This window comes from Paenibacillus sp. FSL H8-0034 (assembly GCF_038000305.1).
Classification (GTDB): Bacteria; Bacillota; Bacilli; order Paenibacillales; family NBRC-103111; genus Paenibacillus_S.
Window position 1 is genome coordinate 7,879,392 of the sequence record NZ_JBBOBS010000001.1, and the last position, 57,671, is coordinate 7,937,062.

The 57,671-nt window shown below is 40.6% G+C and carries 49 protein-coding genes, 2 pseudogenes and 2 other annotated features (2 of these 53 cut by a window edge); of the genes and pseudogenes, 10 read left to right on the forward strand and 41 right to left on the reverse strand.

Annotated features, from left to right (window positions below):
• From tnpC to NST47_RS37260, 4 genes and pseudogenes are all read left to right on the forward strand, one after another.
• Positions 1-463 (forward strand): annotated as a pseudogene (tnpC, locus tag NST47_RS35175) (IS66 family transposase); it begins 1,045 nt to the left of the window's first position.
• Positions 464-485: 22 nt separating this feature from the next.
• Entirely contained in the window at positions 486-1,055 is a 570-nt protein-coding gene (locus tag NST47_RS35180; RefSeq protein WP_341159266.1) for a transposase, read from the forward strand.
• A gap of 6 nt (positions 1,056-1,061) precedes the next feature.
• Positions 1,062-1,187: a hypothetical protein gene (locus NST47_RS35185; RefSeq protein ID WP_341159267.1), complete on the forward strand. Its 126-nt coding sequence runs from the start codon at positions 1,062-1,064 to the stop codon at positions 1,185-1,187.
• On the forward strand, positions 1,187-1,357 hold the full coding sequence (locus NST47_RS37260) for a hypothetical protein (RefSeq protein WP_445667495.1): 171 nt from the start codon (positions 1,187-1,189) through the stop codon (positions 1,355-1,357). The genes NST47_RS35185 and NST47_RS37260 overlap by 1 nt, the downstream gene beginning before the upstream one ends.
• A 157-nt stretch (positions 1,358-1,514) precedes the next feature.
• Here NST47_RS37260 and NST47_RS37265 read toward each other — a convergent pair.
• The 27 genes and pseudogenes from NST47_RS37265 to NST47_RS35315 all read right to left on the reverse strand — a co-directional run.
• Positions 1,515-1,676: pseudogene (locus NST47_RS37265) on the reverse strand (IS5/IS1182 family transposase); the annotation flags it as partial.
• A 281-nt stretch (positions 1,677-1,957) separates the two neighbouring features.
• A complete protein-coding gene (locus NST47_RS35195) occupies positions 1,958-2,125 on the reverse strand; it encodes a hypothetical protein (protein ID WP_341159268.1) in 168 nt (55 codons plus the stop codon).
• 512 nt (positions 2,126-2,637) lie between these two features.
• A complete protein-coding gene (locus NST47_RS35200; RefSeq protein WP_341159269.1) occupies positions 2,638-4,044 on the reverse strand; it encodes an undecaprenyl-phosphate glucose phosphotransferase in 1,407 nt (468 codons plus the stop codon).
• Positions 4,045-4,050: 6 nt separating this feature from the next.
• Entirely contained in the window at positions 4,051-4,917 is an 867-nt protein-coding gene (locus NST47_RS35205) for a glycosyltransferase family 2 protein (RefSeq protein WP_341159270.1), read from the reverse strand.
• 78 nt (positions 4,918-4,995) lie between these two features.
• Positions 4,996-5,943 carry a glycosyltransferase family 2 protein gene (locus tag NST47_RS35210; RefSeq protein WP_341159271.1) on the reverse strand — a complete coding sequence of 316 codons (948 nt, stop codon included), beginning with the start codon at positions 5,941-5,943 and terminating at the stop codon, positions 4,996-4,998.
• The gene (gene rfbD / locus NST47_RS35215) at positions 5,940-6,800 is read right to left on the reverse strand and encodes a dTDP-4-dehydrorhamnose reductase (RefSeq protein WP_341159272.1); all 861 of its coding nucleotides are present in this window, start codon (positions 6,798-6,800) and stop codon (positions 5,940-5,942) included. Before rfbD ends, NST47_RS35210 begins: the two co-directional genes overlap by 4 nt.
• Positions 6,801-6,809: 9 nt before the next feature.
• Positions 6,810-7,817, reverse strand: coding sequence for a dTDP-glucose 4,6-dehydratase (rfbB, locus tag NST47_RS35220; RefSeq protein WP_341159273.1), 1,008 nt, complete (start codon positions 7,815-7,817; stop codon positions 6,810-6,812).
• 13 nt (positions 7,818-7,830) lie between these two features.
• Positions 7,831-8,379 (reverse strand): dTDP-4-dehydrorhamnose 3,5-epimerase, encoded by a 549-nt coding sequence (gene rfbC / locus NST47_RS35225; RefSeq protein ID WP_341159274.1) that lies wholly within the window; start codon positions 8,377-8,379, stop codon positions 7,831-7,833.
• A gap of 1,039 nt (positions 8,380-9,418) precedes the next feature.
• A complete protein-coding gene (locus NST47_RS35230; protein WP_341159275.1) occupies positions 9,419-10,156 on the reverse strand; it encodes a sugar phosphate nucleotidyltransferase in 738 nt (245 codons plus the stop codon).
• A 17-nt stretch (positions 10,157-10,173) separates the two neighbouring features.
• Positions 10,174-11,316, reverse strand: a complete 1,143-nt coding sequence (gene rffA / locus NST47_RS35235) for a dTDP-4-amino-4,6-dideoxygalactose transaminase (protein ID WP_341159276.1) — start codon at positions 11,314-11,316, stop codon at positions 10,174-10,176.
• A 14-nt stretch (positions 11,317-11,330) separates the two neighbouring features.
• The gene (locus tag NST47_RS37270; RefSeq protein ID WP_445667431.1) at positions 11,331-11,681 is read right to left on the reverse strand and encodes an EamA family transporter; all 351 of its coding nucleotides are present in this window, start codon (positions 11,679-11,681) and stop codon (positions 11,331-11,333) included.
• A 9-nt stretch (positions 11,682-11,690) separates the two neighbouring features.
• Complete coding sequence (locus NST47_RS35240) at positions 11,691-12,047, reverse strand: EamA family transporter (protein WP_341159277.1); 357 nt, start codon at positions 12,045-12,047, stop codon at positions 11,691-11,693.
• Positions 12,044-12,748 carry a WbqC family protein gene (locus tag NST47_RS35245; RefSeq protein ID WP_341159278.1) on the reverse strand — a complete coding sequence of 235 codons (705 nt, stop codon included), beginning with the start codon at positions 12,746-12,748 and terminating at the stop codon, positions 12,044-12,046. The genes NST47_RS35240 and NST47_RS35245 overlap by 4 nt, the downstream gene beginning before the upstream one ends.
• 2 nt (positions 12,749-12,750) lie before the next feature.
• The gene (locus NST47_RS35250; RefSeq protein WP_341159279.1) at positions 12,751-13,413 is read right to left on the reverse strand and encodes an acetyltransferase; all 663 of its coding nucleotides are present in this window, start codon (positions 13,411-13,413) and stop codon (positions 12,751-12,753) included.
• 686 nt (positions 13,414-14,099) lie between these two features.
• Positions 14,100-15,029, reverse strand: a complete 930-nt coding sequence (locus tag NST47_RS35255; protein ID WP_341159280.1) for a glycosyltransferase family 2 protein — start codon at positions 15,027-15,029, stop codon at positions 14,100-14,102.
• An 808-nt stretch (positions 15,030-15,837) separates the two neighbouring features.
• On the reverse strand, positions 15,838-18,600 hold the full coding sequence (locus NST47_RS35260; protein ID WP_341159281.1) for a YfhO family protein: 2,763 nt from the start codon (positions 18,598-18,600) through the stop codon (positions 15,838-15,840).
• 179 nt (positions 18,601-18,779) lie between these two features.
• Positions 18,780-19,358 carry a hypothetical protein gene (locus NST47_RS35265; protein WP_341159282.1) on the reverse strand — a complete coding sequence of 193 codons (579 nt, stop codon included), beginning with the start codon at positions 19,356-19,358 and terminating at the stop codon, positions 18,780-18,782.
• Positions 19,359-19,367: 9 nt separating this feature from the next.
• Positions 19,368-20,972 carry a glycosyltransferase gene (locus NST47_RS35270; protein WP_341159283.1) on the reverse strand — a complete coding sequence of 535 codons (1,605 nt, stop codon included), beginning with the start codon at positions 20,970-20,972 and terminating at the stop codon, positions 19,368-19,370.
• Positions 20,969-23,182, reverse strand: a complete 2,214-nt coding sequence (locus tag NST47_RS35275; protein ID WP_341159284.1) for a glycosyltransferase — start codon at positions 23,180-23,182, stop codon at positions 20,969-20,971. Before NST47_RS35275 ends, NST47_RS35270 begins: the two co-directional genes overlap by 4 nt.
• Before the next feature lie 26 nt (positions 23,183-23,208).
• Positions 23,209-23,952, reverse strand: a complete 744-nt coding sequence (locus tag NST47_RS35280) for an ABC transporter ATP-binding protein (RefSeq protein WP_341159285.1) — start codon at positions 23,950-23,952, stop codon at positions 23,209-23,211.
• A gap of 18 nt (positions 23,953-23,970) precedes the next feature.
• Complete coding sequence (locus tag NST47_RS35285) at positions 23,971-24,756, reverse strand: ABC transporter permease (protein ID WP_341159286.1); 786 nt, start codon at positions 24,754-24,756, stop codon at positions 23,971-23,973.
• 42 nt (positions 24,757-24,798) lie between these two features.
• Complete coding sequence (locus tag NST47_RS35290) at positions 24,799-25,917, reverse strand: DegT/DnrJ/EryC1/StrS family aminotransferase (protein ID WP_341159287.1); 1,119 nt, start codon at positions 25,915-25,917, stop codon at positions 24,799-24,801.
• A gap of 14 nt (positions 25,918-25,931) precedes the next feature.
• Complete coding sequence (locus NST47_RS35295) at positions 25,932-26,561, reverse strand: acetyltransferase (RefSeq protein WP_341159288.1); 630 nt, start codon at positions 26,559-26,561, stop codon at positions 25,932-25,934.
• A 10-nt stretch (positions 26,562-26,571) separates the two neighbouring features.
• Positions 26,572-27,510 carry a GDP-mannose 4,6-dehydratase gene (locus NST47_RS35300; protein ID WP_341159289.1) on the reverse strand — a complete coding sequence of 313 codons (939 nt, stop codon included), beginning with the start codon at positions 27,508-27,510 and terminating at the stop codon, positions 26,572-26,574.
• Positions 27,511-27,525: 15 nt separating this feature from the next.
• Positions 27,526-28,527, reverse strand: coding sequence for a GDP-mannose 4,6-dehydratase (gene gmd, locus NST47_RS35305; RefSeq protein ID WP_341159290.1), 1,002 nt, complete (start codon positions 28,525-28,527; stop codon positions 27,526-27,528).
• Positions 28,528-28,636: 109 nt separating this feature from the next.
• Entirely contained in the window at positions 28,637-29,713 is a 1,077-nt protein-coding gene (locus NST47_RS35310; RefSeq protein ID WP_341159291.1) for a mannose-1-phosphate guanylyltransferase, read from the reverse strand.
• A 1-nt stretch (position 29,714) separates the two neighbouring features.
• Positions 29,715-30,881 (reverse strand): glycosyltransferase, encoded by a 1,167-nt coding sequence (locus NST47_RS35315; protein ID WP_341159292.1) that lies wholly within the window; start codon positions 30,879-30,881, stop codon positions 29,715-29,717.
• A 907-nt stretch (positions 30,882-31,788) separates the two neighbouring features.
• Here NST47_RS35315 and NST47_RS35320 point away from each other — a divergent pair.
• The 5 genes from NST47_RS35320 to NST47_RS35340 all read left to right on the forward strand — a co-directional run bounded on the left by NST47_RS35320 (position 31,789) and on the right by NST47_RS35340 (position 39,757).
• Positions 31,789-32,925 carry an IS4 family transposase gene (locus NST47_RS35320; protein ID WP_341159293.1) on the forward strand — a complete coding sequence of 379 codons (1,137 nt, stop codon included), beginning with the start codon at positions 31,789-31,791 and terminating at the stop codon, positions 32,923-32,925.
• 94 nt (positions 32,926-33,019) lie between these two features.
• Positions 33,020-35,485, forward strand: coding sequence for an O-antigen ligase family protein (locus NST47_RS35325; RefSeq protein ID WP_341159294.1), 2,466 nt, complete (start codon positions 33,020-33,022; stop codon positions 35,483-35,485).
• Between the two features lie 238 nt (positions 35,486-35,723).
• Complete coding sequence (locus NST47_RS35330) at positions 35,724-37,313, forward strand: S-layer homology domain-containing protein (protein WP_341159295.1); 1,590 nt, start codon at positions 35,724-35,726, stop codon at positions 37,311-37,313.
• A gap of 149 nt (positions 37,314-37,462) precedes the next feature.
• Complete coding sequence (locus NST47_RS35335) at positions 37,463-39,175, forward strand: hypothetical protein (RefSeq protein WP_341159296.1); 1,713 nt, start codon at positions 37,463-37,465, stop codon at positions 39,173-39,175.
• Between the two features lie 72 nt (positions 39,176-39,247).
• Positions 39,248-39,757 (forward strand): hypothetical protein, encoded by a 510-nt coding sequence (locus NST47_RS35340; RefSeq protein WP_341159297.1) that lies wholly within the window; start codon positions 39,248-39,250, stop codon positions 39,755-39,757.
• A 189-nt stretch (positions 39,758-39,946) separates the two neighbouring features.
• Here the strand turns inward: NST47_RS35340 and NST47_RS35345 are convergent, their stop codons facing one another.
• From NST47_RS35345 to NST47_RS35390, 10 genes are all read right to left on the reverse strand, one after another.
• Positions 39,947-40,711, reverse strand: a complete 765-nt coding sequence (locus tag NST47_RS35345) for an SDR family NAD(P)-dependent oxidoreductase (protein WP_341159298.1) — start codon at positions 40,709-40,711, stop codon at positions 39,947-39,949.
• A gap of 229 nt (positions 40,712-40,940) precedes the next feature.
• Entirely contained in the window at positions 40,941-42,578 is a 1,638-nt protein-coding gene (groL, locus tag NST47_RS35350; RefSeq protein WP_076235488.1) for a chaperonin GroEL, read from the reverse strand.
• Between the two features lie 176 nt (positions 42,579-42,754).
• On the reverse strand, positions 42,755-43,036 hold the full coding sequence (gene groES, locus NST47_RS35355; protein ID WP_076235489.1) for a co-chaperone GroES: 282 nt from the start codon (positions 43,034-43,036) through the stop codon (positions 42,755-42,757).
• Between the two features lie 233 nt (positions 43,037-43,269).
• A complete protein-coding gene (gene tatC, locus NST47_RS35360; protein WP_341159299.1) occupies positions 43,270-44,031 on the reverse strand; it encodes a twin-arginine translocase subunit TatC in 762 nt (253 codons plus the stop codon).
• Positions 44,032-44,067: 36 nt separating this feature from the next.
• Entirely contained in the window at positions 44,068-44,358 is a 291-nt protein-coding gene (locus tag NST47_RS35365) for a twin-arginine translocase TatA/TatE family subunit (RefSeq protein ID WP_341159300.1), read from the reverse strand.
• Positions 44,359-44,394: 36 nt separating this feature from the next.
• On the reverse strand, positions 44,395-45,399 hold the full coding sequence (locus tag NST47_RS35370) for a molybdopterin-binding protein (RefSeq protein ID WP_341159301.1): 1,005 nt from the start codon (positions 45,397-45,399) through the stop codon (positions 44,395-44,397).
• Positions 45,389-45,889 carry a molybdopterin adenylyltransferase gene (mog, locus tag NST47_RS35375; RefSeq protein ID WP_076235493.1) on the reverse strand — a complete coding sequence of 167 codons (501 nt, stop codon included), beginning with the start codon at positions 45,887-45,889 and terminating at the stop codon, positions 45,389-45,391. Before mog ends, NST47_RS35370 begins: the two co-directional genes overlap by 11 nt.
• A gap of 41 nt (positions 45,890-45,930) precedes the next feature.
• Entirely contained in the window at positions 45,931-46,413 is a 483-nt protein-coding gene (moaC, locus tag NST47_RS35380) for a cyclic pyranopterin monophosphate synthase MoaC (protein WP_341159820.1), read from the reverse strand.
• A 96-nt stretch (positions 46,414-46,509) separates the two neighbouring features.
• Positions 46,510-47,145 (reverse strand): 5-formyltetrahydrofolate cyclo-ligase, encoded by a 636-nt coding sequence (locus NST47_RS35385; protein WP_076235494.1) that lies wholly within the window; start codon positions 47,143-47,145, stop codon positions 46,510-46,512.
• Between the two features lie 225 nt (positions 47,146-47,370).
• The gene (locus NST47_RS35390) at positions 47,371-48,141 is read right to left on the reverse strand and encodes a helicase-related protein (RefSeq protein ID WP_341159302.1); all 771 of its coding nucleotides are present in this window, start codon (positions 48,139-48,141) and stop codon (positions 47,371-47,373) included.
• Between the two features lie 373 nt (positions 48,142-48,514).
• Here NST47_RS35390 and NST47_RS35395 point away from each other — a divergent pair, with 373 nt between their 5' ends.
• Positions 48,515-50,479: an ABC-F family ATP-binding cassette domain-containing protein gene (locus tag NST47_RS35395; protein WP_341159303.1), complete on the forward strand. Its 1,965-nt coding sequence runs from the start codon at positions 48,515-48,517 to the stop codon at positions 50,477-50,479.
• A 179-nt stretch (positions 50,480-50,658) separates the two neighbouring features.
• On the opposite strand, the gene NST47_RS35400 is transcribed toward NST47_RS35395, so the two are convergent.
• The 4 genes from NST47_RS35400 to NST47_RS35415 all read right to left on the reverse strand — a co-directional run.
• A complete protein-coding gene (locus NST47_RS35400) occupies positions 50,659-53,145 on the reverse strand; it encodes a hypothetical protein (RefSeq protein ID WP_341159304.1) in 2,487 nt (828 codons plus the stop codon).
• A gap of 333 nt (positions 53,146-53,478) precedes the next feature.
• On the reverse strand, positions 53,479-54,315 hold the full coding sequence (locus tag NST47_RS35405; protein ID WP_341159305.1) for a class I SAM-dependent methyltransferase: 837 nt from the start codon (positions 54,313-54,315) through the stop codon (positions 53,479-53,481).
• A 173-nt stretch (positions 54,316-54,488) separates the two neighbouring features.
• Entirely contained in the window at positions 54,489-56,123 is a 1,635-nt protein-coding gene (locus NST47_RS35410; RefSeq protein ID WP_341159306.1) for a 2-isopropylmalate synthase, read from the reverse strand.
• Between the two features lie 94 nt (positions 56,124-56,217).
• Positions 56,218-56,537 (reverse strand) — a binding site (T-box leader).
• 45 nt (positions 56,538-56,582) lie between these two features.
• Positions 56,583-56,880, reverse strand: a binding site (T-box leader).
• Positions 56,881-57,028: 148 nt separating this feature from the next.
• Positions 57,029-57,671 carry the 3' end of an NCS2 family permease gene (locus tag NST47_RS35415; RefSeq protein ID WP_341159307.1) on the reverse strand. It continues 755 nt past the right edge of the window, so the window shows 643 of its 1,398 coding nt (coding positions 756-1,398); the start codon falls outside the window, past its right edge — the gene reads right to left on this strand; the stop codon is at positions 57,029-57,031.

The window sequence follows — 57,671 nt, forward strand, 5'->3', positions numbered from 1 at the left end:
GACACTTAAGGAATTACCCCGCGAGGAACGACAACTGCAACGTCTGGAACAGGAGAAGCCTGTTTTAGATGCTTTTTGGACATGGGTTGAAGCTGCGAGAGGAAAAGTCGTCCCCAAATCCAAATTAGGTGAGGCATTGAAGTACGCCCGCAATCACAAACAAGAGTTTATGAATTATTTGCTAGACGGCAACTGTGTGATCTCCAACAATTTAGTGGAGAACAGTATTCGCCCCTTCACTGTCGGTCGAAAAAACTGGCTCTTCAGCGGCAGTCCAAGGGGAGCAGCGTCCAGTGCAGCCATATACAGCATTGTCGAGACGGCGAAAGTAAATGGACTTCTTCCTTACAAGTATTTTGAATATCTGTTTAAACAGCTGCCGGCAGCTGGATTCCGTCAGCATCCCGATTTACTAGAAGCATATTTACCGTGGAGTCCAAGCGTTCAAGAGGCATGTAAATAGAGCAAGGTTTGTGGTTTAGGCCATGAACTTTGCTCTTTTCAATACACCGTCTTATTTGACGCTTACCGAAAAACAGCCAAAACCCTTGCAGATGGAGGAAACAAACGTGTTTCGTCAGAGCGAAAATACCCCTGACCTTCTGGAAAACTTTTATCTTCCCTTCGGTGGCAAACTGAACCCCAATAATCGATGGGTTCAATTGGCCAAATTCGTCCTATGGGACAAGGCGGAGGAGAAGTACTTCGAGACCTTGGGTTCCCCCATCGTGGGGCAAAAAGCGTATCCAGTGCGCGTAGCGCTCGGTTCTCTCTTAATCAAAGAGCGTCTGGGCTTGAGTTATTGGGAGACGACGCTGCAGATCATGGAAAACTCGTACCTCCAATACGTTCTTGGCTATGACGGTTACGTGGATGAGGAGCCCTTCCACCCTTCGCTCCTGACTCATTTCCGCGCCCGCTTGGGAGCGGAAATCCTGGCTGAGATCAATGACTGGATGGTTCAAGAAGGCTTGAAATCCGAGCAGGAAGCAGCGGTGAAAGCCAAGGAAGAAGCGCCGGAAGACCATGATGACGACGATCCCGAGGGAGGATAGCTAGTCATGGACATCGGCGATTCGCTGACGGTTCCGAAAGTAAAGGAAGTTTCCACGATACCGGTACGCAAGCAGAAGAAGAATCCCCAAACGCCAGTAACACCCGAGTCCCAAGTAACCGGAGCACCCTGATGCTGGATGCGACCTGTGCGCCTGCCAACATCAAGTACCCGACGGACTTGCATCTGCTGAATCATTCGCGCGAAATCTTGGAGACGATCATGGACACGCTGCACCAGCCGCTGGTGGGGACGATGGACAAGCACGCACGTACCGGAACCAGGCCCGCAAAGCCTTTTTAAACGTATCGAAGCAACGCCAACCCAAGGGAAAAACGATTCGCAAGGCCGTGAAGAAGCAACTGGGGTATGTGGGCCGAGACTTGCGCATCATCGAGGGCCAGATAGCATACGCCTCTGACCGTGCTGAAGAAGCGCTTGTATCGCCATCTACTGGTGTTCTGGCTTGCTTCCGATAGGTTCGTGACTTTTCCACATGACCTCGATATGGACGATGCAAATTGTCGCTGATCCCTTCGAGAATCTCACGGGCATGATTCAACAGCCTTCAATCCGTTGGATACTTGATATCCGCAAGGGCGCACGTCGCGTCAAGCATCAAGTTTTCTTATTGCTTGAACTTAACTTGCCACGGACTCTGTTGACAGCACCTTAAACCTCTTCATCGGCTTGCAAGCCTTCTTAGTCATGGTGGGAGATTCTCCTACGATCATCGTCAACTAGCCATCATCTGGGTCATTGTCATCTTTGCCTTTGCTTCTTCTTCTTGCTCCGTTTTCAATGCTTCCTATGCAACCCAATCGTTGACCTCAGCAATAATACCTGCGCCCAGACGCTCACGAAAGTAAGTCAGGAGGGAGTGATGAAACTGTGGTTCATCAACTACATATTCGGTTTTTCCCATGAAGAATCGTAAATAGGGATTCTTCCAATCTGCTGGGTCGTTTCATGATCACTTAAGCCCAAGCGCTCTTTGATGATCAGTGAATCCAGTGCCATACGAACCGAATATGCATTTTGCTCTATATCTATGGATTTGAACGAACTCACATATTTCCTTCCGCTCGATCCCATGGAATGAGCAGCGCTAGTGGGACCCAACGATTCTCAGGCTTTAAATTCCCTCCAAGGGTAAGTGGAGATCCTTTAATAAATCTGGTGTACTTTCATTTATCTTAAACAACCTGATTCACTCCATCTGCAAGGGGTTTGGCTTATTTCCGGGTATTTCGACATAACGATACGTAAATTCTTTTGGATAAAGGAATTCGTTGTTATTCAACAAGCCCTACTTAGCTTTACTAGAGTTACTTCTTGCTTGGTGTACTCCGTTGACGCTAATGTGGCTAACGGGTGCAACGTAACCAGTTGCCTTAGGCTAACGTAGTCTGTAAGCTGTAGGCTGGTTTACCTTCCCCAAGATCCGCCGTGGAAAGTTTCGGCACTCATTGCAGCGATTCCATTGATCAGTCCCACTGCATTCTTGTCAGTTATGTGGGGACAACATATCGAGAGATAATAAAACCCCCATAACCAGTTGGTCATAGGAGCGATATCATAACTCAATATGCATTTTTATTTACAAACCCATTAATAATCGTTCGAAAAATTATTTTAATATCAAACAAAAAACTCCAATTCTCAATATAAAAAATATCTAATTTAATCCTGTCTTCAATCGAGGTGTCCCCCCGCAGACCGTTCGATTGAGCCCATCCTGTTATACCTGGCCGGATATGATGCTTGACCATATATTTGGGAACCTCGCCTTTAAACTGCTCTACGAAAAATGGTCTTTCAGGTCTTGGACCCACAACACTCATATGACCGAACAACACATTAAAAAACTGTGGAAGCTCGTCCAGACTGGTCTTACGTAAAAAGGAGCCAAACTTCGTTTTACGAGGATCATTTTCTACAGTCCATTGTGTGTCAGAATCAGACTCTGTTTGAACTCTCATTGAGCGGAATTTATACATCATAAATTTCCGTCTATTTAGCCCAACACGTTCTTGCTTGAAAATGATGGGTCCCGGTGATGTGAATTTTATGCCTATTGCTATTAAGATAAGTACGGGAGAAATAAATAAAATGGCCGTAAGCGAGAATAATAAATCAAATGCTCTCTTGAAAAAACGATTCCGAAACTCATCCAACGGGATATCTCTAACATTAATTAATGGGATACCTGCGAAATTATCGAAAAAGGGCTTAGAAGGCAAATAACCATAAAAATCCGGAATAATTAAAGTTTTCACTCCTGCTTTTTCACAGGCATTAATAATTTGTGGGTACTTCTCATGGGCATATAACGGCAAAGCAATAATTACTTCATCAATCAAGTCTTTTTCCATAAAATACTCCAACTCATCGACCTTACCCATAATTGGTTTGTAGTTCTCCTTAGCATGCTCATGCTCGGATTGGTAATCATCCAAAAATCCCACAACTTCATAGCCTAACTCGGGATGAAGGGAAAGATTATCATAAAATCTTCTGCCTAATGAGCCCGCACCCACAACGAGCACATATTGTTTGTTATAACCTTTTTGCCGATATCGTTTTAATGTAGTCTTCAAAATATACCGATAAAAGCTAACAAATAAAATGTTATTGATTAGAAATAACAACAAATAAGAACGCGATACATCCAGCTCTTTAAAAACGAACAAAAAGCTTAACAAGAACATCAAGCTAATAAAATGCACCTGAATGATCGTAAACAATTCATAAGAAAACCGCTTCTTACGTTTCGGCGTATAAAAATTCATAAAATAACTAATAAATATAGCAATAACACCATAGATAGAGCTCCACAAAACATACCTGTTAAAAGGAAGCGTATGATCGAATGGAATAAAACCACTGTCAAACTTCAGCCACCATGAAAACAAGAACACGAGTTGTATACAAAAAAAATCCGATATAGCATATAATTGGGACAAAAATCTTTGGCTTTGTCTTACCAAACAGAATCACCTCACGGATCCAAATCGATTTAATGCCAAGGATACAATGAATTTCAGAGTAATACCCAAGTAAACAAGACTATTAACTACAAAATTATACTTTTGCCGATAATGCTTTCTATGAAATAAATACATCGCCCGATGAAACTCATATATGATTTTAAAAGGCTTGCGTCTGCTGCTCGCGCCCTTATGATGTACAATTTGAGTGTAAGGATAGTAATGAATCTGCCATCCCCCTTGTTTGATTCTATAGCACCAATCAATATCTTCACCATACATGAAGAATTCCTCGTCTAGCATGCCCACCTGATCCATCACTTGTTTCCTGACCATCATAAACGCACCTACCAAACAATCTACAGGGTAGTCCTGATCGGGATCGAGATATCCTAATTGGTATTGATTAAATCGTGGGACCTTTGGAAAAAGCTTAGATATACCAAAAGCATAGTAGAACGAGGCTGATGGTGTTGGAAATCCTCTCTTGCAAGCTTTGTCCAGAGAACCGTCTGGCAAAACAATTTTGCAGCCAGCAGCACCAATAGACGAATTCTGATCCATAAAAGCAATCATAGTCTGCAAGGAATCGGAACCCATAATCGTGTCTGAGTTCAACAATAATATATATCGCCCGATAGCTATTTTAATCCCTATATTATTACCTTTTGAGAAACCATCGTTGCTTGGATTTTCAATCAGCCTTACATCAGGATGTCTGCGTTTAATCTCCATAACAGAATTATCAGTCGAATGATTATCAACAACGATAATCTCATAGCTATAAGAAGTTTGAGAATCATATACGGACTTAATGGCATTTAGCGTTAATTGACATGTATTGTAATTAAGAATAATAACACTTACATCCATTTATCATTTCTCCATATTATTGGTATAGCTAATAGTATACCACGAAAATTACTTCATGCGCACCCGGAAACGAAGACATTACTTGAAATAAGCGTAAATTTTGGTGAAATCAATCTTTCTAGCGTTTTGAATTATCTTTCTTTTCTTCAGTAAACTTGACAAGTTTTTAACCAGATCTATCCATGTTGTTAATACTTGAGGTTCTCTGATTATGAAGTACCCTAGACTCATAACCTCATACATGATTAATGGTATACAATTAAGGAACAAGTACTTCATGGTATCGTTTTTAATGATCATTTTATAGCGATTGATATAGGAAAGCCTCCTTACAAACAAGGAAGTTTGACTTCTCGATCCTTTCTTCCATCCGCGATCATGATAAGCAACAGCTTCCGCACAATAAAAGGAGTTCCACCCCCCGATCCTGCTTCGCCAAGCCACATCAACATCTTCTTTATAAGCAAAAAAGTCCTCGTCAAAAAAACAGCCGTTTACACTAATAGCGTCCACCATTTTTTTAGAGTAAAGTGCCGCAGCGCCGCAAACTCCAAACACATCACCACTTATGTTCCATGCCTCGCTGCTGTCCCCAGCCCCTCTATCAAATCCTCGTCTAGACTTCGTAATTATAAGACCTGTACTGTCAATTACTTCCGGAGATCGTTTAAACAGCAGCTTCCCTGTAGCGCTTCCTAGAGATGAATCCTGCTTACATTGCTTCATAAGCGAACTAACATAATCCGGATGCATAGTGACATCCGGATTCAGCACCAAAATGTATTCAGCTTCTGATAAACGTATAGCTTGATTGTGTCCCCCGGCAAATCCGTTGTTAACCGAATTAGCAACATAAGTAATTCGATTTAAATAGGGTTGTAACAATTCTTGCGTTTTATCAGATGAAGCATTATCAATCACAATAATCGAATCAATCGGATATATCTGGTTCAACACAGCAGTCAGACAATCCACAATATAAGCTTCGCTATTATACGTAACGATATGGACACCTACACTACTCATAAGGATACACCATTCACTCCATTATATTTCTTTAGAAAATCCCTTAGACCTTCTTGCCAAGGCCTTAAATCAGCAAACCCATTCGCACGTATAGACATATGATCCATAACTGAATACTTCGGCCGCGGTGCAGGTCTTGGAAACTCTTCTGTTGTACACGGACTAACCATAATGGAGACATTACTTTCCTCAAAGATGGCTTTCGCAAAATCATACCATGAGCATATGCCACTGTTAGAAGCATGGTAAACACCATATTTTTCAGTTGTAACTAATCTCAATAGAAACTCTGCTAAATCTTCGGTGAACGTAGGTGAACCGACTTGATCATGTACGACTTTTAATTGGTCTCTGCCCACTGCCAGTTTTAACATTGTCTTCACAAAGTTATTGCCATGCAATCCATACACCCAAGATGTCCGAACTATAAAAAACTTACTGGAGAAAGCTTGAACCAAGCTTTCTCCGGCACGCTTTGATTTTCCATATACACTGGTGGGGTTAGTGTTGTCATATTCTTTGTAAGGCTTCGTTGATGTACCATCAAATACATAATCCGTACTGATATAACAAATCTTACAGCCTATTTGTTCCGCTGCAACCGCCAAATTCCGAGTACCATAGGCATTTACTTGGTAGGCTGCATCCTCGTCACTTTCAGCTAAGTCTACTGCTGTATGCGCGGCGCAATGAATAATTACGTCTGGTTGATGCTTTCCTATCACATCTATGCACTGGTCAAGGTTTGTAATATCCAGCTCGTTTCGCCCTACGCCAATAACCTCATGACCCTCTTTAAACAAGGCTGCAACATCCGTACCCAGTTGCCCATTAGCTCCCGTAACTATTACTTTCATTCCATCCACCTATCTTGAAGCGTATTGTTGATCATAGTAAGCTTGGTATTCACCAGACTGAATCCGCTGCCACCATTCTTTATTGTTTAAATACCACTGAATCGTCTCTTTAATCCCAGACTCAAAATGATATTTCGGCTGCCATCCCAGCTCATCCGTTATTTTAATAGCATCAATACCATACCGCCTGTCATGACCGAGGCGGTCTTTTACATACGTAATTAATGTGCTCGGCTTGTTTAATTCAGTCAAAATAGCTTCTATGATCTGTATATTTGTTCTTTCATTATTTCCACCGATATTATAAACTTCACCACTCACACCGCTATGCATAACAAGATCAATCGCACTGCAATGGTCTTCTACATATAACCAGTCACGAATGTTTAAGCCATCTCCGTAAACAGGTAATGATTTATCATTGAGTGCATTAGAGATCATTAAAGGAATTAGCTTTTCGGGAAATTGGTACGGTCCATAATTATTGGAGCAGCGAGTGATATTCACATTCATGCCAAAGGTTTCATGATAAGCCTTGACCAATAGATCTCCACCAGCTTTACTCGCCGAGTATGGACTGTTAGGTGTTAACGGGGTTAGCTCTGTGAATAATCCGGTTGCACCTAAAGAACCATACACCTCATCAGTTGAAATCTGAACAAATTTCTGAACTCCATACTTCTTGGCAGCATCCAATACTACCTGTGTCCCCATTACATTAGTTTTAACAAAAATTTGCGGATCCATGATACTCCGGTCTACGTGAGACTCTGCTGCAAAATTAACAACAACATCTATACCCTGACTAAAGATTTCATCCAAGGTTGAAGCATCAGCGATGTCACCTTTTACAAAAGAATAATTCGGATGTTGTTGAATACTTTCCAAATTCTCCAAATTACCTGCATAAGTAAGTACATCCAAATTCACAAACTGATAATCGGGATATTTATTGAGCATATAAATCACAAAATTACTACCGATAAATCCGGCACCACCGGTAATCAATACTTTCATGGGTTGGCCTCCGCTATTCGAAATTCGTTTCTGCATCTGCAAGAACAGGATACTTAGTGTCTTTATGAGAAAGGATAGGTGTTGTGGTAGGCCAATCAATTGCCAAAGCAGGATCATTCCAAGCAATACCACGATCATGCTCGGGTGAGTAGTATCCATCTACCTTATATAGCACTTCCGTATTAGGTACCAACGTACAAAATCCATGAGCAAAGCCTTGAGGTACCAGAAGTTGCCTTTTATTTGCTGCACTTAGGATCACTCCCACCCACTGACCAAATGTAGGAGATTTCTGGCGAATATCCACAACAACGTCATAAATAGCTCCGGCTGTCACACGAACCAACTTTGTTTGTGCCTGAGGATTAAGTTGATAATGGAGTCCTCTTAATACACCTGTTTCAACAGAGAGCGAGTGATTATCCTGTATAAAAATATTCTCAATGCCTAGTTCTTGAAACATCTTACCGTTGTAACTCTCCATAAAAAAACCACGATGATCTTCGAATACAGCAGGCTCGATAATAATTACACTTTGAATTTTTGTAGTTAAAATTTTCATTGCGGCACACCTGCCTATTTTAATCTGCCAAATTCTGAATGACTCCCATAGGTGCGTTCCCACTAACAATGTCACCAACAGATTTGCCCATGAGAGAGCTCCCATGTGGACTACAAAAATTTGTTCTTGGAATATCAGCTTCTGAGGGGATCTACAATCCCCTTCATCGAATATTTTACTTTTCGCCAATTCATTATCTTTGGTTAAAGAGCCGTGAGTGCCCACGTCTGCCCATCAGCCTCGGAGAATATCATAAGTCACTTGACCTCTTTCAATATATGTCTGTTAATGCGTAGCTGCTCTTGGAATTCCGGAAGTTTTCTCCGATGGATACAATTTTACCATCCTTCAGTTTGCAACGCCAAATCTATCGGGTCATAAACTTCCTGAAGCATAATCTTAGCATCCCTCTTTTTTCTCTTGGAATTATCAACATGAGCAAACAATGCTATCCGAAAAAACATTATCGACCAGAAACAACCTTCTGATCATTATCCGCAATAGCTCCTCCAAATCCAACGCTAGTACAAGATACCGCCAGCCTCACCTTGAACTTATACGTAAAATTGATACCCATTTCATGACCACTATTCAGAAGGTTAACTATCTCATTCATATGATCATTGCCAGTAACGATAAGAATGTCTTGATTCCAGATTTTTTAAGTTTAAGCAGAATGGAAGATCATTGGATGTTTCCCCTACTGGGAGGAGACGCTTATTAGATACTTCCGAGCTCGTTAAAACATGAACCTGTTCCGATAAAAGGAAGCATTTATATAGTCCATATTAAAATATACAAATAATAATTATATCCGCACACCACATTGAATATTCCTACTTTCACAAACTGTCTTTTCATTTAATCCTTGTTTTATATAGAATGACCGGCATGTGGCTAACTGGTCCCCCCCACCGGACGCTTGGAACCTACGCACGGTGCAGAAGATTTTTGTCATCTGGGCGGGTTCTCTGATTCAATATTAGTATATTTTCAAACTTGACATTGGCACTATTATACATGATCACCACCAACAGACTTATTTCCGACCGAAATCGTCACCAAAATCAAGATCCTTGGATAGTTCATACGCAAGTGCTAGCGAAGAATGAGTGCCCGCGTCTGTCCACCAACCTGAAAGAATATCAAAGGTCAATTGATTCTGCTCAACATAAGCATTATTAACATCGGTAATTTCCATTTCCCCACGATTAGAAGGTTTTAGGGTTTTGATAATATTAAATACATTGTTGTCATACATGTAAACTCCAGTAACCGCATATGAACTCTTCGGTAGCTTAGGCTTCTCTTCGATGGATAAAATATGACCTCCAGATAGTTCGGCTACTCCATATCTTTCTGGATCATGAACATCCTTTATTAAAATTTTCGCTCCTTTTTCTTGCTCTATAAACTTTCTCACATATACGGAAATGTCATCTTCAAATACATTATCACCTAATATAACTACCATCGAATTATCACCTACAAAGTTTTCAGCCAAGCCTAATGCTTGAGCAATTCCACCTGCTTGATCCTGCACTTTATAAGTGAAACTTACACCGAACTCATGACCACTTCCCAAAAGGTTAACAACTGCACCCATATGATCTCGACCAGTAACAATTAATATATCATGAATATCCGCTTTTATTAATTTTTGAATTGAATGATATATCATTGGATATCTTCCGACTGGAAGCAAATGTTTATTTGTGACTTTAGTTAATGGATATAGACGAGAACCAGTTCCACCAGCTAATATTACACCTTTCATTTAAGAACCTCCAAATCTTAATATAAAAATTTCTTTTGATAAAAGCGTTCAATTAGTCCTACAATATATTCAATTTCCGAATTCTTTAAATTATAATACATTGGTAACCGCAGTAATCGTTCACTCTCTTGTGTAGTAAAGAGGTCAGATCCATGGAATCTCCCATATTTCATTCCAGCATCAGCATTGTGAAGTGGGATGTAGTGAAAGACACTCAAAATTTCATTTTTCATCAAATAGTCTATTAAATTTGTTCTCTCATCTAAATCTTTGGTTTTGATATAAAACATATGAGCGTTATGTTCACAATCTGAAGGTACATGAGGTAGATCAATAAAACCCCGCTTTTGTAGATGCAGTAATCCTGAATAATAATGATTCCAACTAGCAAGTCTATTCAAATTAATATTCGTTGCCATATCAAGTTGTGCATATAAAAATGCAGCATTTATTTCACTTGGCAAATAAGATGATCCCAGATCTACCCAAGTATATTTATCTACTTGCCCTCTAAAAAATTTAGAACGATTTGTTCCTTTTTCTCTAATTATTTCGGACCTTTCAATGAACCGTTCGTCATTAACTAATAAAGCTCCTCCTTCACCGCAATTATAATTTTTAGTTTCGTGGAAGCTATAACATCCCATATGACCTATGGTGCCTAAATGCTTTTGTTTGTAACGACTCATTACTCCTTGCGCCGCATCTTCAATAACTAGTAGATCATAATGACTTGCAATCCTTAATATTTCATCCATTTCGCAAGAAACACCCGCATAATGAACTGCAACTATCGCCTTAGTTTTTTTTGTAATCGCACTCTCTATTAACTTTTCATTTATATTCATTGTATCTGGTCTGATATCAACAAACACAATTTTCGCACCTCGAAGTACAAAAGCATTTGCGGTAGAAACAAAAGTGTAAGATGGCATTATAACTTCGTCACCTAGTTTAATATCTGCTAAGATTGCAGACATTTCTAGTGCATGTGTGCAAGATGTTGTAAGAAGTGCTTTTTCAGCTAGAAAATTCAGTTCAAACCATTCATGACATCTTTTTGTGAAGACTCCGTCGCCAGATAACTTTAAAAGATACAGGGCTTCTTCAATATATTTTATTTCATTCCCGGTGACTGCAGGAATATTAAATGGAATCATAATTAACCTCCTAGTCATAAGTGATAAACGATTATCCCAATCAAAATTAGTAAGATGCCTAATAGTTTGTTTGTTGTGATTTTTTCTTTTAAAATAATAAAAGCCAAAATAGATGTAATAACATAATTTGAAGACATAATTGTTGTTAGTGTCTTTAAAGGGAAAAACTTGAGTAGATAAGTGGTTAATATAGTTATACATACGAACCCAAAATATCCTATTAGAATATAAGAATACGAATTAAGGAATTTAACAAATAAGTTACTATTAGCAGTTAGCTTGCTTTTTTCTGCCCCAATTTTCAAAAAAATCTGACACACACCATTTAACAAGACAACAAAAACAGATAGTAAAATAATCCCCATAAATTCCACCTATTTATTTAAAACGATTACACCAACCATCATAATCGCAATACCCATTAGATTATTTATACTAATATCTTCTTTAAACACATAATAACTAATAAATATTATAAAAATAAAAACAATTGATGTAGACGGATAAGCTACGGATAATTCGATTCGTTTAAGTGTTAAATGCCAAAAAAATGCTTGTACCATGAGGGACATTAATGATGCGATGTAATATGGATTTAAAAGTACTGTAATAATATGGCCGAATTCCACATGATTAGCAGATACTTTGCCAAAATAAATTGCGATTGTTTGAAAAAAAATACTTGTAAATAAAAAAAGAATAGCCGCAAATTTACTTGTTGCATCCTTCATAATATTAAACTTTCTTTCCATCCCCATATAAAATAAGGGGAATCATTCCCAGCGTTAAACAATGTATCTAATATAGAGACATAGTGATCGAAAGGAGGGTGTAATTGCTGATATTCGGGATAATTAGGGTAATCTTTATAGTATAGATTAATCTTTCTCTCAATAAAGTATTTCTCTTCAATATAATCCTTAGCGGAAGGTCCAGAAATATAATTATCTGTCTTCGCATGCTCAAGTAACATTAATAGACGATCTAACTTATTACCTTGTAATGAAAATTCACGAGAATCTTTAAATTCCGTCTTAATTCCAAGAAAATCTAAAGAGATAGTTTTTATTAAATACTGATTTAAATCTGATAATGATTCCCACATTTTTTCAAGATAAACATATTGTAAAAATTCATTATATCTTTTAAAATATGGAGCCTTTGAGTAATTAGCTTGTAAACTTGTATAATGTTTTTTACCCCATTGCTTATTGGTAAGTTCTACTTCACAAATCAGTTGCTCATTGTGTGAACCAATAGGAATAGTCAGCCACTGTGTCCCTTTAGACGTCTTTATTTTATTACGGTTTCTCCAATCGTTCTTGGTATATTGGACATCGTCATAAAATATAAATAGATCAACATCATGAATTATATCAAAATAACCTTTCCAAGGAATATAGTTCGATTGAAGTACAGCTACTGTTTTCATTTTTAAATACTCCTTAATTGGTCACTAGAAATACCCATAGGCATAGAATGAATTGACTTATATACGCTTTTTTCCACAGTATTCCCAAGAATAGCGACTCCGGCACCAATAACACACTCTCTTCCGACCTCAACACTATCGCGAATTACTGCACTATTTCCAATGAAGCACCCTTCGTTAATTATGACATTACCTGATAAGGAAGCATTGGGCGCAATAAAACAATAATTATTTATTATTGAGTGATGTCCGATATGACAACCACTCCAAAGAATAACAGCATCTCCTACCTTTACAAACGGTTGAACAATAACACCTTCTAAAATAAAACTGTTGGCACCCAATTGAACATTTTTAGCAATTATAGCATCATTACTTATAAATGATGCAAAGCGATAACCTTTACTTTTAGCCTGCATATATATATTACTTCGAACCTTGTTTATTTGTGTATAACCTACAGCTACAAACATATGAAACTGGTCTTGGGGGTATATACTTTCAACAATTTCAAATGGAATTAGAGGCAATCCTAAGAACTTGTCAGTGGATATATACAATTTGTTCACTGTGAACGCTACAACCTCATAATTAATATCATTATTAAAATAATAGTAAGCTAATTCAGCAAAATCGCCAGTCCCAAATATTACGATTTTTTGCATTTATTATAAACCTCCAAAAATAATCAAAACAATGTATTAATAAACTGTAAGACAGTTATTAAGAAATAAATCCAATTTAAATTCTATGATTGAGTATTCTGGAATTAGTATTATGGATTAGGTAATTAAAAATAGCAACACGAAAAAGAAATTTATGGCGTCCGTACCCAAGAGTTACGATGTTCTATAAGCTAAGACAGTCGCTCTTTTATAACAATGTATCACAAGTGATTCGCGAGAGAGAAAGACGCATGATCATAGATGTTTGTGACAGCCATAGAGAAATTAATAGATAACCATGGAGCGACTCATCTGAATGGGAATAATCTCATACTGAACTTCACGTGCCATAACCAGTAATTAATTAACAGTCTGTCAGAGACCTTTTTTGCGATCGATTCCTAAGTTAAAAGTCTACAAGCATCCCGAGGTCAGATTGCCACTTCAAAATTCAATTTCTTTCAGAGTTTGAAGTTCATGCCGTACTCTTGTAACAATTTGCACAATAATCCATTGGCTTATACTTATCAATATAACATTCATTGGTTTGCATTTAATTTTTCATACAAGTATTCATCAAATAAATCCAGAAAACACTAAACTGTGAATCTGCATATTGTTAGGCATGCTCTTTAAATTGATTACCTGTAAAAACAATAAACTTAGTATAATCGAACAAAATGTTATCATTCCTCCTGTCCATATGTATTTTTCACAATAGTGTAAGGTCTTTGTTTTACTTCAGTAAATATTTTTGAAATATAAATACCTACGATACCCAAACAAAAAATGATCATTCCACCCATTAACCAAATAGATGCAACAATTGAAGTCCAACCTACCATACTTATCCCGAACAATAATTGTCTCAAAAGTAAGAAAATTACAAATCCAAAAGAAATCGAAGATATTAATGAGCCTATATTAAAAATAAATTCTAATGGCTTATTTGAAAATGATGTAATAGCATTTATCATAAGAGCTAACTTTTTGTTGAATGAATATGTCGTAGGGCTTGTACTGTGTTTTATTACTGAAATTGGTTTTTGGTTATAACCTGTTATCGCAAATAACCCGGCTAAGAAAACCTCCCTTTCTTGATGTGAAACAAGAGCTTTTACATAGTCTGACTTCATCAACCGGCACGTAGCCGTATTGTGTATAATCTTATCGTTAGATAGGTAATTATAGACACCATAAAATATTCCACCTGTTATTTTTTCGAAAACACCTCCTTTTCTTTTCATCTGAACACCGTAAAGAACATCAACCTCTTTATTGATTAGCATTTCCCGCCAAAATAATTCAAGTAATTCGGGAGGCTCTTCCAAATCCACATCAATAAGAAAAACATATTCTCCCTTAGCAAAACTAAGACCTGTCATAATGGCGTTATGATGACCAAAATTTCTGGATAAGTCAATTACTTTAATTCTATTATCACTTTCCCTTAATGATAAAACTATTTCTAATGATTGATCCGGCGAACCATCATTTACAAACACAATTTCGAAATCATGCGTTATACTTTCAGATGTCTGTTTAATCCTTTGATAAAATTCAGTTATATAAGTGGATGACTTATATAATGTAGCCACTACAGTTAATTTAACCACCATGTACACTCCTACTAAATAGTAATGTTATCACCTGATTCCTCGCTCATTCTCTACATTTTAACTTTGACAGTTTAAGAAGTACGGGTGGAGCATGTAGTCTTTTATTCTGAACTGTCAGGGCGTTAGCAGGAATAGAGCATAGGATCGTTGGGGTCCAAAACTGTGGATAATTGGATATAATCGGACAGTTGTTGGGTAGTACTTACAACAATAAGGATGATCAAATGGGTTTTTCCAAGCTCAACTTGCTTTTTTTTTCGTGTTGAACCCTGATTATTAAAAAAAGGAGTAAATATTGTTAGTATCAACTCCTTTTCTCTATCAAAGTTTATGTTATGCTATAGCACGAAAACAATGAACGCTTTCCAAGCAGAATCCTATATCCACATATTCTTTATCAGCAAAAAAGTCTTTATTAAAGAGACAACCCTTCTACGCTAATAACCTCAACCATTTTCCTTGAATATCTCGCCGCGGCACCGAAAGGAAGGAGTTGTGCTTCTCGCAGTGTTCCTTTCGAAAGTACGAACGTAAATCCAAAGAGAAGGAGAAGGAGAAACCATCGGTCGCCAATCAGGTTTGACAAAGCTATTCGTACCACTCAATATTGACATCATCATGAGGAACATTGGAAGTCCAAGGCCTCCATATATTGAGCGAGATAAAATCTTGAGAGTTTTATGGACTGGTTACCTATAATTTTTCAAACTTTGGTAGATATCCTTTTTCAGACCCTCGACAGAACTTATGTTTTAGTACCATTTGATCACATAGATTTACAACATGTTTTATTGCAGAATTCAAGTTAAGTATTATTATTTAGTACAATCGGATCTTTCCGACTTTCTCTCACAATAATATATGCCATAACAACCAGTGTCAATAGAGTAATAAACCCACCCACAAAAAGTATTCTCGGAAAAAAATAAAACTCAATCTCTGAGTCGCCCATAGGTACTTCGATTCCCTGGATTAGACCATTCACCATGTATATCTGCGTTTCTTTACCATTTACCTTTGCTTTCCACCCTGGATAGTAGTTTTGAGAGAAATTTATAAAAGAAGGCTTGTCAGAGTGTACGACCGCTTTAATGCTGTTATTTTTAAAATTCCCCACAGAAATGTTAGTATTGGTATTCGTCAAATCCACATTCTTGAAGTTCTCTATATAGCTTACATTAGATAGATCGTAATCATATATATTCCCATAAATATCATTTACATCCTTAATCGACATTGTCTTTTGAGGAACATACAAGATGTCCTTCGCATTAATATTTTCAAAAATGCGATTTCCTTCGTCAATCAAAAAAGGTTTATATACATGTTCCTGTATTTGGGTTTCCATTTCTGTAATAACAAAATTGGTTATATGCATTTCAGATGTAGGGGTGGAAACTACTCTCAAATATATATTGTCTATTGCTGCGGAGTCTCCTGAATAGACATAACCTGTATGCCTAGAGGTACCAACTTGAATATGAAAATTCTTTTGTTGTTCTGGTTGATCATATTTCTCCCCACCATATAAATCTACATAAAATAATTCCTGCTGCCCTACAGAATTTGCGTTAAACTCCACCTTATAGTATGTTTGCGGCTTTATTGCAACTGGTTGGGAAAAAACAAATACTTTCCCCATTAAATCAGGAATCGAAATTATATCCTTTTCATACACAACTGCCTTTTCTCCTATGATCTTTTTTATTTCTCCCTTTTCATTAATAAGATTGCTAGAATCAATAATATATTTTACCCCCAACATAGACAATAAATCGTTTTGCAACAACAAATTATCTTCAGCGTTCAGTGAACCTGTAAGAAGCCCAGTAAAGTTTAAAGGTGCCTGATTTCCGTTTGAAAAGAGCTTGTATATTCGAGGATTATTAAATGGAATAAAAGCATTAATCGTAGAAATTCCTTTATATAAATTTGAATTTTGAGAGATAAAGCTCTCATGCCCACCATCTATACCAGGAAAGGCATCCCAAACTTTATAATTCCCAATATTTTGAGCAATAACTTGACTAGCTTTATCTTTTAAATTAAAAACTTCAAAATTTGTTGAACGGGAGATAGTGCTAAAGGAATTGGTTTCTACGATGGTAAACAAAACTATCACCACCCCAAAGCACCCATAAACCTTATTGTACTGCGCTCCTGACCATTTTTTACTCCCTTTATAAAGTGAAAACGCAACAAAATACGCTGCAATTAAAACAAGCAATCCTGGTAAAAAAACGATTTTACAATAGTTATAAAAAGTTCTGATGTCATCAAAATTAAATTTTTGGACTGACATCAGATTTATTAAATTCGCAAAAATAGCACAACAAAGTACCGAGCATATCCCTAAAGCAAACCATTTAGAAAATCGATAGAAATTTTCCGATTGTCGAGGTACACTTAGTTTCGAGAGTGTGATTGCAAATAACACCAATGCAAAGAAAATGAAAATGAAAAGTGCACGCGACGGAACACGAAAGCCGTTTATTGCTGGAATTTGATAAAGAAATTCGCTTAGCAGTGGAATGTGCGCGTTTGCTGAAAAAAGAAATGCTCCAACCATCATGCCAAGCGATAATTTTATCCTAAAATCAGTAAAATAACGAGTTGCACCAAACAAGATAATAAGAAGTACAAACACTCCCAAAAACAATTCTATGTCAAAGCCAGATGAATAAGCTGTTCCAAACGGTTCATATACATTTTCGCCATAGATACGTGGGAAAAGCATCATTAATAGTTTCATATAATGAATCGAATAACCTTTAAAATACTCTATGGATGCAGCTGTTGCTCCAGACTGCCCATACTCCTGCACAAGCTGTACTGTAGGTAGTAATTGAAACGAAATCAAACCTAAATAGGAAAGCCCCCACAGCAGCCCATCTGTTATAATTTTTTTTAATTTTATTTTGTTATATAGTCCAACAATCAATAAAAATATACCTGCCGCAATATCTGTGTAAACTACATCTTGTATATAAGCGATATAAAACTGAAATGTCATAGCTACAGAAGACAAGAGTAACCATTTTATTCTTTTAGTAATCATATATTTTTGTATAAAATAAAGAATTGCCGGTAAATAGACAATGGTGACAATAATAACAATATGCTCCTTGCGATACCCTCCCATATGAATCGAAAGCTCATAAATCAAAGCAGTACATAAGCTCGCTACCTTGCCACAGCCAATTTCTTTAGTAAATAAATATGTAAAAAAAGATCCAATCGCCAAATGGATCGCATAAAACGAATACATAAGCAATTTAAAAGGTAAAATGGATAGTATAAGCGCTATAGGGTAAAATGCGCTATTTGTAAAGTCCAAAGCAAAAGGAGTACCATTTGTGAGAAATTTATTCCAAAGTGGGAAATCCCCCTGGACAAGAGAAGAACCTAAAAACGCCTTCTGAGTGAAAAACTGAATACCATCTCCAGTCACTATGCTTTTATTAGCGGAAAACAAATCCCAATAAAGTACAAAAGGCAGAGAAAAAAAGATTACAAACAAAACAACATTGAACCATCTACTGTTGTGGAATTTAACCAGCTCAAACAATTGAACCCCCCTTTTCTTTCATACAATCGTTTTTTATTGATGTGACGAGCTTTGTTACATTCGATGAAAATTCTTTATATACATATCATTATCAAATTCGAATTACTCTGGAAAGCCCTTTACCCGTAGGCCAAGTTATTAAAAGAAGTTGCTTTATATTCAAAGCCTACTCTCATCCCTCATTCTGAAAATATCTGGCTTCTCCTAATCTTAAAGAACAATATAATAAACAATACAAAACAAACAGCATTTACAGAAAAAATAATCGGACTATGAATTATTGATAATATCAGCATACCGATACTTCTTTTCAAAAAATCATTTTGATATACAATTTGATCTGATGAAAAACCGATTTCTGGATTGGTTGAAAACCACATCACATTCTTCTCATCTACTAAATCAAATTTGACTTTGGAATAATTTAATTCCATTGGCTGAATTCCCGTAGATATATCTACATACAATTTGACATTGCTAATGCCTTTATCATTGACTGATATGGGTGTTCTCTTGCCTTCCCACAGTATTTCTTTATCATTGATATCATATAAATGGTAAGCTAAATAGACACCATCATTATAAAGCTCTATTTTACTAAAATGAATTGACAAATCCACATCAAGCTTCGTAGTGTATTGCACCCTCTGAGAATTAACAACTATATTCACATCACTAGAAGAGTTAGCACTTATAACAATGCTATTAACAGACAATAACACAAACATTATCAATACTGTAACCAATACTTTTTTCATGTCCCCACCTTATTTACTCATATTTTCCCTAAATACTTGGTTATACTCTCGGACCACTGTTTTCCAATCTCTTTGCTCAAATTTTTTAAACAAATCATCCTGTGCTTCAAATAAGAATTGAGCGTTGTCAACTGCCCAAATAATTTTATGTGCGATTGAATGCGGGTTGTAAGGATCAAATAACATAAGATCACTCAAATGAGAATCATCAATCTCTGCATGAACAACAGGTATGTTGCTCATTACTGATGGAGTCCCTACCGAATATGCCTCCGAGAACGTAAAAGGAAACCCTCCTTCAAATAGAGTTGGATTAACAGCACACTTAGAAAGCTTGGTAAAGGCTGCTAAGATTTCCGAAGATAAATTATGCATAACAAAAATATCGTTTTGCAAATGATTTGCACGAATATATTCTGGTATACTCTTAATCGAAGTAATATCTCCAGTTAATATGAGCTTTACATTTCTATGCATATCTCTATTAATGATTTTAATCGCTTTGACAAGATTATTTATATTCTTATGGGGCCTACACTGAGAAGGGTAAATAATAAAATTCATTTGCTCTATATTGGACTTACTCAATATATGTCCATTGCCATAGTTGATTCTAATAAATTCATTAACAATCTGTTGAGCATTTTGTTTTTGAGTAAAATAGTTGATAATAGCTTTAGGAACTTTCAAATGCTCACTCATATTTATATTAGCATGCTTAATCACAGTAATTTTTCTAGCATCTATACCACATTTATTCACAAGATGATGAGTTTTCACATATTCACTATAGCAAATAATACTGTCTGCAGCTTCAATGCTCTTTCTAATTCGACTATGGTTCGCTACTTCACCAGGAAATTGAGTTGGAAAATCATAAAATACAATATCAGGGGAAGCAAGCACCTTCTTGCAATCTATACCTTTTATCTGAGGCCAACTCATGGATGGAATAAAACAAACTTTTATCTCTTCATGTTTATTGACTAGTGCGACCACTCGCTTTAACTCATTATCGATTAATCTTTGATAAATTATTCCTCGCGCTTTGAGGAGTAAGGATTTATTCTTTTTTATTAATGAGTTATTAGCCAATGCTCTTTCAGTAAAAAAATTAACTTTCTTTTTGGTCTTAGAAAATAAACTATACAACAAATACAATATGCTAAATAATATTCCAAATGGTAGCAAAATGATTGAAATTAATAAATAACCAATTACTTTGCCCAATAAATAAAACAAAGAGGTAGTTCCAAGAAAATTTACTGTCAAATCATTAAATAAATTGAGTGATTTCTTCATGGTTTTCATTATTAATTGTTTAATTCGGGATGTCGTAACTTTCTTATTCCTTCTTTGCTTAATATATGTTTTTAATCTGACTCCAAAAGGAATGTTATCCGTACATATAATTTCAAATTTATTATTGGAAATTTTGTTATCTTTAAATAATTCATAAATAGATTGTGTTAACCAAGCAGGACAAAACAAAACTACTGAATCGCTATCTACATCATTTTCTTTCAGTAGAAATGCCAGTAATCTACCAATACCTTCTGCCGCTAAATTCACCCCAGGCTGAAATCCTAAAAATATCGCTGTCTTTTTCTTCATAGTAGCATCCTCCATACCCGAGACATCTCCTCTACTGAATATGCAGGTATTTCTACCTTTGAGGGGTGAAACTCTGAAATATCTGTCAGGACCTCAAGTAAAGCATTTTTATTTGAAATGAATTTTTTATATTCAAACTTATATCTAACTAATGTTTCAAACTCAATATAATGAGGTAATTCTTCAAGAATAACTCTTTTTGAAAAAAAAGCTGCTTTTGCTAGTTTATTAGTTATATTACTTACATTATGAGGAATAATTATTTTTTTCGCGTGAGCATATAATGAAGCATATTCATCCACTCTTAGATCAACATGCACAGTTACATATTTATTTAATAACTTTGAGTTTTTAATAATATTGTTTATATAGTAAATTTCATCGCTATTTTGCTGCTCTTTCGAACAATTGTTAATATGAATTTTAATTACTTCTTCTGCTCGATATAAACTATAATAATCGGATATTTCACTAAGAATCTTGGTAATGCTTTCAAATTTATTCAAATCAACTTCTATAAGAATGTACTCTTTTTTCATATTGAAATTATTATGTGCGTTTGATTTCGAAAAAACATTTGGAATCATCAGAATTTTCTCTTCTTTAATCCCCAAATGAGTTACTAAATCATGTTTTGTACTTTCAAAGCAAGTCAATATAAAAGAAGCATTTTTATAATTGGAGATTGCCACATTTGAAATTGCTTGATAATATCGATCCCCGATGTTATCGACATAAATGCCGTATGGCTTTAATGGTACAATTGGCTTATCTATGTTATCATTCAAAAACAACCAGTAATCAGCTTCAATATTATTATGCGTGTAATCTGTTGGAAGTATATACTCACCATACCATAATGGCTCTTGCTTAAACATTAATGCTAGAGAATCCGATGTATTTGCAATTGACATCGCTTCAAGTTGGTATTCTCTAATGGAAACTCCAGAATCAACAAGATCTACAAAGTCTTTTTCAACATTAATTTGATTTAGAGGAACATTTAATATAATACTATTGAGTGAGTCAACTTCTTTAAGACCACTATTAATCATATTAATCATTTCAATTCGCTCAGCAAGGTAATACTGGGGTTGCTTATCAGAAATAAATATAGCAACTTTTTTAGGAGGATTCTTTTCCTCAAGCAAACTATTTACAATTGGCAGAAAATTATCTTCCCAAGCCTTTTTGTTGAATTCGTATGAAAATTTATACAAAATTTCTTTTTGATCCTCTTTAATTTCTTCAATCAGTTTTATATCACCATTTAGTATTCTTTCAACCTTCTTACGTGCTTCAGTAATATCTTTACAACATCCTGATTGTCTCTCACCTCCAAGAATACTAAGGGCTCCCCCCTTCATGTAAACAACTGGCATCCCTGCTATCATTGCCTCTAGGGGATGGTAGTGTAAATGCCGCGGATAAGTGGAATGGTAATACATTACTTTACACTTTCTAAATAGATCATTTATGTCTTCTCTTTCAAGATATCCAGTAACTCGAACGTCATCTACTGGCACTGGCTGATTACCTGCAACGATATAATCAAAACCCTTAAAGTCTTTCTTGAACTTCTGATAAATCTCACCAGATACAGCATTAAATTTAATTCTCGTACAGAAAAACAAAACTTTGTCTGTAGCCCCAGTCCATTGATTTTCTACGGTATAGAAATCATCGGGCAGACCTAACGGCATAAAAACTGCTTTCTCTTTATAAATACCTTTTTCAATATCTGCTATATTCTCGTAACAATGCGAAAACCAAAACCGATCTTTAATTTGCTCCATCTTAAAAAAATAATCCTCACCAAACACATCTTTTGTAATGTCATAATAAGTATGAGCATCTCCAAGACCAAAAGCCCTAGCAAATATATATCCCTGGAAATTATCTATTATTTTATTTAAAGCATAAAAATCAAACATTACTATTACAATATCAAAATGCTTATTAATAATATTGCGAATAATAAAGGGCATGTCTTCGTTCATATAAAAATTGTATTCATTCAGCATCTGCAAATCGTGTTGTGGTATTGTTAGTGTATTATCATATTCATAGGTAACCGAGCCACTCTGTTGAAGTATATTTTTGGGAACCACTTTAGGAGTATAGATTTCGAATCCTAAATCTCTCATTAGAGGCAATTCAAACTTACTTAATGTATCATGATTCAATAACCAGAGAATTCTCTTTTTCAACAAATTAATCCTTCCTTTATCCCCATTTACACTGTTTTTTTGTAAAATTCTATAACTTCTTCAGGAATACCATCTTTAATAATTTGCCCTTGTTTGATCAAAATTACACGACTACAAACGTCCCTGATGGTTGTAAGATCATGTGAAACAAGTACAAGTATTTTAGCCTTGCTCATAAGTCCTGTCATTCTCTCTTTTGCTTTAGCTGTGAAGGAGGCGTCACCAGCAGCGATAACTTCATCAAGTAACAATATTTCCCCTTCTATTGATGTTGAAATAGCAAATGCAAGGCGTATAAGCATACCTGATGAGTACGAACGAATGGGATAATCGATAAATTCTCCAAGTCCAGCAAAATCGATAATTTCTTGTTCTTGTTTTAGTATAGCTTTTGGTGTTTCCCCGAGCAGAAGACCGCGATACATGATATTCTCTCTACCCGTCGATTCAAGATCAAAGCCTAACGATAAATCAAATAACGAACGAATTTCTCCCCTTACCTTTAAATCTCCCGACTTGATAGGATAAATTCCAGCAATTGTCTTTAACAAAGTACTTTTACCTGCACCGTTATGTCCAATAATCCCTAATTTTTCCCCTTCTTGAACAGTTAAACTGAAATTCCTAAGGGCATGTACATTATCTAGCTTATCCTTTTTCTTTTGCAGCTTTAATAATGAGAATATTTCCTGTTTAAATGTCGTAGCGTTGTATATATGTGACGGATAATACAAATCGACATTTTCAAGCTCAATACAACATTTATCCATTTTGGCTCCTCACATCTATTATAGATAAAAAATAACATTCTTATGATTCTTTTTGTTGACCCAGATTGCTATAAGAGCTAATACAAAAATAGTTCCAACGGTAAAACCATAATCACTCAAAGAGGGCATTTCTCCATTTAAGAAAGGTTCCCTTACTAGAGCCAACAAATGAGTTACTGGGTTCATATTAAAGAAATTCTTTAACACCGGATTTGATGTAAACATCTCCTCTTTGAAAAATACGGGAGAGACATACCAGACTGCTTGAATGACTAGTGCCATAACTTGCGGATAGTCTCGGTATTTAGTATTTGTAAAGCCAGCAATTGTAGTAATTGACCATGACATCAGGAAATATAGAAAAGTTGTCAACGGTAATGTTATTATTCCCAAAATAACATTCTGTGGGCTTAAAATCAGCATCCAAACAACTAACGATGCCATAGCTATAACGAAAGTAATTGTAAATACTAAAGCAGATTTTAGTGTATAGATGATAATCGGATGATTAAACTGGCGAATGTACTGCTCACCCGTCATAATAGAGTGACCACCACCAATAAAAGAACCACTTATTAACTCCCAAACGATTAGACCCGATAGTACATAAGGAGCATAATCAGCAAATGACATATTAAATACTGTACCGAAAACTGTTGACATAAGCACTGTAAGGAGCAAAGGATTCATAAACGTCCATAGTATACCTAACTTTGATCGCCTAAATTTGTTTTTTAATTCTGCTCTTACGAGATGTGCCCAAAAGTATCTCGTGCGGTATATTTTTTTCATATATTCGCTCAAAACTCTACCTCCGACAGTCTAACTATATAATACTTAAGTTCTTTAAGTATTTTTTTCACAATGATAGACGAGTCTTTCACATATATAAGTGATATCCGATTCGCTCAACACAGCATTTGTAGGGATATTAAATCCTCGTGCAGATATAAGATCTGCTGACGGATATGTTGACTCCTCATAATAAGGAGGCATTTGATGCATAGGATAAAACAAAGGTCTTGTTTCTATCCCATCATTTCCAAGTAACATCATTATTTCGTCTCTACTTGACTTAATTTTATCTGTCAACAATATTGATACCATCCAATAAGAATGCTTGGCCCATGGCATTTCAGTTTGTATCGTAAATAAGTCTTTATATTCAGACAATTCTCTAATATATGCATTAGCCACATTTTTCCGCTTTTCTAAATGCCACTCAATATTTTCCAACTGACCTAATCCTATAGCTGCTTGCATATTGGTCATACGGTAATTATAACCTACAACATTAAACCAATATCTTCTTTCTGGATCCATTCCTTGTCCTCTAAGAAGCCTCATCCTGGCAGCAAGATCTTCGTTGTTAGTCGTGATCATTCCACCTTCACCAGTAGAGATGATCTTATTACCAAAGAAACTGAACGTTCCAACATCACCAATCGATCCAACAACTTTACCCTTATACTCTGCCCCATGTGCCTCTGCCGCATCCTCTATTACGAAAAGGTTATATTTTCTCGCAATTTCCATAATCGGATCCATATCCACCGGATGACCGTAAAGATGCACTACAATAATACCTTTAGTTTTATCTGTTATTTTTTCCTCAATTAGTTTAGGATTCATATTCCATGTATCCGGCTCGCAATCAACTAATACAGGGGTCGCTCCACAATAAGTAACTGCATTTGCGGTAGCAATATAAGTAAATGTAGGAACGATAATTTCATCGCCTTGACCCACTCCATAAGCCAATAAGGGTAGATGTAGTGCGACTGTTCCATTGGCACAAGACAAAGCATGCTTTACTCCGCAATATTTCGCAAAATTCTGTTCAAAAGCTGTTACATATTTTCCATTAGAAGAAATCCATCCGGTATCAATGCAATCCATCACATATTTTTTTTCATTGCCATTAAGAACAGGTCCTGCCAATGGAATATTTTTGACTGCTTTCATTTTTCTCCATCCTTTTATATATATTTTCTTGCCGGTACACCGACAACTTTCACATTCGAAGGAATATCTGAAATGACGGCTGAACCTGCTCCTATAATTACCCATTCTCCAATTTTGATTTCAGGGATTACGCTTGAGCCAATACCAATAAAAGACCCTTCCCCTACATTTACGCATCCTGCTAGTGAAACCCTCGGGGCAATATGTGTGTGCGAGTTTATTATACAATCATGATCAATACACGCCAACGTATTAACTATGATATTATCCCCCAATACTGCACATGCGTTTATAACAGAGCCAGGCATTACAACCACACCATCACCAATGCTAGCATATGGTGAAATATGCGCATATGGACTTATAGCATTAATTGGTTTGAACCCGAACTCTAGAAGATTATTATATAACTTTTTACGCAACTTATTATCACCAATCGCTATAAAAAATGAACGAATGCCTTTGTCAAATAGAGCGGGCAAGTTCGAATCATCGCCCACATAGGGAACACCACATAAACTTTTATCACTGTCAAGTGGTGAAGTGAATCCAATAATCTCATAATTATTAGAACTTTGGAGAATATCAATGACTACCTTTGCATGTCCTCCTCCACCTATTACAACTACTTTATCACGTTGCATAATAAGCCTCCTATTGGTCACACACTTGAACTCTATGTCTCCAATAGTCAAGTAAGTCACTCATTGTGTCTTTAAGGTCATATTCAGGTAACCAATCTGTATGAAGTTGTAATTTAGCGTTGTTTCCAACGCGAATAACTGGATCCTTTTCTCTTACCTTTTCGGAATCCACTTTAATTACTGAATCTTTAACATTTGAAGACGATAATAATAGATTTAACATCTCTAGTATGGAGATACCATTATTAGACGAAACATTATAAACTTGCCCGCTTATACCATCTTTCATTAGCAAGTAATAGGCGTTTACGACATCTCTAACATCTAGAAAATCGCGTACTACATTAACATTTCCTGCATGAATAATTTTTTCATTATGCAATTCCATACCAGCAATTTGCTTGGCAAAGTTAGAACATACATAATCTGAAGATTGTTGTGGACCAGTATGATTAAAAGGCCGCGCTCTGATTATTCTCATATTAAATGTTTTGGCATACTGTTCGCTTATTATATCTGCACAAGCTTTAGCTCCGGCATAAGGATTGTTAGGATGAAGTAGATCATCTTCGTTAAAAGGAGTTCCAATTCCCTCCCCATATACCTCTGCTGATCCAACGAATAATATTTTCGAATCAAGTTCCAGTTTTCTTAAAGATTCATACAATATGATTGTTCCATTGACAATTGTATTGTAAGTTTCCATCGGATTTTTATAAGACGCTGGAATAAATGCAGACCCCGCAAGATGGTATATCTCATCCGGTCTCACCATTTTTATTACTTGTTCCACTTTTGTGGAATCTGTAATATCACATGGAATATAATGAACTTGTTTACTGTTGGGATGTGTTCGTGAGAGTCCGACTACTTCGTAATCATTTTCTAATAACTTATCACATAAAAAAGTTCCTACAAATCCACTTACTCCAGTTATAAGAGCTTTCATTAGAAACTCACTTTCTTAAACTTTACTTCCAATATTTGAAAAATTAGCATTCAAGCGTCTCACTCGTTCCAGGTCTGCATCAACCATTAATTGTACAAGTTGTACAAAAGTCGTTTTTTGTGGAGTCCAGCCTAATTGTTTAACAGCCTTGGCAGGGTCTCCGAGTAATAAATCAACTTCAGCCGCTCTAAAGAATTTAGGATCAGTAATAACGTAATTTTCGTAATTTAAACCTACATAACTAAATGCAACTTCACAAAAATCTCTTACCGAATGCATCTCACCAGTAGCAATAACAAAATCATCCGGATGATCTTGTTGAAGCATAAGCCACATGCATTCAACATAATCTTTTGCAAAACCCCAATCTCTCATTGCATCAAGGTTCCCAAGTCTGAGATCATTTTGAAGCCCAAGCTTGATTCTCGCTACAGCATTGGTAATTTTCCTTGTAACAAACTCAACTCCGCGACGAGGTGATTCATGATTAAATAATATTCCTGCGCAAGCAAACATATCAAAACTTTCACGGTAGTTAATTGTCATCCAATGCCCATATACTTTTGCTACACCATAAGGACTTCTCGGATAAAACGGAGTTGTTTCCGTTTGAGGATTTTCTACTACCTTACCAAACATCTCACTGCTTGATGCTTGGTAAAACCGTGCATCTGGCTTTACAATACGTACGGCTTCCAGAATATTGGCAACACCTATAGCAGTAACTTGTCCAGTTAGTATAGGTTGATCCCATGAAGTCCCCACAAAAGATTGAGCGGCTAAGTTATATACTTCATCAGGGTTGGCAACTTTTATTGCGTGAATAAGTGAACTCATATCAAGTAAATCACCGTCAATAAATTCAATTTCTTCTTCAATATGTTGAATATTTTCAAGAATAGGAACACTCGTTCTCCTTCGTAACGCATACACTTTATAACCTTTTCCTAATAATAATTCCGCTAAATATGAACCATCTTGACCAGTTATTCCTGTAATTAATGCATGTTTTTTCATAGTTAAAACTTCTCCTTTTATCTGAGTTAGTTCATATATTATTATTTTTACCATTGACTTATCAAGTCTTCGAGCATTAACTTTGTATTATGCAAGATAGTATAACTATCTAGAGATATTTTTCGAGCTTTTGGATCTTAAGTTCTCTAATCAAAGACTTAATTTCCTGTGCCTTTTCTTTCTTACAAATCAGTGTTACATCTTCAGTCTCAACTATAATGAGATCTTCGACACCGAGTGTAGCAATTAATTTTCCATTACTCTCAATAATACATCGTTTGGTGTCTATATTTATTGTATTCCCTCTTATAACATTCCCATTATCATCAAGATCATCAATACGTTCCAATGCAGTCCAGCTTCCAACATCATCCCAACCAAGCATGCAAGGTATTACATATATATCGTTTGCTTTTTCCATAATACCATAGTCAATCGATTGGTCCGGCATTTTAGAAAACTCTGATTTAATAACTTCATTCCGTTCATCCAGTAAAAAAGCTGCTTTCATAGTCTCTAGAAGATCATGTATTTCAGGCATGAGTTTTTTAATATAAGCTCGAATAACAGAAGTTTTCCATACAAAAATACCACTATTCCAATAATAATTGCCCGCTTTTAAGTAACTATCAGCTGTCTTCTCATCAGGTTTCTCAACAAACTTATTAACTTTAAAAACAGATAAGTCATTTATTTGAATTGCTTGATTTGTACTTTCTATATAACCATATCCTGTTTCTGGATAAGTAGGTGTAATCCCTAAAGTTACTAAGTTTTCACCTTGTTCACTAGCCAGTACAGCTGTTTGTAAAATATTGATAAATTCATTTTCATTTTTTATTATATGATCTGATGGAATTACAATCATTGAGCTTTCAGGGTATTTTTCCTCTATTATTATTGATGCAAGACCGACACAAGGAGCTGTATTGCGACCTACAGGCTCTATAATTATATTGTCTAAAGGAAGACTAGGTAGTTGCACCTTGATTAATTCTGCATATAATTCATTTGTAATAATAAAAATTTGTTCAACAGGTACTAAGGTTTGCAAACGATAAACTGTTTGTTGGATCATTGATTTATTTCCAGATATATTCAAAAATTGTTTAGGCAAATGTACACGACTTCGAGGCCAAAATCTTTCTCCTCTTCCCCCTGCCATAATCACACATGTAGTTGTCATTTTACCCTCCAAACTTCCACTTAAATATATAATCTAATCTTTTTCGTATCAGTTGACCTATAACTATTGGCGAATGCAAGCTTTTAATATGTGATTCACCTTCTGAAGAAATCATATTATAATATTCCTTATTACTAATAAGTTTTATCATATATTCACTTGCATGTTGCACGCTTGGATCGGCCCAATACTGATAAGACTTATAAGGTCCATAATCTTTCTCTAATTGAACTAGTTTGTAATCCACAAGACATGCATTTTTCTCATTCATAAAATCGGTGTTTGACGACCAATTCGTACCGATTACTGGTTTCCCAAGATACATAGCCTCAGCAAAACCAAGACCAAACCCTTCGCTCCGATGCAACGAGATAAAACAGTCGGTAACATTAATTAATGCATTAACATCATTTCTACTTATGGTTTCATCAATAAGGTATATATTTTTATAATTAGAAATTAATTCAGTCAGCATATCTAACCCATTGAAGTTGCTCTTAAAGCGATTCACTTTAACAACTAACCCAACATTCATATCGTTGGGTCCAAATGCAAGCTTAAATGCATCAATTGAAGCTTTGGGGTTTTTCCTTTCCGAAAAACTTTTCACATCGAACATTGTGAGGAATAGAAAAGCTTTTTCAGGCAACTTATAGTATGCACGATTCCGTTGCTCCATAATTTTCACTTCAATAGAATGAGGGATTTTTATTACTGGAACTGGACTTTTTATAGAAATAGCATCCCCAACAAACGTTGATGGTACCCAAATTTCATCCACATACTTAAAACTATTTTGCCATTCGTCAGGAAAATCAGGCAACTCCCAGTGCCAGTAGCCAATATTATATCGGTTCTCAAATAAAGAGTTTCCATACAACAAATTGATCTCAGGCATTTGTTCAGCATTAATATGAAAAACGTTAACACTGTAAGAAGGAACTGAGATTTCTTTGTGTGCCCATGTTAAGTCAGACAATCTTGAATTGCTTATCCCTGTAAAATTGATTATTCCAAAAGGAACCCCTACAGCATTTAAACTGTTGGCAGCTAATCGACATGATTCACCTACTCCCATTTCAGCTCTTGCATATCCCAGCAAATTTATACCCTCAACAACTTGTTTTTCATGTATTATTACTTCATCTTTTTGAATAGGGGATGCCATCGTCAGCAACACTTTCCTAGCATATTGTCTACCGCGGAATGGGACAATACGTACTATTACAGGTCGCAAGAAACTGGCTACCTTATACAAAAAACGAGAAATTTTTTTGTTTATTTCATAACACCACCAAAAAAGCATATTATTTTATTACATTCAAAAAGACTAAAAAGATTGTCGAAATCCTTAACATTCATGTCAAGTATACTTTAAATTAATGCTTCCGTCGAGAATAAGCATTAAAAACCTTAACGTAAATTATAACCAAAACATCTTGCCGCAGAAATAATATCATAGTATAGTTCGATACTAACATACAAATTACGCTAACAAATACAGCAATTTTATACTATATAAATAAAAATTGGAACCTCCCTTCTTCAAAACGTTAAGGATTCCTTAATGAGAGTATTCCAAATTCTAGATTTTAGATACAAAAATGACTACGTAGAATTAAAGTTTATACTATTCGACTTATTGTAAATGATAGAGATAATCGAACTCAATCACAAAATTATTCTAAATCACAAAAGCTTGTTGTCGAAGTAAATATATAAATCAAAAAATTTGGAGTATACAATTAGATTATGGTAACATATTGTCGTAAATATAAATACATTACGACAGATTCATTATAGAATCGGCAATATATAGAATTAAACAATCAGTTCTATTTTACTCAATTAACTGTCTCATTATGGAAGTATCATAGACGTAATGATTGACAAAAAATGACACTATTTGACGAATGACCTGATCTACGAGGTAGCCAGTGCCGAAACGAAGGACTATGGAACTTTAGCATAATTTACCCTTAGGACCTGTTGAATAACCACAAAATGGTAGAAAAAGAGCCGCCAAATCGGTAAAATGTTTGTACCCCTACAAACTCCCGAAAGGTGGCGACTCCATGAAAAAGTCTACCACGATCCTGTCTATTCTTCAATCCATTTTGAGCCAAGAAGAGGTCGAATCCGTCGTCAAAGAGGTAGGGTACGAAGATAAAGCCCGTAAATTTACGGTACACCAGTTGTTACAGTATTGGTGCACGGCGGCTTACGAAGAATGGCCGAGTTATCGTGCTGGTGCCGATCGTGCATCCCTCAGCGGCTTGCCAGAAGTTCATTATTCTCGGTTTTCAAGTAAAGCGGCCGAAGTACCGTTTGCCGTATTTAAGGAACTGCTTCATTTACTTATCCGTAAGTGCAACCGGGAAGCCCGCCGAAAATTGACTTTTCCGAAGGAACTGCTTCTCATCGACTCCACCACGGTGACGGTAGGTAAAGTCCGTTTGCCTTGGGCTCCTTATCATGGCGAACGCGCAGGTATCAAATTACATGTGGCTCTTCGGGCCGAGACGCAGCAACCGCTGCAAGTTGTGGAAACCGTCGGCTCTCGACACGACGGGCCGGTGAGCGAAAGCCTGACTCAGTCCTCTTTCATCCTGGTGATGGACCGGGCATATGGCAAGCTAGAACGTCTGGATCGCTACAAAATAGACGGACAATCCTTTGTCGTTCGCCTACGCGACAATATCCATCTGGAAAAACCAAAAGCATTGCGTCGCCAAAGTCCGACGGATTCTCCGGTCATTCGCGACATCACCTGCCAGCTCGGAACCCCTCAATGTCGTTCGGAAAAACGTCATCGGGTCGTGATCTTTCGAGATTTCGAAGGCCGTGAAATCCGAGTGGTGACCAATTTGATGCAAGTAACACCGGAGCAAATCGCGCAGATGTACAAAGCTCGCTGGCAGATCGAAGTCTTTTTTCGCTGGATCAAGCAGCATTTGAACCTTACTACGCTATTCGGCACCACCGAAAATGCCGTGTATGGCCAATTATTTACGGCTTTAATGGTTTATGTTCTGCTCACCAGGTTGTTTGACGCCGTTTCCACGGGAATGTCTCGGCATGCAAAGCTCTCGTTTGTTCAGTTTTCACGCTTTTTCGTTCTTGGTAAGTTACCCGTTGAATGGATCGTTTGTATTCAGCGCTTTATTCAAACGTATGTCTCTGTTGAGATTAGAGTTACAAAATCTGGTTAATCAACAGGTCTGCATTTATTTAATAGTTTATAGTACAAAGAGAGAACATTTAAGTTCATCATTTCATTGGTTTACTACTATTAGGAGGAAAGATATGTCTTATAAAAATCCCGCTTATTCTGAACAAAGTACATTGAAAACTGAAAAGTCTTCTATTCTACTTTGGCTATTAACTACCTTCACTACTCTCTTCCTTTTCTGGGCCCCCTTCCAGAAAGCCCTATTCAACGGAAACACCTTTGACTTCGAAAGGCCCTTATACAGTTCATTCATTTGGGGCTCCATTATTCTTTTTTTATTATCAATATTTTTGTTTTATAACTGGAAATTCAAGCATGCTTCAGATCTACTAAGTTTAGCTATTTGGTTGATACCCTTAAGTTTTATAATCTCATTAGTTTCCGCCGCATCCTCATACTACGCTGTTAACATCATGTACATTCAATTGATCTATACCATTTTCTTCTTACTTGGGATTTACATTAGTAGAAGTGATCTTGGTGTGACTGTCTTACGTAGCGCTCTTTTGGCCTCTAGTTACTTTGTCGTAATATTTGGCTTATTTAACTGGTTTGGCAACAAAGAAGGTATATTTAGTATTGTTAAATGGTTTGCTGGCACTATGTCGGGTCTTGGTTCCTATAGTGATGCTGTAATGACAGATGCTAATGGACTTCGTCTTACATCAGTGTTTCAGTATGCGAACTCCTATGCTGCCTTTCTTATTGCACTTCTACTTTGCTCTATATATTTGACAGTGACTTCAAAAAAATGGGTATTTACACTTCTTCATAGCTTTATGACTGTAACCATCATTGTTTCCTTTTTCCTCACGCTTTCCAGAGGGGGACTCGTTATTCTGCCTGTTGTATTATTATTGATTCTTCCCTTTTTAAAACCTTATAAACAAATTTTGTTCATCATTCATTTAATTGTATCGTTCATTATTTCTTTGCTAATTTTAAACAAATTAACAACTATAGGAATTGAACTCAACAAGCAATATACGTCATCGCTTTCTTTACAAGGATGGGGCATATTAATTGCTGCCTCTTTAATTAGCGCTGGAATATCCTTCTGTATTCAAAAATATGTCACAGGTATCCTTGAGAATAGAATGACAAAGTTCCAAACTAAACGTTTCTCGAGCCTCATCATACCTCTGACAGCTTTAATTGTAGGTACGATCGGTGTAGTCCTTATCTTTCAAGATACCGGGTTTACCAGACTTCTGCCAGAGAACATCAAAATCCGTTTAGAAAACATTAATTTCCAGCAGCACAGTGTACTGGAAAGAGGAACCTTCTATGCCGATGCAATCAAATTATATAAAGATTATCCTATTATCGGTGCAGGTGGAGGCGCTTGGTCTGCCCTTTATGAAAAATATCAAAATAACCCCTATGTTAGTCGTCAAGCTCACAATTTCTTTCTTCAATATTTAGTTGAAGTGGGCGCCCTGGGGTTCCTTATATTGTTGTTAGTTATTGGAGCGACATATTATTTTTTTATTACCAAATTCATCACAAACAAATCCGAAACAGACGAATTCCGCTTCGTCTTCTATATTGTCACAATTTCGTTGCTTGTTCACAGTATGATTGACTTTGATTTAAGCTATGTATATTTAGGGATTCTTGTATTCTTATCCTTAGGAGCAATGATTTCAAAGGTTGATATCGGGCAATTGAGTACAAAATGGAGTATGGTTGAGAAATATCGTTGGATTTATCCGTCAATTTTGCTAGTCATCTCCTTGATTATGTTCTTTAACTCTGCACAGTTACTAAACGCTAATACAAATTTTAGAAATGCTGTGTCTATGGCTCAAGAAAATAAAAATATCAGTGAAGTGTTTGTTCCTTTAAATAATGCTCTTAGTCAACATCCCAATCATCCTGACTATGCATCCTACAAAGTTGATATACTCTTACAAGCCTACAGCCAGACCAAAGACGAGAGATATTACAATGATGCAGTCAATTTGATTCAATCTGCTCGAAGCAAAGAGCCGTTCAATCGATACTTAATCGATAAGGAAATTTATACACTAACGGTGAAAGAACAATTATCTCAAGCTTTAAAGCTTGTTGATACTGAAACCAGTAATTTCCCATGGGATATTTCATTGTATGAAAAAGCAATATCTCTTAACTTTGATTTGGGGAACAAAGCTCGAGTTGATAAAAATAACACTTTAAAAGATCAATACTGGAACCAGGCGATTGAAACTTATAACAAGATTCAAACCAAGACCAAACAACTAGAATCTCTCCCTAAGGAACAAGCACAAGGTCGCGCATTTGGGTTAACCAAGAGTATCGCTTTGACATTAGGCCAGATCTATTATATTAATGCCAACTATTCAGCGGCTGAAGGCTTCCTCAAATTCGGATTAACCGAACAGTTTGATGATCAGAACAATTTGCAAATGACAAGATGGTACTTGGCCTCCTTACAAAAGCAAAACAAAACAGATCAACCACTATATGACAAGCTGATTGCCAAAGATCCAAAAGAGCGTGATGAGATAAATAAGCTGGTCAACGCAACTTTCTAGCACGAATTACGTCCTATTATTTGGAAGGAAGGTTTTTTATCAAAATACTACCATAGCTAGCTATTAGATGGTAAGATGTAGATTGTATTTTCAATAATACATTCAGTATTTTTATTCTGATTTAACAAAGGCACCAGCCTTGTTATAATACAATCTTCGCTGGAAGGGAGGTGAATCGAGAATGGCGAATTTGAATTTGCAAGACCTTATAAACAGAGGAACAAATAGGAGGAATACTGTGTTAAATCGTACTTTCGTTAAAAAAATATCTGCAATGCTTTCTTTAATGCTTATTATTGCAATCATGGTTCCAGTATTAGCTTTCGCAGCAACCGCAGGTTTTTCAACTGCAAAATATGAATACGGAAATGTTACAGGTTCTGTATATTCCGATGTTTATGCAGTCGGTGCTGGAGATTCAGTGTATGTTTATGTATATAGCGGTGGCAGTATTGTTACTACAACAACAGCTACATACAGCACTTACAGCGATGGCAAATACTACTATAACTTTACTGCACCTGCCATTGGATACAACACTTTAGATCTAGTTACAAAAGTTACTTACAACAATACTGTATCCGATCTTGTATACCAAACTGTTAACAGAATTAACACTGGTAGCAACAACAGTGGTGGCGGCGGCGGTGGCGGTGGTGGCGGTTCCAGCATAAGCAACGGTGCAATTTCCGTTTCCAGTGATGGTTTCGTTGACTCCAACACTTTATCTTCTGCTTTAACAGCTGGTGACATTACATTGAAGCTTTCCGGTACTGTTGCTTTGCTTCCAGCTTCTGCTCTGGTAGGAAATGGTTCCAAAACAATTACAGTTACTAATGACTTCGGTACTTATGTATTGCCAGTTTCCGTTTTCAAATTGGAAGATATCGCTAAATCTTTGAATATTGAAGTTAAAGATTTGAAAATTAAAGTTACTATTGCAAAAGCTGATTCCACTACATCTGATGCTGTTAAAGCAGCAGCAACTGCAGTAGGCGGAACTCAATTGGCTGATGCTGTAGACTTTAATGTTGTTGGTATTGACAAAGACGGTAAAACAACATCGGTTGACTTCGGTAAAACTTATGTTTCCCGTTCCGTTAATGTTTCCAAAGCTGTTGATGCTTCCAAAACAACAGGTGTTCTGTACAACGAAACAACGAAGAAAGTAAGCTTTGTTCCAGCTACTTTCACTACTGTTGACGGTAAGAATGTAGCTAACATCAAACGTAATGGTAACAGTATTTATACTGTTGTTGAATCCAACAAAAGCTTTGCTGACGTTGCTTCCCATTGGTCCAAAAACGATGTTGAGCTGCTTGCTAACAAGCTGGTTGTAGAAGGCTCCACAGATACAACTTTTGAACCTGAACGCAACATCACTCGTGCTGAATTTGCAGCATTGGCAGTTCGTTCCCTTGGTTTAACTTCTGCTGCACCTGCTAGCACATTCAGCGATGTGAAGTCTGATGCTTGGTATGCAAGCGCAGTAGCTACAGCTACTTATGCAGGCATTATCAATGGCTACGAAGACAACACATTCCGTCCTGATGCTCAAATCACTCGTGAAGAGTTGGCTGCTATCGTAATTCGTGCGATGGACTATGCCAGCATCGGCACTAATGTAACAGATCCACAGTCCGTATTGAGCAAGTTCAAAGATTCCAACAAAATCGTATGGGCTCAAAGAGAAATCGCTGCTGCAGTAAACGCTGGTATTATCAATGGTTTGACTGACGATACAATCGGTTCCGCAAGCAAAGCTACTCGTGCACAATCTGCAACGATGTTGAAGCGTTTCTTGAGTACAGCTAACTTCATTAACTAGTTTTAATCAAATGGGACTCGATACTTCGGTATCGGGTCTTTTTTGTATGATAATAAAAGTTAAACTATCCATTAATTAATATTAATAAAGTATCTTACATCCTCTAGTATGCTATCATAAAGATAGAAGTTTTATTGGGGAGGATTCTGATGTTAGAACATGCCAATGTCAAAAATAGCGCTGTAAAAAAAACCTCAACGGATCAAGTTTCACCTATTCAGCAGCAACCCAGCATGATGACATCAACGCAAGGCAGCCCCGTTACTAATCGAGCTTTAGGATTTTCCAATGAAAACATGATACATATGCAGCGGACTGTAGGGAACCAGGCGATTCAGCGAATGTTTACATCTTCACATCGTACAGGCAGTTCGACCATTCAACGTGAAGTCACTGCGGAAGCACCCGAAACAGTCGCTGCGCCTGCCAGCGAAGCTGCAGCCAGTAATCCAATCGCAGCTCCAGCCACCAATGTCCCCGCCGAAGCAGCTCCGATTGCTGGCTTGTCAGCAGGAGCACCCATTATAGCTGCACCTTCGCAACAAGCACGTCCGGCACCTACCAAGGATTTACAAAAATATCACAACTATAATGTAGTATTTGAATGGTTTAAGGGACGTGCGGAAAAAGAAAAGAAGGCGGGATTATTCGGATATTTTGACGATTTGACTACCGGAGAAAAGATGTCTGCGATCAAAGCCATGTGTGGTAATGATCGTACGCCAACTATTGATAAGGCAAAAAAGACGATGCTCACAGGCGTCTTCACCAAGACGGTGGACTGGGACCGTTTCTCAGAGATTAGTCGTGAAGCCAAGGCCAAGAACATTACTAACTACAATGCTGATCAGGCACGAGACTATGCGTCCTATGCAGCAATCGGAACATCTGGAGCTACGAGCGGTGTATCCGGTACCGCCGCTATGAGCAATACGCTCGGGGCCGGTGGCGCCCTTTCGGTTGCCAATGCAGTTGCACCGGCAGCAGGTGTACTGAGCGGAGTGGCTTCCGTATCGCAAATATACAATGCATCCGAAAACTATGATTCAAGCTTGTCTACAGCTGGTAAAGCACAAGTATTAGGATCAGAGGCTTCGGGTGGAGCAGCTGATTTGACACGTTTCACCGCGGGTACGGTTAATGGTGTCAGAACCTTCGGGGGAATGGCTGCCAGTGGTGCGGCTACTGCTGCCGCAGGTGCGGCAGGGGTTGTTGGAGGCGCAGCTTACCTGGCTGGTGGAGTCGCCGGCTACGTAGAAAGCAGCAGAAACCAGAAGAAGCTGGCGGAGCTCGAGAAAGGTTTTAGCGCTAAGGGAAGCACGGTTGAAACCGAGCAAGCTAAACAACATCAGAGGGATTTAGGTCTGGCTGCCAATCTGGGAGGATCCACCCAAACTATTAATAAAACCAAGAGCGCCGTAACTGCCGCCAAAGGAGCCCTGATGATCGCAGGAGGCGCTGTAATGCTGGCAGCTGCGTTGTCTCCAGTCGGTCCTATCCTGCTCGCAGCAGCTGCTATTCTCGGTGGAATCGGGGCTATCGTCAAATTTTACAAAAAATCCAAACGGCAGGAAACCTTTGTCGACAAAGCCTTGAACATTGATAAAGAGATGACCAAGCCGGAGAATGCAGGACTTAGTCGTGAAAAGGTACGTCAAGGTGTTCTTGAGGCACACGGCTTCAATAACGTAGGACAATGCTATAATCAACTTGTAACCGATCTCGCCTCTATGCTCTATGAGGGTGGGGTTGCCGGTCAGGATGATGAGGCCAAATCGGTTATTGAAGGCATCGGACTTGAGGTCAACCGACTTAAGAAAAAACCAGGCAAAGATTTGATTGCCAAAAAACTGCATACTTAATTCATTTAACCCATTTGAGACAATCGCTTGTCTGCTCTTTCAAGGACCAGCCTATGTATGGAGGTAATACTTATGGCAGCTGCTACTGATTTTACGGATTCGTTTCTCCGCCAATTCCAACAATATTATATGAAGCTTGACGTTCATAACCACTGGGCTGAACCAACAAATGATTCACCCTATCCATCTTTGATCTTGCGTTTTGATGAAATCGGCGAACGCTTCACGATTGTTGATCTGGAACTATGCTTCCTGCCAGGGATGGAATCGTTCACTGAAGAAGGAGTTGCCATTTTACAAACATTTGCTGTACTAAGAAACAACGTCCCTCCCTCAACCTATACCCAACTACTTGCAGAAACAGCGAAAATTAATATCCAGCTGCCCCTTGGCGGATTTGGCCTGTTTACAGATACGGGTGTTCTTTATTTTAAACACAATACGATCCTGCAGCGCGACTGGCTTAGCAGCTCGCAAGCCATAGAGCATTTGGACCGCCAAAATGCGCTTGTTCTTCATCAGCTCTACTTATTTACGGATCAGCTGCTGAATATTTCCGAGGGGCATGAAGGCGGCCAATAAATCCCCCTGCAAAGGCGTACAGTTCGTTTCTCCAAAATAGTCCACTTTCTCCACTTGAGCTGTGTGTTACTTTTGTTCAACTTATATATGTAAGAAACTCAGCAAGGCAGCAAACAAGCGTCTTTTACCACTGCTCGACGTGGTCGAAATGCTTGTTTTCTTGTCGTTCTATCAGCCTTCAGGCTTCGCTCATTGAACTGTGCTGCCACCATCCACATGTATGATTTGTCCAGTAATCTGGGTAGCATGATCACTTGCCAGAAACACGGCTACGGATGCTGTATCCTCACCTGTTTGCAGACGACCAAGTGGTAATGTTTTGCCTTTTTCAATTATCCAGTCCAGATTTTTCCCATTCAAGGCCTGTACCTCAATTTCACGCTCTGTCGCCACCCATCCCGGATTGATGGCATTGACCCGGATGCGGTCGCTGGTTAAGGCTCCAGCCAAATTCCGGGTTAATGTCGAGATCGCCCCTTTGGAAACCGAATAGGCAAACAGCTCAGGTGATCCGACTGCGGCATGACTTGAACTCATATTAATGATCGCCCCACCCCCACGCTTCTTTAACCAAGGTGCTGCCGCCTGGCACATCAAAAAGACTCCCTTTACATTGATCGACATCACCCGATCCCATAGCTCTTCGGTCGTATCGAGCATCATACTGCGTGGATAAATGCCTGCATTATTGACGAGAATATCCAATCCTCCAAAATACTCGTCGGCCTTGCTAGCGATTCGCTGTACGTCCTCGGACAACGTAACATCACCCTGAACGAAAATAACGTTTAATCCTTCCTCAACCAGCGCCTTGGCTGCTTCCTCTCCTTGATGGCTCATATCTGCGATGATGACACTTGCGCCCGCACGCGCCAAGCCCTGAACGATACTGTATCCGATACCGCTTGCTCCTCCGGTAACAATAGCTGCTTTATTTTCCAATGGTACATACATCGTAATCCCATCATCCTTCCGTATTTTTACTGATGCATCTGGTGATGCGTCCTAACATCAGTCTAGCACCAAATGATCCGAATTGGGAATCAGAATCGTAGAACTAAAAAAAGACCTTTCACAAGTTCATTGAACTCATAAAAGGTCTCTTTTGGGATATGGATGCTGCAGCCCGGATAGCCCTGTAAAAGAATATCAGGCTGCAGTGTCATAGCAGTCAGTGCGCTTCTTAGAAGCCGCCCATTCCGCCCATGCCACCCATTCCACCCATATCAGGCATAGCTGGTTTGTCTTTTTCCGGTTTGTCAGCGATAACCGCTTCTGTAGTTAAGAAGATAGCTGCAACGGATGCTGCATTTTGCAATGCGGAGCGTGTTACTTTCGCCGGATCTACGATACCAGCGTCGAACATGTTCACCCATTCGCCAGTTGCTGCGTTGTAACCAATGCCTACAGCTTCTTTTTTCAGACGCTCAACGATAACGGAACCTTCTTGACCAGCGTTAGCTGCAATCGTACGTACAGGCTCTTCAAGAGCACGCAGAACGATGTTCACGCCAGTTTGCTCGTCGCCATCGTTGCTTTTTACAGCAGCTACAGCCGCATATACGTTAACAAGGGCAGTACCACCGCCGGATACGATACCTTCTTCAACAGCAGCACGAGTTGCGTTCAAAGCATCTTCAATGCGAAGCTTGCGCTCTTTAAGCTCAGTTTCAGTAGCTGCACCCACTTTGATTACCGCTACGCCGCCAGCCAATTTAGCCAAACGCTCTTGCAATTTCTCTTTATCGAAATCGGAAGTTGTTTCTTCCAATTGTGAACGGATTTGGGAAATACGAGCGCCAATGTCTTTCTTGTCGCCTGCACCGTCAACGATGATTGTGTTTTCTTTAGTTACACGAACTTGACGAGCGGAACCCAATTGATCCGGTTGCGTCGATTTCAGGTCAAGACCCAGCTCTTCAGTAATTACTTGTCCGCCAGTTAATGCTGCAATATCCTGAAGCATAGCTTTACGACGATCGCCAAAGCCTGGAGCTTTAACAGCTACGCAAGTGAATGTGCCACGAAGACGGTTAACAACCAGTGTTGCCAATGCTTCGCCTTCAACATCCTCAGCGATGATGACAAGCGGTTTGCCTTGTTGAACAACTTTTTCAAGCACAGGCAAAATTTCTTGAATGTTGGAGATTTTTTTGTCAGTGATCAAGATGTACGGATTTTCCAAAATAGCTTCCATTTTGTCCGTATCTGTGATCATGTATGGGGAAATGTATCCACGGTCGAATTGCATACCTTCAACCACTTCAAGCTCAGTTGCAAAGCCTTTGGACTCTTCAACCGTAATAACGCCGTCTTTGCCCACTTTTTCCATCGCTTCAGCGATCAATTGACCTACTTCGTCGTCAGCAGCCGAGATAGCAGCAACTTGAGCGATCGATTGTTTGCCTTCGATAGCTTTGGAAATGTTTTTCAATTCTTCTACAGCTGCTCTAACCGCTTTGTCGATACCTTTACGGATAACCATTGGGTTCGCGCCTGCAGTTACGTTTTTCAAGCCTTCACGAATCATCGCTTGAGCCAATACAGTTGCAGTTGTTGTACCGTCACCAGCAACATCATTGGTTTTGGTAGCTACTTCTTTAACCAGTTGAGCACCCATGTTTTCGAATGCATCTTCCAATTCAATTTCTTTAGCGATCGTTACACCATCATTGGTGATTAACGGGCTGCCGAATTTTTTTTCAAGAACAACGTTACGACCTTTAGGGCCCAAAGTGATTTTTACTGCATTGGCAAGCGCGTCAACACCACGAAGCATTGCGCGGCGAGCATCTTCACTAAATCTGATATCCTTAGCCATTGTGTGAAACCCTCCTGAAATAAATGTATTTGAACAACGTTCCGTTTATCTTCACAAGAAACATCAGATACCTTCTGCTGGACTGATCCTGAATGTATGCTGATGCTATAAGTAAAAGCCGGCTAAATTCGCATTAGCAGCTGGTGATAGTCTATAAGTATAGGATCTTCTGTTAACTACTCGATAACGGCAAGAATGTCGCTTTCGCGCAATATAAGAAGCTCGCGTCCTTCAAATTTCACTTCAGTACCTGCATATTTCGAGAAAATGATGCGGTCGCCTTCTTTAACTTCAAGCGCAACACGCTCTCCATCTTTCAGTACGCCACTGCCTACCGCTACAACTTGACCTTCTTGCGGTTTTTCCTTAGCAGTTTCAGGCAAGAAGATTCCACTTGCTGTTGTTTCCTCTTTAGCAATGGCTTCAATAATTACGCGATCACCTAACGGTTTGATCATGAGAAAATGTCCTCCTTTGAAATATGGTTCTGAATTTTTAAGTTACTGTTAGCACTCGAATATGTTTAGTGCTAACAACACTTATTATGATAATCAGTTTCGTAACATTTTGCAAGTTTTTTTAATTAATTTACACAACTTCATCATTGTATCCATTGAAATTGTTATTATACAACCGGCCTATTAAAGAAAAAAACCACATTTGCAGCTCCAATCCGGCTGTAAATGCGGTATTATTTGGGACCGAATTCCTCTTCCCATTCCTGATCCTTGATCAGCTGTTTGCGGTATATAGATCCCGATAGCCACACACTGACCTCGTAAAGCAAAATCATCGGCAGCGATACGACCACAGCGGAAATCAGATCCGGTGGCGTGATCATCGCAGCAACGATCACAAGAATCATATAGGCATAACGGCGTAGTTTGTGAAGTCTTTTGGGATTGAGAATGCGCAGCTTCGTAAGAAACATAATAATAATCGGCAGTTCAAAGATTAGCCCGATCGGCAGCAAAATGTTAAACATAAACGTAAAATATTGCGTGATCCCATAGGTTTCCTTGATGTCCAACCGTTCGGAAATTTCCGAAGTAAAGATAAATGCCATTTTAAAAACGACAAAATAAGCAAAAGCCAAACCGATCAAAAATAGTAGAAAAGCAAGCGGGATAAAGATCAGTGAAGCCTTTTGTTCTTCAACACGCAGACCCGGCTTGAGGAAAGACCATATTTGATACAACGCAAAGGGCAAAGTGGCAATCAGACCTGTAACCAAAGCAAAATTCATATACAGCTTGATGGAATCCCATGGAGAAAAGGCGTTCCAGGCAATCCCTGATGCAGGGGGAACATTTTTTAGATACAGGATTAACGGCTGTGCCACGATAATACCAATCACCATGCCACCTATTAACACGAGCAACACCCAAATAATCCGTTTGCGCAGCTCACCAAGATGCTCGACCAAGGACATGCCTTCATCATTATTCGTCATGATTCACCAACTTTAGCTTGTTGTAGATACACCTGTTTAATCCGGAAGCCTTCGGGAATCCTTTTGTTGCGTAGTTGCTTGAGGAGATGGCTGTACTATAGGCTCCTGTTGGCTTGCAGCTGCTGGAGCAGCCGGCTGAGAAGGAGGTGTAACATCCTTCCGTCCTTTTTCAGGCTCGGATTCAGTGGCAGCACTCATCAGGTCGTTGGCACCGTTTTTAAAATCACGCAGCGTCTTGCCAAGGGCACGACCCAGCTCAGGCAGCTTGTTCGGACCGAACAAAATCAACGCCACAACTGCAATCAGCAGGATATGGGTAATACTCATATCGTCCAGCTCCATTTCTTGTTTATCTTTAACAATTTAACATCCGTACAATCCGCCGTAGCCCATTTCCGTAATATCGGCTCGGACAATCGTTTCTCCAGCGCATATACGAGGCAGCAGCACGTCAAAGGAAGTATAAGGATCATGCATCACACAACCAGGCAGCCCCATAATCGGCACCTCATCCAAATAACCGATCAGCAGCATCGAGCCCGGCAGCATAGGAGTGCCGTAGCTGACGATTCGTGCCCCGGCCTGCTTGATAGCACCTGGCGTCCGGTCGTCAGGGTCAACGGACATTCCGCCAGTCACAAGAATCAGGTCTGCCTTCTGCTCTTCCAAAAAGTAACGGATCTCACGCACAATCGTGTCACTTTCATCAGGGGCCAGCCGCTGTTCGATGACCTCGGAGCCGAGCGCAGCTACTTTATCGCGTACGATAGGGCCAAATTTATCCTGAATACGGCCCTTGAAGACCTCGCTGCCGGTCGTGATCAGCCCTACACGCAGGGACCGAAATGGCTTGACTTCGATCACGGATGCTGAAGCACCCGCCGCTAACGATTCTACCTGTCCAACCTTCGCTTCCTCGACCACAAGCGGAATCACTCTGGTCCCACTGAGCGATTGACCGGGCTTGACGACCGTATTCGTCTTGATCGTTGCCAGCACAATCTGCTCGATTGCGTTGATCGCATCAACAGCTGTCTTGTCGATTTTGGCCAATCCATGAATCGCTGCCTTTAGATTGATTTTCCCCTCGTGAGGAGCAGTCAGCTCCAAATTGGGTCCTGCAACGGCCCTCGCCATACGCAGTGCCGCTTCATCCTCATGCAGCCACCCCGGTTGAAGATCGAGCACATAAATATGCTCCTTACCAATATTTAATAACGCAGGAATGTCCTCTTCACGGACAACATGACCTTTTGTAAACAAGCGGCCTTTGAATTGCCCAGGAATGATTTGCGTCAAATCATGTGCCAGTACCAATCCAATGGCCTCTTCCACCCTGACTTCCCGCAGCATCGCTTCAGGTTTCATTGCCATGATCTCCTACAAGGCCGGTCAAAATGCCAAGTGCATGCGGCAATTGGCCCATAATCGCCTCCAAATTTTCAGAGACACCCTTGGGGCTTCCTGGCAGGTTAATAATGAGGGTTCTGCCGCGTAGTCCGGAAACCGCTCTGGACAGCATCGCTTTGGGTGTTTTTTGCATAGAAATCATACGCATCGCTTCGGCAAATCCAGGAGCCTGTCGATCAATTACAGCGAGAGTCGCTTCTGGCGTTACATCTCGTGCAGCAAGACCGGTTCCACCAGTCGTCAAAATCAGATCGACCTTGAAATAATCGGTCATTTCAATCAATGCAGCCATAATCTCATCTTTCTCGTCCGGTACGACCCGATACTCAATGATTTCTCCATTGATCTCTTCTTCAATCAACTCACGAATAACCTGGGCGCTCGTATCTTCCCGCTCTCCTCGGAAACCTCGGTCGCTTGCGGTCAAAATCGCCACCTTCCAACGCATAAGCTTACTCCTCCCCATGGCTCCATTGTAACGTATAGTTATTAAGAATCAGTGTCATTTCTATGAAAATCGCCGCTTTTACCACCTGTTTTGCTAACCAGCAGCGTAGGACCGATAATCATCCCTTTTTCCGCTGCCTTACACATATCATACACGGTGAGTGCAGCGGCTGAGACAGCGGTCAATGCCTCCATTTCAACACCGGTCAGGCCCTTGGTCCTGACACTTGCTTCTATGTATAATTCATTCATTCCATTATCGGAAAAGCGGACATCCACCCCCGTCAAGGAAAGGGGATGGCACATCGGAATCCAGTCGGATGTTTTCTTGGCAGCCATAATCGCCGCAACCTGGGATACCGCCAGAACATCCCCCTTTCCAATTCTGCCTTCTTTGATCAATTCGAGCGTGGAAGGCTGCATCGTAATAGTAGTCCGTGCGGTAGCGACGCGGCTGGTCTCCTGCTTGTCCGATATGTCGACCATCCGGGCTCGACCCTGCTCATTAAAATGGGTTAGCGGCATTGGCTCGGTCACAAGGAAAGACTCCTTTCGATTCAAACGATAGTAAAGTGCGGCGCGAAAAAGACACATCATCAGACAATACAGCTGAATCTTGCTTTAAATCGATTTTGTTGTTTTGGGCGCACGAATCGTTCTCGCTTCCGTAATCAGTTCATCTAATCGGAAATCGAACAGCCCCATAGGAACTTCCTGAATAATCTGGGTGTCAAAAGCACCTGCAATAATGTAAGGCTTCGTATATCCGGACCGAACATACTGCTGCATGAACCGATCGTAGTAGCCCCCACCGTAACCCAGCCGTCCCAAATGGGAGTCAAATGCCAAGCCCGGTACAAGAACCACATCAATATGTCGGATATCGATGGAATGCTGTGGCGTATCAGCCGCTGGTTCCGGTATCCCATATTTCCCCTTTTCCAAATCGGAATAGGAGCGAATTTCATACAGCTTCAGCTTTTGCTCTGGCTGCACCTTCGGTATAAGCACACGGTATTCGCGGGTCCAACAAGACTCCATAATCGGAGTGATATCGACCTCAGACTTAATCGGCATATAAGTAAAAATCGTGGGCTTACGGCCCAATTTTGCGCGTGATTCCAGAACCTCATCAATACGACGTAACATCAGTTCATTAATGCGTGCTGATTTGGTGCTGCGTTCAGTCGGTGTCAGGCCATTTCTTTGCGCCTCGGCCCGGCGTCGCAGCTCTATTTTCCACTCTTTGATATTCATGGCAAGGCCTCTCCTTGATGGTTCGCAACGTGATTAACATCATTCTAACATATCATGAGAAGAAAAACAGTATTCGGTGTCAGCAGGTCTAATTGCCGTTAGCAAAATCCGGCATTTTCCGATCATTTGCTGCCGCTTTATCCATTGGATCCGCATACTGCTGATCATAATTGACAATGTCCAGGCTCCAATACTTCTACAATTTACATAACCTGTGCATCGGACTCAGCTGCGATTGCGTTTTCTCATTCGATAATCGTCGAGAGATAACAGATTGGAGCCTGCTTCCTGTGGAGCTGGTGCAGCCGGAGATTCCATAGATGCCTGTGCCTGAAGTGTAGGCAGCAATGCCTTCCAGGCAGGAGCCCCCTGCTTAATAGACGGCAGCGAGGCTGCAGCGCCTGCATCCAAGGTAGCAGTGCTTTCATGACGCTCATCCATAACAGCAGCATCAATAATCATGTATTCACAACCCAGCTCGCTTAAAAATCGCTGCCTTTGTGTAGCATACTCCTGCTCCTTCGTGTCTCTGGTAACAACTGAGTATATATAGGTATTGTCACCTTCCGAATCAGGATACACATGACGAACGAGCTGCTGCGACTCTTCCTTTCTTGAACCAAATGATCCCGATACTTGAATCATCACACGCGCGTCAGGTATACCAATGGTTGATTTGGCTGCCTTGAAAACAATAAGGGTTCGAAGCTCACCTTGACGGAATTGCTCATACAGCTTGTCACGCTTAGGACTTGCCATTTTGCCTGTAATGAGTGGTGCATCAACCAACTGAGCGATCCGCTCCAACTGGTTCAAATTCTGCCCCAGCACGAGCACCCTTTCATCATCCGAATGCTTGTTCAGCAGCGATCTGACGATATCCACTTTACTTGAAGCCTCAGCTGCAATCCTTGCCTGAGCTCTCGCTTCAGACAATGCATACTCATTGCGTTCCTCCCGCGTCAGTTCGACACTTATTTCCGTACATATAATCATAGCAATCCCCCTTCCTTCTTCAGTGCTTACGTGGTACATGAACCTTCATCTAAAATCCTACCTAGTCGACTGAATCCTTTCATCATTTAAACCGCTGGTATAGCCCGACTGTAAATCTCTTTTCAATAGAGATGAGTAGGCTATATTTTAACATAAACGACAGGCTATCAAAAGAAATGCCAGCAAGTGTCCTTAAAGCTTACAAGCTGAAAAATAACCGCGAACATGATACACTGGTATAGGTTGTTCAAAAAGTCATCGTGGGATCACGAAGCGCGTTTTCTAAGAACACTTGAACTATTCGGTGCTGACTAAAAGACTTTTGGACATATTTTATTATAAGTATGCTTTTAACTATTTGGGAGGATTATGTATGCTGCTGCAAGTATCAGGAATATCGAAAAGCTACGGCATTTCCGCTGTGCTTTCAAATATATCGTTGCAAATCGAGGCTCGTGAACGAATTGGACTAGTCGGTGTTAACGGCGCCGGCAAATCAACGCTGCTGCAAATTATCGCTGGTGAAATGTCTTATGACTCGGGCGAGCTGTTCAAGGCCAAGGAAACGAAAATTGGCTATTTAAAGCAGAATAGCGGTCTCATCTCGGACCGTTCGATCTGGGAAGAAATGAAAAGCGTATTCACGCATTTGGAGGAAGCCGAGCAGGAGCTCCGTCAGCTGGAGATGATGATGGCCGATCCTGCTGTACTGGCTGATGAGAAACAAACGGAAGACACGATGAAAAAGTATGCCGCACGCTCTGAGTGGTTCAAGGAGCAGGGCGGCTATGAAGCAGAAGCACGGATTCGCGGGGTGCTGCATGGGATGGGCTTTGGCGATTTTGCACCGGAAACCTCCGTTAATACTTTAAGTGGCGGTCAAAAAACACGACTGGCCTTAGCCAAGATGCTGCTGCAGGCGCCGGATTTGCTGCTCCTGGATGAGCCTACGAACCACCTAGACATCCCTACACTGACTTGGCTGGAGGGCTATTTACGCTCGTATTCCGGCGCTATTCTGGTCGTTTCGCATGATCGCTATTTCCTTGATGCCTTGGTCGATGCTATCTACGAAATCGAACGAACGCATTCACGCCGTTACACCGGCAATTATTCCAAATATGTCGATACGAAGCAGGCTGATTATGAGACTCAACTGAAGCAGTTTGAAAAACAGCAGGGTGAAATCGCCAAAATGGAGGAGTTCGTTCAGAAAAATATCGTTCGAGCCTCCACAACCAAACGTGCACAGAGCCGGCGTAAAGCACTCGACAAAATGGACAGGCTTGATAAGCCGATGGGCGATTTGAAAAGAGCCCACTTTTCCTTTGAAGTCGAGCAGGCGACAGGCAAGGAAGTGCTGAATGTCCAGCATGTAGCCGTATCTTACGATCAAACCAAGCCCCTGCTAAAGGATGTATCCTTCCAGCTGCGCCGTGGTGATACCGCTGCCTTGATTGGTCCTAACGGGATTGGCAAATCGACACTGCTCAAGGCTTTAATGGGTCAGCAGCAGCCATCAAGAGGTATGATCGATTGGGGCTCTAATGTAAAAATCGGGTATTATGATCAGGAGCAATCCGGGCTGAATCCGGCCAATACGATCATTGATGAGGTATGGAACGCTTTTTCCCATATCGAGGAGGCTCGAATTCGCAAGGTACTAGGCAGCTTTTTGTTCAGCGGTGAGGATGTGTTCAAGAAGATTTCCGCACTGAGCGGCGGCGAGAAGGCAAGAGTCGCACTGGCCAAGCTGATGCTGCAAAAAGCCAATGTGCTTATTCTCGATGAGCCAACCAACCATCTGGATTTGTACAGCCGTGAGGTGCTGGAATCCGCTCTTATGGATTATGAGGGAACGCTGCTGTTTATATCGCATGACCGATATTTTTTAAATAAAATGGCTGAATCGATGCTGGAGTTAACGCGTGTTGGTGTCACCACTTATTTAGGTAACTACGACGACTATGTTGAGAAAAAGCAGGAGCTTGCCGAGATTGAACGGCAGCGACTTCTATTGGAGGCAGCCAAAAGCAAGGGCACCGTTGGCAAAGGTTCAGCTGGCAGTGTCGGACAGCCAGTGGTGGACGCTGCCAGCGGTGGCTACGAGTCTGGCAAGCAGGCCAAGCGCGAGGATCGCGCACGCCAGCGCAAGCTCGAGCAGCTGGAGCAAACGATAGCGCAGCTTGAGGATGAGCTGGTCTCACTGGAGGCCGAGCTTGCCAAGCCGGAGGTCTTTAACGACTACGTACGCGTACAGCAGACGAATGAAGCCATCGAAGGCAAAAAAGCCGAGCTTGCTGACTGCTACGAGCAGTGGGAGCAGTTGGCTGAATAGCCGTAATGTTGCCACGCCGGTTGCAGCGGAACGGATAAGCGTGATGTAACTGGCAGGTGCAAAAATGAAAGGGCGATGCTATAGCTGGCGTCGCCCTTCTTTTTTACAACATCAATGATTAACGTCATTAACTTTACGAGTAGGACGGCAACGCTTGCGAAATGCCGCTACGCTCTCGTTTATATGTCATCAAGCCTTAATAACAGTAAGGGAACACTGCCATATATGATCATCGTAGCTGCTGCAACAATACCTGAATCGTTCAGCAGCAGCGCAGCAATCGAACCGATCGCATTGGCTGCACAGCCATGCATCAGACAAGGATACCGCCGCTGCCATTGCTGAAAGCGTCCACGCGGCCGCAGCACCAGAACCGTCATGACCAGAAGCCCGGTGATCAGCACCTTGCTCCAGGCTGACACCATGATCAGGTGCCCATTCATATTAAGCTTCCTCATGATGGTCGCACCAATAACATCGAGCCGCCCTTGCCCCAGCGACCCGAAGGCACGGCCGATATGGCTTTGCCCATCGGCCGCAAGTCCAGTGGCTGCACCTGCGTTCAGCAGCCACAAGGCCCCGAGCGCTGCGCCAAGCAGCAGCGCGAGGGCTGGCGCCAGCCGCTTCCAGCTGCGCCAGCCTGCGAGGCGCGCGGCCAGCGCGCCAAACCCCACCGCCGCGGACAAGGCGCCGCCGGCGTTCGTGCCAAGCCCCGGCGCCGCGAGGTAGCCGGTGACGACCACGCCGACTCCTGCCGCAGGCAGCCAGGCGTTCCGCCCTTTCGTTTGTGCTGCCGAGGGTGTTGGCGGTATGCTGCCTTGGCGGCCGTCCGTATGCCGCCAAGGCAGCGCAGCGCCAAGCGGCTTGCGCCGGCGAGTGAGCCGCTGTGCCTGGGCTAGCGCGGTAAGAGCGAGGAGCGCGCTCCCGAGCAGCACGCCCATGAACTCGTTGCCAATCCCGTAATAACGGGCTCCGATCATTACATCATAACCAAGCACGGAGCCCTTCATCGCTTTCGCATCATGCAAGCCATCGTAAAAAATAAGCAGACTTACGATGAGTCCGCACCAGAATAAGCCAAGCATCATATACTTGGGATGGTTGGCAGCCCATGCCAGTGCTAAGCTTGCACACAGCACAAAGGTGATCATGAGCATCACAGCTTCAGTTGACGCAGTAGAGGCTGTAGGCAGCCACCCCATCGCTAGCAGCCCCGCAGGCAGGAGCAGCAATGAAAATAACAATGCTCGCCAAAGCATTTTTTCCTTATCCCGGATGGGTCGTAACGATTTGAACAGCACTGCTAATAATACAAGAAGCATGACGACAATCTCATAGATCGCGAGTCCATACAGCAGAGTGGGACGAAGCTTGTATATACGCTGCTTACGGCCCACATCCTCTAACAAGTGCTCCAGCGCATTAGGTGCAACTTCAGCAGTCATCGGGAAACCGATCATCTCTTTGGGGGTCGCAAGTCCATACGCCTGTAATATGGTCGGTGCCAGATCAACCAGCGATACAACCCCAGTACGCCTCGTAGTCGCAGAGGTTAACAAGCTTTCCCCACCCGATGGTACATAACGAACAATCGGTGCCAAAAGTGCCTTCTGCTTCAGTGCGTCTGCATTCACCTGAGGACTCATGATCCACAGCTCTGCAGCTCCACCCGATACAGTATCCACAGAAACAGCAAGCTGCCCAATGAATTGATCGATCTCGGTCAGGATCCTCTGCTTCAACCTCCCGAAAACAGCTTGATCATAACTATTGCGTTCCTCATACAGGCGTCCCAGATCTCCCAGCTCCATAACTGTGAGGGCCGGTGAGCTTTGCTCTTTCCATTTTTCCATTAACCAGCTGTAATTAATGGCCAACCCATAAGGATAATCATAATTCACTAGCAGACCGTTACCGCCAACATCCCCCTCAGCGACCGTTCCCTTTTTATCCATGACAATCAGCGGTGCATACCTGCTAAATCTTTTATCTATGACTGCTGTAAGATTATTGCCATTATCCCAAGCTGCGCTCCGAGCATGATCCATATTTCCCCATACACTCACTCGTATTCCCGCTGCTCGCAGCAGCTCACCCAATTGTCCGGGGCTTGCCTGATACCAATTGGCTGCATTCTTACGGTGAATATTAGCGATTGTTGGTATAATAATGTTTCCATCTGCTTCTTGCCCCATAAGACGACGATAAAACGGTCCTACCAACTCCTGATCTACGCGTTCTCCCTGATTCAGGCTTTGTACGCTCGAATCTGCTTCAGCCCACTGTCCTGCACCGATGGATATATATACATTGGCCAAGCCTTTTGCTGGGGTCCGAATATTCATTGCACCCCACGCAGCATGAAGCCCAAGTGCCTTCAAATGGGGCATCCATTCCGTTAATTCGGCTTCCTGATCTTCCTTCTGAGGCAACCCCAGCACACCATCGCTTCCTGCCCTTCCCATTTCCATAAAAGATAAGCCTGGAATTGATAGTAATACGATCTGTTTACTTACTAGAGAAAAATGATTCCAACGGCTTTCTTGACTTTCCTGCTCAGCAAGTACACAAGTACCCATCGACGAGCAATCGTACACCAGCAAGCTGATGAGAAATACAATGAACCACTGCCAAAGCGTTTTGCTGTTTTTTGGCCTTTTCGACAAACTGACCACCTCCCGCCAACCCTTAACGAGAGTAACATCCCCTAATTTTTCCCTTTATATGCAATTTACGAAGTAAAATCCCAGTCGTTATTATCCACAATCTTGTCCACATAACGATGCCGTCATTTTTACTTAACAATCAATACTTCTATTTCTTATCAACAGGTTTATCCACACTATCCACAGGCTGATTGTGAAAAAGTTATCCCGCTTTCGCCAGAAAGAAGAGGACAAAAAAACGTTGCTGTACAAGCGCTCACACCACTTACCCCCACTATACACAAGGGCTGTGGATAAGTAATATCCACAGCCCTTTTTCCTGATTTTACAATTCTAAATATTCACACATTTTTGACTATATTTTTTCCTGCCAATATACAAAATATGGGATGAAGCACCTAACACATAAGGGTTTTCAGCTGTCCTCAGAAAAATGTCGAAAATTTTCTCTAGTTCCTCATCCCCACGTTCCCTCCAGTAATTCCATTGAACCTGTGAGAGCAGTGAACCGATATTGGAGGAACCGATGATTTTTAACGTTTCAAAGCCCTGAGTCTCCATAAACGGTTGAATCTCTTCTATGTTATAATAGTAAGCTCCTGTAAATCTTCCCTCATCCTGATGATCAAATGTACCGGTTTCCATAAAGCGAATAATTGCAGCAGCCTCATCGTGGGGTTTCCAATTTGTGGGTGACAGCAGTGAGCTTAGCACGTGACGTACTCGCGGCATAAAGGCCACGAACACGATTCCATTCATTTCGGTAACCCTGTTCAGCTCCTGCACAGCGGCCACCCGATCCGCTTCCTGCTGCAAATGGTATAATGGCCCGAGCATCAAGGAAGCTGCGAATTGACCGTCTGTAAATCGGCTTAAATCTGTCGCATCAGCAACCTCAAAAGCGGTAAATTGCTCCAGCAGGCTTAAGTCTTCCGCTTTAGTCCTCGCTAACTCGACCAGCTTCGGTGTCAGGTCGGTCAGCGTTACCTTGTATCCAAGCTGTGCCAGTTTCATCGCGTATTTACCGGGACCCGCTCCATTATCAAGAACTGCTCCATGTCCAGGCAAATATTGTTGAATAAAGTGCCAATTAATGTTGAATTCCAAAGGTTCCCGGTCCAAACGTCCCCATTCATCAAAGGTCTCATAATACTTAATAATCCGGTCCATCGTCCTCACCCTTCCCAATGGCATTTATCTGGCCAAACGAAGCAAGAAATTCGATGATGCATACTAGTGCTTTTTGCAGACTTGAATCGACTTATCATGAACACATAGCCATATTTGTGAGCCACAATCCAGATACGTCGATTCTCCGGCTGCTTCCATGCCTCAGCTTCCACTTACGGAATCGTGATCTCAACGTCCTCGCTGGAAAGATCACCCTGAGCAGCATCATTGATTTGATGCTCCCGTATCGCCTGATTGCAGGCTGCCATGAACGCTTGAGCTACCGCCATTAATACATCCTGATGTACCGATACACCTCTGTAATGATTTCCTTCCACGCTTACGGTGACTATCGCCTCACCATTAGCCTGCTCACCTGATGACAGCGAGTACAGCTCCAGATCGGTAAATTGTACATCCAGAGGCAGTGCCTGCTTGATACCCGCAACCAATGCTTCAACAGCGCCATCACCGGTTCCCGAGCATACCAGCTCTTTGCCCAACCGATTGTCCTTAATGATGCAGGAGGACATCCGGTGTCCTTCAGTACCCGTCAGAACCTGAGCCTGCACTAGCGTATAAGGCTCCAGCACCTCATTAACGGTATGTCCGATCAGCTCCAGCAGTTGATGATCCTGTACGACCTTCTGACGATCAGCCAGCTCCTTGAACTGCACATACAACGATTCCATCTGCTCGCTCGTCAGCTCCACGCCGAATTGGCTTACCCGGTGCTTGATGGCATGCCGTCCCGAATGCTTGCCCAGAATGATCATGCTGCGCGGTACACCCAGCTTTTCCGGGTCCATAATTTCATACGTATTCCGATTTTTAAGCAGTCCGTCCTGATGGATGCCTGCCTCATGCTGGAACGCATTGCGCCCCACTATCGGTTTATTAAAGGCAATCGGGAAGCTCATTGCCCGGCTCACCATTTGAGAGGTGGCATAAATATGCTCGGTACGAACACCGGTTTCCACACCTAATGCGCCTTTACGAGTTTCAATCGCCATGACCAATTCCTCCAGCGAGCAGTTGCCGGCACGCTCTCCGACACCATTGACCGTCACCTCAACCTGAGTGACCCCTGCACGAATTGCGGCCAAGCTATTGGCTACAGCAAGCCCCAGATCGTTATGACAGTGGGCACTGTACTCCACCTGCTTGCCACCTCGTACATGATTCATCACTCTGGTGAACATCGCACCGTATTCCTCAGGCATCGCGTAGCCAACGGTATCAGGAATATTGATGATCGTAGCCCCTTCTTCAATGGCCGCCTCAATGATTTCGAACAAAAACTCATCACCGGTCCGTGTAGCATCCATCGGAGAGAACTCGATACGCTCTACAAACTGCTTGGCATAAGCTACCGTCGAGCGAGCGATATCGATCACCTGCTGCCGCGATTTGCGCAGTTGAAAGTCCAGATGAATGTCCGACGAGGACAAGAACATGTGCAGCCTTCTCCGCTCAGCGGCCTCAGTCGCACGAATCGCTGAATCAATATCTTCCTTGACCGAGCGCGCAAAGCCGCATATTTCAACGTCATGTATTTCCTGCGAGATACGCTGTACCGCCATAAAATCACCAGGGCTTGAGATCGGAAATCCAGGCTCGATCACATCAACACCAAGCATAGCCAGTTGTTTGGCGATAACAATCTTTTGCTCGGGGTGCAGCGTAGCTCCCGGTGCCTGCTCGCCATCTCTCAGTGTAGTATCGAATATGCGGACTCTTTTAAAAGAGCTTGATTCCTGGCCTGCTTGCTGTGCCTTCTGGTTTGTTTCGTTGTTATGGGTTGTCATAGGTAACGCCTCCTCAGTATAATAAACCGCAATTTTCTTTAATTCTTCATTGTTCTCAGCTAATATCCACGCAAAAAAGACCCATCGTCTCTGTATAAGAGACGACAGGCCTTTGGCTGCCGCGGTACCACTCTTGTTGATTTCCCGAATTAGGAAATCCACTTATGCGCATCGTGCTTAGCAAGGAATAGGCCTGAATGGCTGCTAAGCCAATCTCAAGCGTACACTCTAACGATGCGCTCCCTGATCACGTGGGGATTGTCCGTCGAAGCCTACGACCATCCAGACTCAAGCTGGATGATGTTCGGCTTCACCGCTCCCGGGCGAGTTTCAAGCCTCTTTTGACTGCGTCGCACCACCCCGCAGCTCTCTGCACAAAAGATAAGCTTTACTACTCCCGTTCTTCGCGTTTACTTGTATCCTGTTTTAGTGAAACTAAAAAGACCTGCCGTCTCTTGTATAAGAGACGACAGGCCGTAGCTTGTCGCGGTACCACTCTTGTTGACCTCAGCTGTTAGCTGAATGTCCGCTTAGAGCACTGATGATAACTCCGGATTGACTGTAACCTCGATCCTGTATATCCCAGCACAACCCGATCACGGAGGCTACCCGTCAGAACCTAATTCAAAGTGCAGCGCTACACCGATTCAGTTCCACCGCTCCCGGGCGAGTTTCATTGGCTTCTCTGACTGCGTTGCACCACCCGCAGCTCTCTGGACAGATCCGACCGACTACTGTTCCCGTTCTTCGCGTTTATGATATTGTTTGTTAGTATAGTATGCCGGTCAGCAGATGTCAATGCTCAAAAAATAAAATAATATTTAAATTTTCACTCAGGCTTGCCTAAATAGTAAAAAAACGGCACCCCAGGGAGCACCGTTAAACTCATTCAACCCTCTATACGATTAGCCTTCACTGCCGATAAATGCATACCGAAGTACAATTAGCACAGCAAGTACCCACATCAACCAGTGAACCTTATAGGCACCACTTTCTCTGAAGTTGGCAACCGTTGCAAGAATGACATACGTTACAATGCCAAATGAAATACCGTTAGCAATATTGTATGTAAACGGCATTAAGGCAATGGTCAAAAATGCTGGAATCGCAACGACATAATCTTGAAAATCAATATCCTTAACCGATTGCATCATCAGCACGCCGACAATAATCAGGGCAGCAGCCGTAGCCGCCCCCGGAATCAAGGCAGCAATCGGAGCCAGGAACAAGGCCAGCAGGAAGCATACCCCTGTCGTTACCGCTGTTAGGCCTGTTCGTCCACCCTGGGCAACACCCGCGGCACTTTCTACAAAAGCCGTTACCGTGCTTGTACCTACCAACGCGCCGCCACTAACCGCAAAGGCATCGACCATCATCGCTTTACCGACTTTTTTGTTGCCTTCGACTTTATTTTTCATAAAACCGGCACGATTCGCCGTTCCCACCAAGGTACCAAACGTATCAAACAATTCGACAAATGTAAACGTCGCGATCACTGATATAATTCCGACATTCATTAGCCCCTTAAAATCGAACTGCGCAAATGCC

What these genes read in the sequence shown, in the direction of transcription:
- NST47_RS35335 (WP_341159296.1), top strand. Translation starts at nt 37,463, where the DNA reads ATGTTAGAACATGCCAATGTCAAAAATAGCGCTGTAAAAAAAACCTCA.
- NST47_RS35280 (WP_341159285.1), bottom strand. Translation starts at nt 23,952, where the DNA reads ATGGATAAATGTTGTATTGAGCTTGAAAATGTCGATTTGTATTATCCG.
- NST47_RS35185 (WP_341159267.1), top strand. Translation starts at nt 1,062, where the DNA reads ATGGACATCGGCGATTCGCTGACGGTTCCGAAAGTAAAGGAAGTTTCC.
- NST47_RS35345 (WP_341159298.1), bottom strand. Translation starts at nt 40,711, where the DNA reads ATGTATGTACCATTGGAAAATAAAGCAGCTATTGTTACCGGAGGAGCA.
- NST47_RS35405 (WP_341159305.1), bottom strand. Translation starts at nt 54,315, where the DNA reads ATGGACCGGATTATTAAGTATTATGAGACCTTTGATGAATGGGGACGT.
- NST47_RS35240 (WP_341159277.1), bottom strand. Translation starts at nt 12,047, where the DNA reads ATGAAGGATGCAACAAGTAAATTTGCGGCTATTCTTTTTTTATTTACA.
- NST47_RS37260 (WP_445667495.1), top strand. Translation starts at nt 1,187, where the DNA reads ATGCTGGATGCGACCTGTGCGCCTGCCAACATCAAGTACCCGACGGAC.
- NST47_RS35270 (WP_341159283.1), bottom strand. Translation starts at nt 20,972, where the DNA reads ATGAAGAAAAAGACAGCGATATTTTTAGGATTTCAGCCTGGGGTGAAT.
- NST47_RS35320 (WP_341159293.1), top strand. Translation starts at nt 31,789, where the DNA reads ATGAAAAAGTCTACCACGATCCTGTCTATTCTTCAATCCATTTTGAGC.
- NST47_RS35300 (WP_341159289.1), bottom strand. Translation starts at nt 27,510, where the DNA reads ATGAAAGCTCTTATAACTGGAGTAAGTGGATTTGTAGGAACTTTTTTA.
- NST47_RS35395 (WP_341159303.1), top strand. Translation starts at nt 48,515, where the DNA reads ATGCTGCTGCAAGTATCAGGAATATCGAAAAGCTACGGCATTTCCGCT.
- rfbD (WP_341159272.1), bottom strand. Translation starts at nt 6,800, where the DNA reads ATGAAAGTAATAGTTACGGGAGCTAATGGGCAACTGGGTACGGATGTT.
- NST47_RS37270 (WP_445667431.1), bottom strand. Translation starts at nt 11,681, where the DNA reads ATGGGGATTATTTTACTATCTGTTTTTGTTGTCTTGTTAAATGGTGTG.
- NST47_RS35265 (WP_341159282.1), bottom strand. Translation starts at nt 19,358, where the DNA reads ATGAAAAAAGTATTGGTTACAGTATTGATAATGTTTGTGTTATTGTCT.
- rfbC (WP_341159274.1), bottom strand. Translation starts at nt 8,379, where the DNA reads ATGAAAATTTTAACTACAAAAATTCAAAGTGTAATTATTATCGAGCCT.
- NST47_RS35250 (WP_341159279.1), bottom strand. Translation starts at nt 13,413, where the DNA reads ATGCAAAAAATCGTAATATTTGGGACTGGCGATTTTGCTGAATTAGCT.
- NST47_RS35390 (WP_341159302.1), bottom strand. Translation starts at nt 48,141, where the DNA reads ATGATTATATGTACGGAAATAAGTGTCGAACTGACGCGGGAGGAACGC.
- groL (WP_076235488.1), bottom strand. Translation starts at nt 42,578, where the DNA reads ATGGCTAAGGATATCAGATTTAGTGAAGATGCTCGCCGCGCAATGCTT.
- gmd (WP_341159290.1), bottom strand. Translation starts at nt 28,527, where the DNA reads ATGAAAAAACATGCATTAATTACAGGAATAACTGGTCAAGATGGTTCA.
- NST47_RS35365 (WP_341159300.1), bottom strand. Translation starts at nt 44,358, where the DNA reads ATGAGTATTACCCATATCCTGCTGATTGCAGTTGTGGCGTTGATTTTG.
- NST47_RS35290 (WP_341159287.1), bottom strand. Translation starts at nt 25,917, where the DNA reads ATGAAAGCAGTCAAAAATATTCCATTGGCAGGACCTGTTCTTAATGGC.
- rffA (WP_341159276.1), bottom strand. Translation starts at nt 11,316, where the DNA reads ATGATTCCATTTAATATTCCTGCAGTCACCGGGAATGAAATAAAATAT.
- NST47_RS35230 (WP_341159275.1), bottom strand. Translation starts at nt 10,156, where the DNA reads ATGAAAGGTGTAATATTAGCTGGTGGAACTGGTTCTCGTCTATATCCA.
- NST47_RS35310 (WP_341159291.1), bottom strand. Translation starts at nt 29,713, where the DNA reads ATGACAACTACATGTGTGATTATGGCAGGGGGAAGAGGAGAAAGATTT.
- NST47_RS35315 (WP_341159292.1), bottom strand. Translation starts at nt 30,881, where the DNA reads ATGGCATCCCCTATTCAAAAAGATGAAGTAATAATACATGAAAAACAA.
- NST47_RS35370 (WP_341159301.1), bottom strand. Translation starts at nt 45,399, where the DNA reads ATGAAACCTGAAGCGATGCTGCGGGAAGTCAGGGTGGAAGAGGCCATT.
- NST47_RS35245 (WP_341159278.1), bottom strand. Translation starts at nt 12,748, where the DNA reads ATGAAAACAGTAGCTGTACTTCAATCGAACTATATTCCTTGGAAAGGT.
- NST47_RS35325 (WP_341159294.1), top strand. Translation starts at nt 33,020, where the DNA reads ATGTCTTATAAAAATCCCGCTTATTCTGAACAAAGTACATTGAAAACT.
- NST47_RS35385 (WP_076235494.1), bottom strand. Translation starts at nt 47,145, where the DNA reads ATGAATATCAAAGAGTGGAAAATAGAGCTGCGACGCCGGGCCGAGGCG.
- NST47_RS35205 (WP_341159270.1), bottom strand. Translation starts at nt 4,917, where the DNA reads ATGGATGTAAGTGTTATTATTCTTAATTACAATACATGTCAATTAACG.
- NST47_RS35180 (WP_341159266.1), top strand. Translation starts at nt 486, where the DNA reads ATGAACTTTGCTCTTTTCAATACACCGTCTTATTTGACGCTTACCGAA.
- NST47_RS35295 (WP_341159288.1), bottom strand. Translation starts at nt 26,561, where the DNA reads ATGCAACGTGATAAAGTAGTTGTAATAGGTGGAGGAGGACATGCAAAG.
- tatC (WP_341159299.1), bottom strand. Translation starts at nt 44,031, where the DNA reads ATGACGAATAATGATGAAGGCATGTCCTTGGTCGAGCATCTTGGTGAG.
- groES (WP_076235489.1), bottom strand. Translation starts at nt 43,036, where the DNA reads ATGATCAAACCGTTAGGTGATCGCGTAATTATTGAAGCCATTGCTAAA.
- mog (WP_076235493.1), bottom strand. Translation starts at nt 45,889, where the DNA reads ATGCGTTGGAAGGTGGCGATTTTGACCGCAAGCGACCGAGGTTTCCGA.
- NST47_RS35340 (WP_341159297.1), top strand. Translation starts at nt 39,248, where the DNA reads ATGGCAGCTGCTACTGATTTTACGGATTCGTTTCTCCGCCAATTCCAA.
- NST47_RS35410 (WP_341159306.1), bottom strand. Translation starts at nt 56,123, where the DNA reads ATGACAACCCATAACAACGAAACAAACCAGAAGGCACAGCAAGCAGGC.
- rfbB (WP_341159273.1), bottom strand. Translation starts at nt 7,817, where the DNA reads ATGAAAGTATTGATTACCGGTGGTGCCGGATTTATCGGTAGTAATTTT.
- moaC (WP_341159820.1), bottom strand. Translation starts at nt 46,413, where the DNA reads ATGCCGCTAACCCATTTTAATGAGCAGGGTCGAGCCCGGATGGTCGAC.
- NST47_RS35210 (WP_341159271.1), bottom strand. Translation starts at nt 5,943, where the DNA reads ATGAGTAGTGTAGGTGTCCATATCGTTACGTATAATAGCGAAGCTTAT.